Source organism: Cronobacter universalis NCTC 9529 (genome assembly GCF_001277175.1).
Taxonomy (GTDB): Bacteria; Pseudomonadota; Gammaproteobacteria; order Enterobacterales; family Enterobacteriaceae; genus Cronobacter; species Cronobacter universalis.
The window spans coordinates 1949272-2004996 of record NZ_CP012257.1; the positions used below are offsets into that span (position 1 = coordinate 1949272).

General features: G+C 59.5%; 54 protein-coding genes. 19 read left to right on the forward strand and 35 right to left on the reverse strand.

Annotated features, from left to right (window positions below):
* Positions 1 to 118: 118 nt before the first annotated feature.
* The gene (gene punC, locus AFK65_RS08900) at positions 119 to 1294 is read right to left on the reverse strand and encodes a purine nucleoside transporter PunC (RefSeq protein WP_038857303.1); all 1176 of its coding nucleotides are present in this window, start codon (positions 1292 to 1294) and stop codon (positions 119 to 121) included.
* A gap of 111 nt (positions 1295 to 1405) precedes the next feature.
* On the opposite strand from punC, the gene punR reads away from it, so the two are divergent.
* Positions 1406 to 2317 carry a DNA-binding transcriptional activator PunR gene (punR, locus tag AFK65_RS08905; RefSeq protein ID WP_038857302.1) on the forward strand — a complete coding sequence of 304 codons (912 nt, stop codon included), beginning with the start codon at positions 1406 to 1408 and terminating at the stop codon, positions 2315 to 2317.
* An 18-nt stretch (positions 2318 to 2335) separates the two neighbouring features.
* Here punR and purR read toward each other — a convergent pair whose 3' ends face one another.
* The gene (gene purR, locus AFK65_RS08910) at positions 2336 to 3361 is read right to left on the reverse strand and encodes an HTH-type transcriptional repressor PurR (protein WP_007697113.1); all 1026 of its coding nucleotides are present in this window, start codon (positions 3359 to 3361) and stop codon (positions 2336 to 2338) included.
* A gap of 292 nt (positions 3362 to 3653) precedes the next feature.
* Between purR and cydH the strand changes: the two genes are divergently transcribed.
* Together cydH and AFK65_RS08915 are read left to right on the forward strand one after the other, a co-directional pair.
* Complete coding sequence (gene cydH / locus AFK65_RS21775; protein WP_015386754.1) at positions 3654 to 3743, forward strand: cytochrome bd-I oxidase subunit CydH; 90 nt, start codon at positions 3654 to 3656, stop codon at positions 3741 to 3743.
* A gap of 264 nt (positions 3744 to 4007) precedes the next feature.
* Positions 4008 to 5174, forward strand: coding sequence for an MFS transporter (locus tag AFK65_RS08915; RefSeq protein ID WP_007697116.1), 1167 nt, complete (start codon positions 4008 to 4010; stop codon positions 5172 to 5174).
* A 70-nt stretch (positions 5175 to 5244) separates the two neighbouring features.
* Here the strand turns inward: AFK65_RS08915 and AFK65_RS08920 are convergent, their stop codons facing one another.
* Positions 5245 to 6063, reverse strand: coding sequence for a C40 family peptidase (locus tag AFK65_RS08920; RefSeq protein ID WP_038857299.1), 819 nt, complete (start codon positions 6061 to 6063; stop codon positions 5245 to 5247).
* Between the two features lie 345 nt (positions 6064 to 6408).
* Here AFK65_RS08920 and AFK65_RS08925 point away from each other — a divergent pair, with 345 nt between their 5' ends.
* Complete coding sequence (locus tag AFK65_RS08925) at positions 6409 to 6756, forward strand: Grx4 family monothiol glutaredoxin (RefSeq protein ID WP_007697129.1); 348 nt, start codon at positions 6409 to 6411, stop codon at positions 6754 to 6756.
* Positions 6757 to 6825: 69 nt separating this feature from the next.
* Here the strand turns inward: AFK65_RS08925 and rnt are convergent, their stop codons facing one another.
* From rnt to eptA, 5 genes are all read right to left on the reverse strand, one after another.
* Positions 6826 to 7497, reverse strand: coding sequence for a ribonuclease T (gene rnt / locus AFK65_RS08930; protein ID WP_038857298.1), 672 nt, complete (start codon positions 7495 to 7497; stop codon positions 6826 to 6828).
* A 95-nt stretch (positions 7498 to 7592) separates the two neighbouring features.
* Positions 7593 to 8000, reverse strand: a complete 408-nt coding sequence (gene gloA / locus AFK65_RS08935; protein WP_007697135.1) for a lactoylglutathione lyase — start codon at positions 7998 to 8000, stop codon at positions 7593 to 7595.
* Between the two features lie 91 nt (positions 8001 to 8091).
* Positions 8092 to 9189, reverse strand: a complete 1098-nt coding sequence (gene nemA / locus AFK65_RS08940) for an alkene reductase (protein WP_007697136.1) — start codon at positions 9187 to 9189, stop codon at positions 8092 to 8094.
* A gap of 74 nt (positions 9190 to 9263) precedes the next feature.
* Positions 9264 to 9845, reverse strand: coding sequence for a TetR/AcrR family transcriptional regulator (locus AFK65_RS08945; RefSeq protein ID WP_038857297.1), 582 nt, complete (start codon positions 9843 to 9845; stop codon positions 9264 to 9266).
* Between the two features lie 64 nt (positions 9846 to 9909).
* Positions 9910 to 11538: a phosphoethanolamine transferase EptA gene (gene eptA, locus AFK65_RS08950; protein ID WP_032805352.1), complete on the reverse strand. Its 1629-nt coding sequence runs from the start codon at positions 11536 to 11538 to the stop codon at positions 9910 to 9912.
* A gap of 205 nt (positions 11539 to 11743) precedes the next feature.
* Between eptA and AFK65_RS08955 the strand changes: the two genes are divergently transcribed.
* The 3 genes from AFK65_RS08955 (at position 11744) to sodC (ending at position 13531) form a co-directional block, all read left to right on the forward strand.
* A complete protein-coding gene (locus AFK65_RS08955) occupies positions 11744 to 11983 on the forward strand; it encodes a DUF1289 domain-containing protein (protein ID WP_007774589.1) in 240 nt (79 codons plus the stop codon).
* A 53-nt stretch (positions 11984 to 12036) separates the two neighbouring features.
* Positions 12037 to 12933 (forward strand): aldo/keto reductase, encoded by an 897-nt coding sequence (locus AFK65_RS08960; RefSeq protein WP_007697143.1) that lies wholly within the window; start codon positions 12037 to 12039, stop codon positions 12931 to 12933.
* Positions 12934 to 13012: 79 nt separating this feature from the next.
* Positions 13013 to 13531, forward strand: a complete 519-nt coding sequence (sodC, locus tag AFK65_RS08965; protein ID WP_007697145.1) for a superoxide dismutase [Cu-Zn] SodC — start codon at positions 13013 to 13015, stop codon at positions 13529 to 13531.
* Here the strand turns inward: sodC and AFK65_RS08970 are convergent.
* From AFK65_RS08970 to AFK65_RS08980, 3 genes are read right to left on the reverse strand one after another with little or no spacing between them, the layout of a single operon-like run.
* Positions 13524 to 15557, reverse strand: a complete 2034-nt coding sequence (locus AFK65_RS08970; protein WP_038857295.1) for an FUSC family protein — start codon at positions 15555 to 15557, stop codon at positions 13524 to 13526. The genes sodC and AFK65_RS08970 overlap by 8 nt on opposite strands.
* Positions 15558 to 15566: 9 nt before the next feature.
* The gene (locus AFK65_RS08975) at positions 15567 to 16424 is read right to left on the reverse strand and encodes an efflux RND transporter periplasmic adaptor subunit (RefSeq protein ID WP_007697147.1); all 858 of its coding nucleotides are present in this window, start codon (positions 16422 to 16424) and stop codon (positions 15567 to 15569) included.
* Positions 16425 to 16428: 4 nt separating this feature from the next.
* Complete coding sequence (locus AFK65_RS08980) at positions 16429 to 16665, reverse strand: DUF1656 domain-containing protein (RefSeq protein WP_007697149.1); 237 nt, start codon at positions 16663 to 16665, stop codon at positions 16429 to 16431.
* A gap of 175 nt (positions 16666 to 16840) precedes the next feature.
* Here AFK65_RS08980 and slyA point away from each other — a divergent pair, with 175 nt between their 5' ends.
* Positions 16841 to 17281: a transcriptional regulator SlyA gene (gene slyA, locus AFK65_RS08985; RefSeq protein ID WP_032804568.1), complete on the forward strand. Its 441-nt coding sequence runs from the start codon at positions 16841 to 16843 to the stop codon at positions 17279 to 17281.
* 116 nt (positions 17282 to 17397) lie between these two features.
* On the opposite strand, the gene slyB is transcribed toward slyA, so the two are convergent.
* Positions 17398 to 17865: an outer membrane lipoprotein SlyB gene (gene slyB, locus AFK65_RS08990; protein WP_007697152.1), complete on the reverse strand. Its 468-nt coding sequence runs from the start codon at positions 17863 to 17865 to the stop codon at positions 17398 to 17400.
* 268 nt (positions 17866 to 18133) lie between these two features.
* Here slyB and anmK point away from each other — a divergent pair, with 268 nt between their 5' ends.
* The 5 genes from anmK to pdxY all read left to right on the forward strand — a co-directional run bounded on the left by anmK (position 18134) and on the right by pdxY (position 22732).
* Positions 18134 to 19288: an anhydro-N-acetylmuramic acid kinase gene (gene anmK / locus AFK65_RS08995; RefSeq protein ID WP_038857294.1), complete on the forward strand. Its 1155-nt coding sequence runs from the start codon at positions 18134 to 18136 to the stop codon at positions 19286 to 19288.
* Between the two features lie 58 nt (positions 19289 to 19346).
* A complete protein-coding gene (mliC, locus tag AFK65_RS09000; RefSeq protein ID WP_007697165.1) occupies positions 19347 to 19670 on the forward strand; it encodes a C-type lysozyme inhibitor in 324 nt (107 codons plus the stop codon).
* A 56-nt stretch (positions 19671 to 19726) separates the two neighbouring features.
* On the forward strand, positions 19727 to 20383 hold the full coding sequence (gene pdxH, locus AFK65_RS09005; protein ID WP_038857293.1) for a pyridoxamine 5'-phosphate oxidase: 657 nt from the start codon (positions 19727 to 19729) through the stop codon (positions 20381 to 20383).
* 139 nt (positions 20384 to 20522) lie between these two features.
* Positions 20523 to 21797: a tyrosine--tRNA ligase gene (gene tyrS, locus AFK65_RS09010; RefSeq protein WP_032804569.1), complete on the forward strand. Its 1275-nt coding sequence runs from the start codon at positions 20523 to 20525 to the stop codon at positions 21795 to 21797.
* Positions 21798 to 21871: 74 nt separating this feature from the next.
* The gene (gene pdxY, locus AFK65_RS09015) at positions 21872 to 22732 is read left to right on the forward strand and encodes a pyridoxal kinase PdxY (protein WP_007697187.1); all 861 of its coding nucleotides are present in this window, start codon (positions 21872 to 21874) and stop codon (positions 22730 to 22732) included.
* A gap of 43 nt (positions 22733 to 22775) precedes the next feature.
* Here pdxY and gstA read toward each other — a convergent pair whose 3' ends face one another.
* The 11 genes from gstA to ydgT form a co-directional block, all read right to left on the reverse strand.
* A complete protein-coding gene (gene gstA / locus AFK65_RS09020) occupies positions 22776 to 23384 on the reverse strand; it encodes a glutathione transferase GstA (RefSeq protein WP_038857292.1) in 609 nt (202 codons plus the stop codon).
* Between the two features lie 108 nt (positions 23385 to 23492).
* A complete protein-coding gene (gene dtpA / locus AFK65_RS09025; protein ID WP_032805378.1) occupies positions 23493 to 24992 on the reverse strand; it encodes a dipeptide/tripeptide permease DtpA in 1500 nt (499 codons plus the stop codon).
* Positions 24993 to 25583: 591 nt separating this feature from the next.
* A complete protein-coding gene (nth, locus tag AFK65_RS09030) occupies positions 25584 to 26219 on the reverse strand; it encodes an endonuclease III (RefSeq protein WP_007697454.1) in 636 nt (211 codons plus the stop codon).
* The gene (locus AFK65_RS09035; protein ID WP_007697456.1) at positions 26216 to 26902 is read right to left on the reverse strand and encodes an electron transport complex subunit E; all 687 of its coding nucleotides are present in this window, start codon (positions 26900 to 26902) and stop codon (positions 26216 to 26218) included. The genes nth and AFK65_RS09035 overlap by 4 nt, the downstream gene beginning before the upstream one ends.
* The gene (gene rsxG, locus AFK65_RS09040) at positions 26899 to 27525 is read right to left on the reverse strand and encodes an electron transport complex subunit RsxG (protein WP_007697458.1); all 627 of its coding nucleotides are present in this window, start codon (positions 27523 to 27525) and stop codon (positions 26899 to 26901) included. The genes AFK65_RS09035 and rsxG overlap by 4 nt, the downstream gene beginning before the upstream one ends.
* A gap of 9 nt (positions 27526 to 27534) precedes the next feature.
* Positions 27535 to 28587 (reverse strand): electron transport complex subunit RsxD, encoded by a 1053-nt coding sequence (gene rsxD, locus AFK65_RS09045; RefSeq protein ID WP_038857291.1) that lies wholly within the window; start codon positions 28585 to 28587, stop codon positions 27535 to 27537.
* Positions 28588 to 30921, reverse strand: coding sequence for an electron transport complex subunit RsxC (rsxC, locus tag AFK65_RS09050; protein ID WP_038857290.1), 2334 nt, complete (start codon positions 30919 to 30921; stop codon positions 28588 to 28590).
* On the reverse strand, positions 30914 to 31492 hold the full coding sequence (gene rsxB, locus AFK65_RS09055) for an electron transport complex subunit RsxB (protein WP_007697469.1): 579 nt from the start codon (positions 31490 to 31492) through the stop codon (positions 30914 to 30916). The genes rsxC and rsxB overlap by 8 nt, the downstream gene beginning before the upstream one ends.
* Positions 31492 to 32073, reverse strand: coding sequence for an electron transport complex subunit RsxA (gene rsxA / locus AFK65_RS09060; RefSeq protein WP_007697473.1), 582 nt, complete (start codon positions 32071 to 32073; stop codon positions 31492 to 31494). The genes rsxB and rsxA overlap by 1 nt, the downstream gene beginning before the upstream one ends.
* A gap of 74 nt (positions 32074 to 32147) precedes the next feature.
* Positions 32148 to 32591 carry a DUF2569 domain-containing protein gene (locus AFK65_RS09065; protein WP_032804578.1) on the reverse strand — a complete coding sequence of 148 codons (444 nt, stop codon included), beginning with the start codon at positions 32589 to 32591 and terminating at the stop codon, positions 32148 to 32150.
* A gap of 94 nt (positions 32592 to 32685) precedes the next feature.
* On the reverse strand, positions 32686 to 32901 hold the full coding sequence (gene ydgT / locus AFK65_RS09070; RefSeq protein WP_007663080.1) for a transcription modulator YdgT: 216 nt from the start codon (positions 32899 to 32901) through the stop codon (positions 32686 to 32688).
* A gap of 641 nt (positions 32902 to 33542) precedes the next feature.
* On the opposite strand from ydgT, the gene AFK65_RS09075 reads away from it, so the two are divergent.
* Positions 33543 to 34586 carry an oxidoreductase gene (locus AFK65_RS09075; RefSeq protein ID WP_038857288.1) on the forward strand — a complete coding sequence of 348 codons (1044 nt, stop codon included), beginning with the start codon at positions 33543 to 33545 and terminating at the stop codon, positions 34584 to 34586.
* A gap of 153 nt (positions 34587 to 34739) precedes the next feature.
* Complete coding sequence (locus AFK65_RS09080; protein WP_007697480.1) at positions 34740 to 35738, forward strand: bile acid:sodium symporter family protein; 999 nt, start codon at positions 34740 to 34742, stop codon at positions 35736 to 35738.
* A gap of 14 nt (positions 35739 to 35752) precedes the next feature.
* Here the strand turns inward: AFK65_RS09080 and add are convergent, their stop codons facing one another.
* From add to malX, 3 genes are all read right to left on the reverse strand, one after another.
* Positions 35753 to 36754 carry an adenosine deaminase gene (add, locus tag AFK65_RS09085; protein ID WP_038857287.1) on the reverse strand — a complete coding sequence of 334 codons (1002 nt, stop codon included), beginning with the start codon at positions 36752 to 36754 and terminating at the stop codon, positions 35753 to 35755.
* A 105-nt stretch (positions 36755 to 36859) separates the two neighbouring features.
* Entirely contained in the window at positions 36860 to 38029 is a 1170-nt protein-coding gene (locus AFK65_RS09090; RefSeq protein ID WP_038857286.1) for a MalY/PatB family protein, read from the reverse strand.
* Positions 38030 to 38042: 13 nt separating this feature from the next.
* Entirely contained in the window at positions 38043 to 39632 is a 1590-nt protein-coding gene (gene malX / locus AFK65_RS09095) for a maltose/glucose-specific PTS transporter subunit IIBC (RefSeq protein WP_007697482.1), read from the reverse strand.
* 174 nt (positions 39633 to 39806) lie between these two features.
* Here malX and AFK65_RS09100 point away from each other — a divergent pair, with 174 nt between their 5' ends.
* Entirely contained in the window at positions 39807 to 40835 is a 1029-nt protein-coding gene (locus AFK65_RS09100) for a Mal regulon transcriptional regulator MalI (protein ID WP_007697497.1), read from the forward strand.
* A gap of 43 nt (positions 40836 to 40878) precedes the next feature.
* Here AFK65_RS09100 and AFK65_RS09105 read toward each other — a convergent pair whose 3' ends face one another.
* On the reverse strand, positions 40879 to 42432 hold the full coding sequence (locus AFK65_RS09105; RefSeq protein WP_038857285.1) for a YdgA family protein: 1554 nt from the start codon (positions 42430 to 42432) through the stop codon (positions 40879 to 40881).
* A gap of 99 nt (positions 42433 to 42531) precedes the next feature.
* Positions 42532 to 43710 carry a mannose-6-phosphate isomerase gene (gene manA, locus AFK65_RS09110; RefSeq protein ID WP_007697503.1) on the reverse strand — a complete coding sequence of 393 codons (1179 nt, stop codon included), beginning with the start codon at positions 43708 to 43710 and terminating at the stop codon, positions 42532 to 42534.
* Between the two features lie 205 nt (positions 43711 to 43915).
* Here manA and fumA point away from each other — a divergent pair, with 205 nt between their 5' ends.
* Together fumA and fumC are read left to right on the forward strand one after the other, a co-directional pair.
* Positions 43916 to 45562 carry a class I fumarate hydratase FumA gene (gene fumA / locus AFK65_RS09115; protein WP_007697506.1) on the forward strand — a complete coding sequence of 549 codons (1647 nt, stop codon included), beginning with the start codon at positions 43916 to 43918 and terminating at the stop codon, positions 45560 to 45562.
* Positions 45563 to 45718: 156 nt separating this feature from the next.
* A complete protein-coding gene (gene fumC, locus AFK65_RS09120) occupies positions 45719 to 47116 on the forward strand; it encodes a class II fumarate hydratase (RefSeq protein ID WP_007697508.1) in 1398 nt (465 codons plus the stop codon).
* Here fumC and tus read toward each other — a convergent pair whose 3' ends face one another.
* The 3 genes from tus to AFK65_RS09135 form a co-directional block, all read right to left on the reverse strand.
* Positions 47117 to 48046, reverse strand: a complete 930-nt coding sequence (gene tus / locus AFK65_RS09125; RefSeq protein ID WP_038857283.1) for a DNA replication terminus site-binding protein — start codon at positions 48044 to 48046, stop codon at positions 47117 to 47119.
* 332 nt (positions 48047 to 48378) lie between these two features.
* The gene (gene rstB / locus AFK65_RS09130) at positions 48379 to 49671 is read right to left on the reverse strand and encodes a two-component system sensor histidine kinase RstB (protein WP_038857280.1); all 1293 of its coding nucleotides are present in this window, start codon (positions 49669 to 49671) and stop codon (positions 48379 to 48381) included.
* 26 nt (positions 49672 to 49697) lie between these two features.
* Positions 49698 to 50603 (reverse strand): LysR family transcriptional regulator, encoded by a 906-nt coding sequence (locus tag AFK65_RS09135; protein ID WP_007697513.1) that lies wholly within the window; start codon positions 50601 to 50603, stop codon positions 49698 to 49700.
* Positions 50604 to 50714: 111 nt separating this feature from the next.
* On the opposite strand from AFK65_RS09135, the gene AFK65_RS09140 reads away from it, so the two are divergent.
* Positions 50715 to 51467, forward strand: coding sequence for an SDR family NAD(P)-dependent oxidoreductase (locus tag AFK65_RS09140; protein WP_007697518.1), 753 nt, complete (start codon positions 50715 to 50717; stop codon positions 51465 to 51467).
* 35 nt (positions 51468 to 51502) lie between these two features.
* Here AFK65_RS09140 and rstA read toward each other — a convergent pair whose 3' ends face one another.
* The 4 genes from rstA to ydgH form a co-directional block, all read right to left on the reverse strand.
* Entirely contained in the window at positions 51503 to 52231 is a 729-nt protein-coding gene (gene rstA / locus AFK65_RS09145; protein WP_032805383.1) for a two-component system response regulator RstA, read from the reverse strand.
* 75 nt (positions 52232 to 52306) lie between these two features.
* Positions 52307 to 53029 (reverse strand): dihydromonapterin reductase, encoded by a 723-nt coding sequence (gene folM, locus AFK65_RS09150; protein WP_007697532.1) that lies wholly within the window; start codon positions 53027 to 53029, stop codon positions 52307 to 52309.
* A gap of 29 nt (positions 53030 to 53058) precedes the next feature.
* Positions 53059 to 54441, reverse strand: a complete 1383-nt coding sequence (locus AFK65_RS09155) for an amino acid permease (RefSeq protein WP_007697535.1) — start codon at positions 54439 to 54441, stop codon at positions 53059 to 53061.
* Between the two features lie 184 nt (positions 54442 to 54625).
* Entirely contained in the window at positions 54626 to 55570 is a 945-nt protein-coding gene (gene ydgH / locus AFK65_RS09160; protein ID WP_038857276.1) for a DUF1471 family protein YdgH, read from the reverse strand.
* Between the last annotated feature and the right edge of the window lie 155 nt (positions 55571 to 55725).

The window sequence follows — 55725 nt, forward strand, 5'->3', positions numbered from 1 at the left end:
TCCCGTTACTACATAATATTTATGCTAATTATCGTAGAGCCGCGAACCAGTATAGGCCTCGCTTTACGATGATTCAACCATTGACCGTTAGCAAGCTAATCACAAAAATTTCATATTATCACGCGGCTGATGACGCTGTGACCCGACGACGCCCGCGCAGCAGGAAGCCAAGACCGGCCAGCAGTACGGTCGCCAGCATGACGCTGGTGGTCGACAGCAGCGGGGTGGCGACCAGCCATGACACCGCCAGGCTTGCCACAAAACAGAGCCCCAGCTGGAGCGTGTTTTGCAGCGCGGCGGCGCGTCCGGTGGCCTGCGGGAACGGCAGCAGCGCGGCGGCGACCACGATCGGATAAATTGCGCCGTTCACCATCGCCATCAGACAGAAGGGGATAAGCAGCGTGGTGAGCGTAACCGTCTCGCTTAATCCCACAAGCCAGGTGGCGATAACGCTCAGCGCGAAGCCTGCCAGCAGCCACGGCAGCAGGGTTTCGCCCTGCCATTTTTGCAGCGCGCTACGGCAGCCGTAACCGCCAATGAGGAACGCGATGGTTTGCGGCACATAGCTCAGTCCTGTCACCGCCGGGCTGTAGCCCATCTCATGCAGGATAAACGGCGAGCCGGTGAGCCAGGCGAAAAAGCTGGCGGAGCAGGCGGCATAAATCAACACATTGCCGCTGTAGACGCGCGAGCGCAGCAGCATCATAAAGCTCAGCGGTTCGCCGCCTTTATTGCCTTGCGGCGCGCCGGAAGGCAGGCGCAGCGCCGGGATCATCAGCAGTACCGTGATGGCAAACAACACTACAAAAATCGCCTGCCACGAAAAGTGATTCAGGATCCAGCTGCCGAGCAGCGGCGCCAGCGCCGGAGAGAGGCCCACCAGCGGCATGATGGTCGCGAAGATACGGCGCGCCTGCTGCGCCGGGTAGCGGTCGGTCACCAGCGCCTGCCAGCTCACTGCGGCGGAGCAGACGCCCACGGCCTGAAGAAAACGCAGCGCCAGCAGCGCGCCTGCGGTCTCTACCCAGACGGTGCCAAGGCAGGCAAGCGCGAAAATCCCCAGCCCCGCCAGCAGTACCGGACGGCGGCCAAAACGGTCAGAGAGCGGTCCCCAGGCCAGCTGCGCCAGCGCGAATCCCGCCAGGAACAGGCTCAGCGAGGCGCTGATAGCCGAGGGCGCCGTGTGTAAATCCGCCTCGATGACGGCGAACGCGGGCAGGTACATATCCGTCGCCAGAAAGCCGAGCACGCTCAGCCCGGCCAGCCAGCAAAGAAATCCTTTATCAGGTCGCATCACATTGACTCACTTCTTAATACGCGAAAGAGCCCGGAGTGTACGGAGTGCAAACCCGCTTGTGAAACGCTAATATTTGCCGTTTCCATTCAAAAATTTTGCAGGCAGAAAATGTGGTCTGAATATTCTCTGGAAGTCGTCGACGCCGTGGCGCGCACCGGCAGCTTCACCGCGGCGGCGGCGGAACTGCACCGCGTGCCTTCTGCCGTCAGCTATACGGTGCGCCAGCTGGAGGAGTGGCTTGCGGTGTCGCTCTTCGAGCGCCGCCATCGCGATGTGGTCCTGACGCCCGCGGGCGCCTGGTTTTTGCGCGAGGGGCGTTCTGTCATCAAAAAAATGATGATCACCCGTCAGCAGTGCCAGCAGATCGCCAACGGCTGGCGAGGACAGCTCTCCATCGCGGTGGACAACATCGTGCGTCCGGAACGCACCCGCCGTCTGGTGCTCGATTTCTACCGGCACTTTTCCGATGTCGAATTGCAGGTGTCGCAGGAGGTGTTTAACGGCGTCTGGGACGCGCTGGCGGACGGGCGCGTGGAACTCGCCATCGGCGCGACACAGGCGATCCCGGTCGGCGGGCGCTTCGCGTTTCGCGATATGGGCATGCTGAGCTGGCGCTGCGTGGTGGCGCATCATCACCCGCTGGCGCAGCGCGACGGCGCGCTCAGCGACGACAGGCTGCGCGATTACCCGTCGCTGGTGCTGGAAGACACCTCGCGATCGCTGCCCAAACGCATCACCTGGCTGCTGGATAACCAGCGGCGCGTGGTGGTGCCGGACTGGCACTGCGCCGCCGATGCGCTGAGCGAAGGGCTCTGTATCGGCATGGTGCCGACGCACTTCGCGAAGCCGTGGCTCGATAGCGGGGAGTGGCATGCGCTGACGCTGGAAAACCCGTTCCCGGACGCCGCCTGCTGCCTGACGTGGCGACAAAGCGATGCCTCGCCCGCGCTGCGCTGGCTGCTCGATTATCTGGGGGACAGTGAAACGCTGAACAAGGAGTGGCTGCGGGAGCCGCAGTAATACGGCTCCCGGAGGGGATTAACGGCGATAGTCGCGGAACGGGCCGTCCGCCACCGAGCGGCGTTCGATCAGGCGCGGATGCACCTCGATGGTCTGCGACTCTTCGCGCTTGTTGACGATGCGGTCGAGCAGCATATTGAACGCGGTCTGGCCCAGCGTCTCCTTCGGCTGATGGATCGTCGTCAGCGCCGGGCTGAAGAAGCGGGCGTTACGCACGTTGTCGTAGCCGATAATCGAAATATCCTGCGGCACGCGCAGACCCATCTCATCCGCGGCGCAGATAGCGCCCATCGCCATAATATCGCCGCCGCAGAAGATGGCGGTGGGGCGCTGCGGCTGCGAGAGGATCTGCTGCATGGCGCGATAACCGGATTCCGGCTCGAAATCGCCCTGCACGATCCAGTTTTCCGGCACTTTGATGGCCGCTTCTTCCAGCGCTTTCATAAAGCCGGAAAAACGCCCGACGCCGGTGTTGCGCTCAAGCTGCCCCGGAATAACGCCGATATCGCGATGGCCGCGCTCGATAAGGTAACGCCCGGCGAGATAACCGCCCTGAAACGCGTTATCGATAACCGAGTCGGTGAAATCCGCTTTCGCTTCGCCCCAGTCCATCACCACCATCGGGATATGACGGTACTCTTCGAGCGTGGCGAGTAGCGGCTCCGGGTATTCCGAACACATCACCAGCAGGCCGTCGACGCGCTTTTGCGCCATCATCGACAGGTACGCGCGCTGCTTTTCCAGATTGTTATGCGCGTTGCCGAGGATCAACGTATAGCCTTTCGCAAAGCAGCTGTTCTCAACCGCTTCGATGATTTCGGCGAAATAGGGCGCTTCGCTACTGGTCGCCAGCAGCCCGATAGACTTGGTATGGTTCACCTTCAGGCTGCGCGCCACGGCGCTTGGCGAATAGTGTAATTCTTTGATAGCCGCCCATACCGCGTTGCGCGTCTCTTCCGCCACAAAACGGGTTTTGTTAATTACATGTGAGACTGTTGTTGTGGAAACGTTGGCTCGCTTCGCGACGTCTTTAATTGTTGCCATTAATAATCACTCCAGACCCCTGGCTGAGCCCTGCAAAATCACGGGTTAATCGTTTGCCTGTACACACCCCTGTGTGCCACGAGGGGACGTGCGGCATGCCGGGAAACGCGACATTTATCGTGAGGAGGGGTCGATGGCCGGTACCGAATAAAGTAGCGACGAATTTTGGCTTATCTTTCCCGAAAGGGGAAGAGGGAAAACGCATATCTGGTTAAATGTCGCAGGATTTTTCGGCCCGTTTATGCAAAAATGCGCACTACCTGATTTTTATGGGGTCTTTAAGGAGAATACCATGAGTACCGATCTGAAATTTTCGCTGGTCACTACGCTTGTTGTACTGGGCCTGATTGTGGCGGGCGCTTTTACCGCCATCCTGCATTAAGCGCCAGGCGGGAGCGCGTCCCCGTTCTCCCGCTTTCTTATACCATTCCTGCGCTTAAGCGCCTTTCGCCCGCCGTTTCCTTTCTTTTTCACGCTTTTCCCTTATGATTCGCTAATAACAATTTGCGCGTGTTTTTTAACACCCGTGCAATAATATTTTGCTGTTTTTGTCACTTATCTTTTCTGACTGAAACTGCCATCCTCTCTGCATCCTGCTGTAACGTCGGGCATCTCCGGCGCTGTTGTAAAATTTCTGGAGCAATGAATGAAAGTCAACTTCCCGTTACTGGCACTGGCTATTGGTGCTTTTGGCATTGGCACGACCGAGTTTTCCCCGATGGGGCTGTTGCCGGTAATAGCCAACGGCGTCAACGTCTCGATTCCGGCCGCCGGTATGCTGATCAGCGCCTACGCGGTTGGCGTGATGGTGGGGGCGCCGCTGATGACGCTTTTGCTGTCGCACCGCGCGCGACGCAGCGCGCTGATTTTCCTGATGGCGATTTTTACGCTCGGCAATGTGCTCTCGGCGCTGGCGCCGGATTACATGACGCTGATGGCCTCGCGTATTCTCACCAGCCTTAACCACGGGGCGTTCTTCGGGCTCGGCTCAGTCGTTGCGGCAAGCGTGGTGCCGAAGCATAAACAGGCGAGCGCCGTCGCGACGATGTTTATGGGCCTGACCATCGCCAATATCGGCGGCGTGCCGGCGGCGACCTGGCTTGGCGAAACCATCGGCTGGCGAATGTCGTTTCTGGCGACCGCCGGTCTTGGGCTGGTGGCGATGGCGAGCCTCTGGTTCTCCCTGCCGAAAGGCGGCAGCGGCGAGCGTCCGGATGTGAAAAGCGAACTGGCGGTGCTGATGCGTCCGCAGGTAGTCAGCGCGTTGCTGACCACGGTGCTCGGCGCGGGCGCGATGTTTACGCTCTATACCTATATCGCGCCTGTTCTGCATCATATTACTGACGCCAGCGCGGCGTTCGTCACCGCCATGCTGGTGCTGATTGGCGTCGGTTTTTCCATCGGCAACTATCTGGGCGGCCGCCTGGCGGACCGCTCGGTGAGCGGCACACTGAAAGGCTTCCTGATGCTGCTTATCGTCATTATGGCGGCGATCCCGTGGCTTGCGAAAACGGAGATCGGCGCGGCAGTGAGTATGGTGGTTTGGGGGGCGGCGACGTTCGCCGTGGTGCCGCCGCTGCAGATGCGCGTGATGCGCGTCGCCAGCGAAGCGCCGGGCCTGTCGTCATCGGTCAATATCGGGGCGTTTAACCTTGGCAACGCGCTTGGCGCGGCGGCAGGCGGCGCGGTCATTCACGCCGGCTTCGGCTATAGCGTGGTGCCGGTGATGGGCGCGCTGATTGCCGCACTTGGCCTGCTGCTGGTGCTGCTTTCCAGCCGTCGCGAGGCGCAAACGGCGTGCAGCGCTGAATAACGTCTGCTGGCGTAAAAAAGAAAACGGAGAAGGGTAACCTTCTCCGTTTTTTTTGATGTGAATAAACCGATTAGCGAATGGTGCGCGGCGTCATCACCCGGCGCGCGCCGACATAATGACGCTGCCAGTAATCTTCGCTCAGCGACGTTATCTGGATTTCCTGACCGCTACGCGGCGACTGAATAAACTTGCCGTTGCCGACATAGACGCCGACGTGATCGGCAGTGCCGCGGCCCTGGGTGCGGAAGAACACCAGATCGCCGCTTTCCAGCTCGCCACGGTTAACCGGCGCGGCGTCGCGCAGGTGATACATTTCGTTGGCGGTGCGCGGAATGCGGAATTTCACCAGATCTTTATACGCATACCAGACGAGGCCGCTGCAGTCGAAACCGGTGCGAGGCGAAGCGCCGCCCCAGTGATACGGCTTGCCGATCTGGTTCATCAGCTTGTTCATGGCGGTCGTCTGGGCTTTCTTCACGCGCGCTTTGTGGGCATCCGCGATAGTCAGCGGCCCGCTGACGCATTTGGTTTTGCGATTTTTACGCGTTTTGCTACAGGTCTGCGCGCTCAGGCGGCTGCTGGCCTGTTTAACGGAGGTGGCGGAAGCGCGGCGGGAAGCGGTTTTACTGACGGAAGAGGTGGTCTTACTGGTGCGTTTTGCGGTGGTGTTTCGCTTCTCGCTGGCGGTTTTCGCCGTTTTGGTCTTCGTTGCGTTGTTGCTTTTTTTGGCGGTTTTTGTGCTGGTTTTCTTTTTCACCGTACTGGCGTGCGCCTTTTGTACCTTCGAGGCGCGCGTCTGCTCCGACGCCTGCGCGAATGGCGCAAATGCCAGTGATGAAGTCATTAATAAAGCACAGAGCGTAAGAGCAATTTTTGTTTTGCGCGCCACTGAGCATTCCCCTGCATAAAGCCGGCAATCATGCCAACGGATGAATTTTAAGAGCTTGCTGATTCTAATCTAAAAAAATGTCCGAAGTTAAGCAGCAAATCGTGTTCAGAGCGTAGTTTCGTTAACCGGCGCACTCTTTTTAACCTGCTGCCGCTGCGTCGGAGCGCATTTTAGCGCGCCTTCTCAGAGGAGAATATCGGCAGCTTACAGAAAAGTGTTATTATTTGCTTCTCTTTCACCACGGCACGGCGCCGGGCTTAAGCGCAAGATTATGCATTTTCGGGACGCTCCGGAGCCGCTACAATGTAAAGCTAACGCCGTAATGACGCTTGAGGAAGTAAGACAATGAGCACTACGCTTGAAAAAATTCAACGCCAGATCGCTGAAAACCCGATTCTGCTGTACATGAAAGGCTCCCCGAAACTGCCGAGCTGCGGCTTCTCCGCACAGGCGGTACAGGCGCTGTCCGCCTGCGGCGAGCGTTTTGCGTATGTCGATATCCTGCAAAACCCGGATATCCGCGCGGAACTGCCGAAATACGCTAACTGGCCGACCTTCCCGCAGCTGTGGGTGGATGGCGAGCTGGTCGGCGGTTGCGACATCATTATCGAAATGTATCAGCGCGGCGAACTGCAGACGCTTATCAAAGAGACGGCGGCGAAGCACAATCCGGCGACCCCGGACGCGGAATAATCCCGTCGCGCCTTATCGCGCAGACAAAAAAGCGGCCCTGGTGGCCGCTTTTTTTTGCGCTGCGTTAGCTTAGTCGTTGTTCTGCGGCGTCGCGTCTTCCGCGGCGAGCGGCGGCACTGGCCAGCCGCCCAGGCGTTTCCAGCGGTTGACGATTTCGCAAAACAGCAGGGCGGTTTGTTCGGTGTCGTAGAGCGCCGAATGCGCCTGGGTGCTGTCAAACGCCATGCCCGCGGCGATGCAGGCTTTCGCCAGCACCGTCTGACCCAGCGCCAGTCCGCTTAACGCCGCGGTATCGAAGGTCACAAACGGGTGGAATGGGTTTCGTTTGAGCGACGCGCGCTCCGCGGCCGCCATCATAAAGCTGTGATCGAACGTAGCATTGTGCGCCACCATGATCGCGCGGTTGCAGTTGCTCTCTTTCATGCCCTTGCGCACCATTTTAAAAATGGCGTGCAGCGCGTCATATTCGCTGACGGCGCCGCGCAGCGGGTTGTGCGGATCGATACCGTTAAAGGCCAGCGCTTCCGGCTGAAGAATAGCGCCTTCAAAAGGCTCAACGTGAAAATGCAGCGTTTCATCGGGGGTGAGCCAGCCGTCGGCATCCATTTTCAGCGTCACGGCGGCGATCTCCAGCAGCGCGTCGGTTTTGGCGTTAAAACCGGCGGTTTCCACATCGATGACAACAGGGTAAAAGCCACGAAAACGGTCGGACAGACCGGTCAGTTGAGCGTTATCGGACATCAGCGTCTCTTAAGTTTGGGGAATTAAAGCAGCGCGCATTATGGCAAATTTCACGGCGGGATGCAGCAAGGCGGGCAGAACGCCCGCCGGAGGGATCAGTTGCCGAGGCCGCGACCCGCGTCTTTCTCTTCGATAAGCTCGATTTTGTAACCATCCGGATCTTCAACAAACGCGATAACCGTGGTGCCGCCTTTAACCGGGCCCGCTTCACGGGTGACGTTGCCGCCGTTGTTGCGGATGCGCTCGCAGGCTTCTGCGGCGTTGTCCACGCTGATGGCGATATGGCCGTAGGCTGTACCGAGCTCATAGCTCTCCACGCCCCAGTTGTAAGTCAGCTCGATCACCGCTTCTTCGCTCTCCGGACCGTAACCGACAAACGCCAGCGAATATTTGTATTCGGTGTTTTCACTGGTGCGCAGCAGTTTCATGCCAAGAACGTTGGTGTAGAAGTCGATGGAGCGTTGCAGGTCGCCAACGCGCAGCATGGTGTGAAGTAAGCGCATAAGATCCTCTTAAATAAACGGCTTGTGATAATGCTTTTGGGTGAAACAGGATTTAAGTATAGCGGCGGAAGGCCGCCGCTATCAATTTGGATCACAGGGTGGGGTAATCGATGTAGCCTTCCGCGCCGCCGCCGTAGAAGGATTCCGGACGCTGCGGGTTAAGATCGGCTTTTTTACGCAGACGCTCAACGAGATCCGGGTTGGCGATATAGTCGCGGCCAAACGCCACGGCGTCGATAAGCCCTTTCTGGATCAACGCTTCGGCTTTTTCACGGGTATAGGCACCAGCGCCAATGATCGCGCCATCGAAACGCTCACGCACTTTCTGGCGGAATTCGTCGGTGTAAGGCACGCCGCCCGCCCAGTCCGGCTCAGACATATGCAGGTACGCGATGCCGCGCTTGTTCAGCTCTTCAATCAGGTAGAGCGCGTCGGCTTCTTCGTTCGGGCCGTTGTCCACGTTCTGGAAGCTGCCAATCGGCGACACGCGGATGCCGATGCGGTCGGCGCTCCACTCTTTGCTCACGGCGTCGACCACCTCAAGCACCAGACGCGCGCGGTTTTCCACGCTGCCGCCATACTGATCGGTGCGGTGGTTAGAGGACGGCGACAGGAACTGGTGCAGCAGGTAACCGTGGGCGGAGTGCAGCTCGGCCATATCGAAACCGGCGTCGCGCGCATTGCCGACGGCTTTGCGGAAATCGTCCACGATGCCCGGGATTTCGTGCGTTTCCAGCGCGCGCGGCGTGGTGGTGTCCACACGAATTGCCTTGCCGTTCTCATCGCGCAGAGAAGTACGTGTGCCGGAATTAATGGCAGAAGGCGCGACCGGCGCTTCGCCGCCAGGCTGGATGCTGCTGTGCGAGATACGCCCGGTGTGCCAGAGCTGCACGGCGATACGGCCATCGGCTTCGTGCACCGCGGCAGTGATTTTCTTCCATGCGGCGATCTGTTCATCGCTGTGCAGACCCGGCGCGCCCGCGTAGCCTTTGGCCTGTGCGGAAATCTGCGTGGCTTCGCTGATGATAAGCCCGGCGCTGGCGCGCTGGCGGTAATATTCCACCATCATCGCCGTGGGGATATCGCCCGGTTCGATGCTGCGCAGGCGGGTCAGTGGGGCCATAAATACGCGGTTAGGGGTGGTAACAGCACCCACTTTCAGCGGGGTAAACAGCTTTTCGTCTTGCATAGTCACTCCTGAGTAGACCGGTCGTCTTGTAATGAGCGAAATAAAAAAGCGCTGCCTTGCGGCAGGCGCTCTCTTCAAAGGATTTCTTTAACGTGCGCCAGCGCGTTTTCAAGCGGCGCGCCGCTGCGCGACACTTTGGCCTGGAGGCTTGCGCCGAGCCAGAGCACGTACAACACCTGCGCCCGCTGCTGCGCGCTGCCGGAAAAGGCCAGGGCCTGCGCCTCGCGACCCCGTTCCAGCGCGCCTGCCAGCAGCGCGATAACCTGCGCCGCGCCTTTATCGAGGGCGCCGCGCATATCCTCCGACAGATCGCACACTTCCGCGGACAGCTTCACCGTCAGGCAGCCCATCATTTTGCCCGTCTGGCAATAATGGCGGAGCGTCTCGTCAAACCAGGCGATCAGCTGCTCGCGCGCCGGGCCCGCCGGCGTAAAGTGCTGCTCAAGGCCAGCCAGATAGCGGGCGTAGTGCCGCTCCAGCATCGCCACGCCAAACGCCTCTTTCGAGCGAAAGTAGTGGTAGAAGGAGCCCTTCGGTACGCCCGCGGTTTTTAACAGCTCGCTCAGTCCCATGCCGGTAAAGCCGCGTTGCAGGCAGAGCTGCTCGCCGGTGGCAAGGAGGTGTTCGCGCGTGTCGTGTTCAGGTGTTCGGTTCATACAATCCAATCTAATAGACCGGTCGGTCTAATGCAAGTCGTCTTAGTGAAAACCGCCAGAAACGTTAATTTTTCCGGCAGGCGCTAAGCATATCCTCCTGCGGCTGATAAAGCGAAGTCTGGATATTCATGATGCCCAGCACCGTGGAGAAGAGGTTGTCCTGAGAGACCTCATCCGTCGCCGCGCGTTTGCCAAGACAGCCGGTATCCACGCCGTACTGGCGCGCGTAATCGCCGGAGAGCCAGAAGAGCAGCGGAATGTGCGTCTGCTGATCGGGCGCCAGCAGGTACGGCGTGCCGTGCAGGTAGATGCCGTTCTCGCCGAGCGATTCGCCGTGATCGGAGAGATAGACCAGCGCCGTGTTCATGGTGTCCTGATGCTTACGCAGCGCATCAATGGTGCGGCTCAGTACATCGTCGGTATAGAGAATGGTGTTGTCATAGGTGTTAATCAGCGCCTGACGGTCGCAGTCCTGGATCTCGTTAGTGTCGCAGGTCGGCGTGAAGCGGCGGAAATTATCCGGGTAGCGGCGGTAATACGCCGGGCCGTGGCTGCCCATCAGGTGCAGAACAATCACGGAATCCTGTTTCAGGCCATCCAGCACGTTATCGAACCGCCACAGCAGCGCGTCGTCGAGGCAGGAGCCTTCTTTACACAGATCGTTAAGCTTCCATTCAGTCATGTCTGTATGTGGAATGCGGTTGCAGGCGCCTTTACAGCCGCCGTCGTTATCCCGCCACAGCACGTTGACGCCCGCGTGCGCCAGCACGTCCATCAGTCCTTCCTGATGATGCGCCAGTCCGGCGTCGTAATGCGCGCGCGGCATCCCGGAGAACATGCAGGGCACGGAGATCGCGGTTTCGGTGCCGCACGAGGTGGCGTGCGGATAAAACACCACGCCCTGTTTTTTAAGCTGCGGGTTAGTGTCGCGCTCATAACCGCCGAGGGAATAGTTCTGCTCGCGGGAGGCTTCGCCAATCACTACCACCAGCACCGTTTTTTTGGTCTGCTGACGAATGACCGGGCCTTTTTTCGCATCCTGTCCGATGCGCACCAGCGTCTGGTCGCCTGCGAAAAAGCGTGAGTGGGTATATTTGACGATGCCGCTGATGTAGTTCGCCGGCGTGACCATCTTGGCGATGTTTTTATTGTTGCGAAACAGCGAGGCGTAATCCTTATAGAAGATTGACGCCACGAGAATGATCACCAGCAGGCTCGCGAGAATACTGACCAGACGGCGCAGCGCCGTCCAGAGGAGACTGCCGGACACCACGTCAATACGACTCAGCAGCAACGCCGGTACGAGGCCCGCCACAGCAAGCCATCCGATAAGCTGCGGCGTTATCAGCGCCCCGGCTTCCTGGGAATTGGTCTCGAAGATATTGACCATCATGTTCTGGTCAATCACCGCCCCGTAGGTATACATAAAATAACTGCTGGCCGCCGAGCCGAACAGCAAAATCGCCAGCACCGGTTTGCGCAGCCAGGGCAGATTAATGATGCTGAAAATCACCAGCCAGGCGCAGAACAGCACCAGCGGTACGCTCGCGGCGAACAGCGCATCGTGCAGGTGATGCGGGGCGATAAGCGCCCAGCAGCGGCCAATAAAAAGCGCGTTCATCAGCGTGAAGAGCAGGGCGCTGAACAGGTTGAAACGCAGATCGCTCCAGCGCAGTTTTTTTATCATTGCCATCATAAAGACTCCATTAACGTTGACGGCAGTCTACGGCGTTAAGATTAGTGAAACCTTAACCTGTGTTTAACCGCGCGCCCGGCATGTTCAACGGGAGCTCAACGACAGCGCAATGGTGATGATAATGCGCTGCGAGGGCGAGCAAACTTGCATCCCGGCGCAGTTCAGGCTTCAATTGTAACTATCATGTTAACAAGGAGCCGTTGTGGCCGAGCAGCTCGAGTTTTTCCCCGTTCCCAGCCCCTGTCGCGGGATCTGCCAGTCGGATGAACGCGGCTACTGTCGTGGGTGTATGCGCAGCCGCGACGAGCGCTTCAACTGGCAGAAGATGAACGATTCACAGAAGCAGGAGGTGCTGCGCCTCTGCCGCCAGCGTATGCTCCGTAAACTGCGCGCCGGACGCGCCGAACCTGACGAAGAACCACAGCAGCCTTCACTGTTTTAGCCGCGTCGCTGGCGTATAATCGCCGGCAGTTTTCCTTTCTGAGGTAAGTACTTATGGTTGAGCGTATTCTTATGGCGCCCCAGGGGCCGACGTTTTCACGTCTGGTGATGGGGTACTGGCGTTTAATGGAGTGGAATTATTCCGCCCGCGAGCTGGTGGGGTTTATCGAGCAGCATCTGGAGCTTGGCATCACTACTGTCGAGCACGCGGATATCTACGGCGGCTACCAGTGCGAAGCCGCCTTTGGCGAGGCGCTGCGTCTGGCGCCGCACCTGCGCGAAAAAATGGAAATCGTCACTAAATGCGGTATCGCCACCACCGCGAAGCCGGAAAACGCGCTTGGCCATTACATTACCGATCGCGCGCATATTGTGCAGAGTGCGGAAAATTCCCTGCGTTATCTTAGCACCGACGTGCTGGATCTGCTGCTGATCCATCGCCCCGATCCGCTGATGGATGCCGATGAGGTCGCCGAAGCGTTCCTTGCGCTGCATAAAAGCGGCAAAGTCCGCCACTTTGGCGTCTCCAACTTCACGCCTGCGCAATTCTCGTTATTGCAGTCGCGCCTGCCGTTTACGCTCGCGACCAATCAGGTAGAGATTTCGCCGGTACATCAGCCGCTGCTACTGGACGGGACGCTGGATCTGCTCCAGCAGTTACGCATTCGCCCGATGGCCTGGTCATGCCTGGGCGGCGGACGGCTTTTCAGTGATGAGAGCTTTGGGCCGCTGCGTGCCGAGCTGCAACAGGTTGCAGAAGAGACGGGCGCACAGACTATTGAGCAGGTCGTCTACGCGTGGGTGTTGCGTCTGCCGTCGCGCCCGCTGCCGATTATCGGCTCCGGGAAAATCGATCGCGTGAAAAGCGCGGCGGGGGCGCTGTCGCTTGAACTGTCGCGCCAGCAGTGGTTCCGCATCCGTAAAGCCGCGCTCGGTTACGACGTTCCCTGACAACCCGATCCCCTCCTTTCCGGTGAAACCGCGCACCTTGTTATAGACTTAACGGGGATCACCTGAACCTGGAGGGAATATGAAGCGATTGACTCTGGCGGCGATGGCGCTGCTGGCATGCGGCGCCGCACAGGCCGCCAACGAAGAAGTGGAACTGCGTCTGGCGACCGACAAGGGCGCTGGCCAGTCGGTCGGTATGGTTAAAATCACCGAAACCGATAAAGGCCTGGAATTTGCGCCCGATCTCAATGGTCTGCCGCCAGGCGAGCATGGTTTTCACATCCATGCCAAAGGCAGCTGCGAACCCGCCATGAAAGAGGGCAAAATGGTCGCGGCAGAAGCGGCGGGCGGTCATTTCGATCCGCAGAATACCGGTAAACACGCCGGGCCGGAAGGCGACGGGCATTTAGGCGATCTGCCGGCGCTGGCCGTCAATAATGACGGGAAAGCCACCGATCCGGTGACCGCGCCGCGCATTAAAAAACTGGATGAAATCAAAGGCAAAGCGCTGATGGTGCATGTCGGCGGCGATAACATGTCCGATCATCCGAAACCGCTTGGCGGCGGCGGCGCCCGTTACGCCTGTGGCGTTATTTAACCGCTCCCGGGGCGTTGCTCTCCTGCGGCGAGGGCGACGCCTGTTCCAGCTGCGACAGCGAACACCACAGGCGCCAGATAATTCCCGCCAGCCGCCGCGCGTCGGGCTGGTGGTGGCGCGCGAGCGTCAGACTGATGCGCTCAAGCTCGCCGAGCGCTGCCGCCAGCGGGCGCTGACGCACCCCTTTCACGCTCATTACATCCCGTAACGTTTCAATGCAGATATCACGCACCTGAGAGAGCGGGTCGGCGCGGGTTTCCCATTCGCGCAGTTGCCACACCACATGCGAGCAGTTAAGCAGCACCACGCCCCAGCGCAGCAGCCAGCGGCGGGTGGCCTCATCCTTACTGTTGCTGAGCTGGCTGATATGGTGGTAAACCAGCGACTCAAACGCCGCCTCGCCCCGCTGAGGAACGCGGCTGAGCTGGTCGATAAACCCGCGACGCAGGGCGCGAATATGACGCAGCCCTTTGCGCCGGTCGGAGCCCGGCCGCAGCACCGCGAACGCCACCCAGCAGAACGCCACGCCGCAGATCTTCGCCAGATTGTCGTTCAAAAAATCCGCCAGATCGTAAACCGGCGGGTTCGTCACCGCGATAAACGAGCCCATAAACACAATCAGCTGTCCCCACAATCCGGCAAACCGCGGCTGTTGCAGTTTTAACAGCTGCATCGTGGTCAGGAGCGGAAAAAGAAACAGCAAAAACTGCCAGAGATCGGTGACCTGAACCATCAGCCCGAACTTCACTACAAAGCTGAACAGCGTCAGCAGCAATAGCGTGCGCAGTAGCAAGTTGAGCGAATTATGCGGCGACGGCGAGGCGGAGTAGAGCACGCAGCTTATCGCCGCCAGGGTCAGCGCGCCGCTGCCGGCCTCCCAGCGGGTGTTGATCGCCCATGCGCCGATAAGCGTGATGACGCAGAAGGTGCGCAGCGCGCTCCAGAGCGCCTCGGCGTTATCGGTGTGGCGCGCCAGCGGCGGCGCGGTGGGTACGCTGATGCTGTCGTCAGGAACAGGCGTGTCGAGCCGCGCAATCCAGCGCTGGCAGTTCATCCACACGCGGCAGAAATCGCGCAGCCGCAGCCAGAACGCCTGATGGCGAAAATCGCCGCCCTCAGACGGCGCGAGCGCCGCCAGCAGACGAGCCACCCGCAGCGGGCAGGGCTTCGGATGACCGAGCTCTTCCAGCAGCGCATCAAGCCCGGCCCACAGATCCTGCGGCGGATCCGGCCAGTTCATCAGCAGGCGGCGCAGGCCGGAGATATAGCTGGTCAGACGCAGTTGCTGATGCAATAGATAATTCAGGAGCTGGTTTTGCTGACGGATGCGGTAATGGCTCCAGAAGGCCTGAATGCGCAGCACGTTCAGCGTCAGTACCTGCGCGATCACGCCTTCGTGCGCGGTACGGATGGCGTCGGTGGTTTGGGGTTTCCACAGCAGGCTGGCGTGTTCCAGCAGCCGCGCCTGCATTTTGCGCAGCGCTCCGAGAAACGTCACGCTGTCGGGCGGCCCTGGCATCACCATCATCATCAGCCCGCCGCACAGAATGCCGACAATCACTTCACAGACGCGCGACTGGGCGATATCCCACAGTTCTGTCGTCTCAATGGTGTTGACCAGCGGAAAGGCGATAATGGCGGCGGTGTAGCCCGCCAGTTGAAAGGCATAGGCGGCGTTATTGTGGAAATTCCCCGAAACCCAGGTACAGAGCGCCAGCCACAGCGCCATCGTCCAGGTGAACAGCCACGGATCGTTCAGCGTATGCCCGGCGATAATCAGCGCGGCGCTGGCCCCCAGCAGGCTGCCAGCGATGCGCCCCAGGCTTTTACTGATAACGCCGCCCACCGTCGGGAAACTCACCACGGCGGCGGACGTCATCGCCCAGTAGGGCTCGTCGAGATCCAGCACGTAAGCAATGGTCAGCGCGAGCGACATCGCGATGCCATTGCGCAGCGCGTAACGCCACTGCGCGGGCGTCGCTTTGCCCCACGGGGAGCGCTGCCAGGTGAGCCAGTCCAGATTCATCGGAAGCGCTTAGTGTGTGAGCGAGACGGTACAGGTGGTGCCGGACACCAGCGTGACGCCGTCGGGCAGGCTGTCGAGCGCGATGCGCACCGGCACGCGCTGCGCGAGCCGCACCCAGGGCACGTTCGGTTTGATATCCGCCACCAGGCTGCTGTCGCTCTCGACGCTCTGATCGTAAATGGCGCGCCCGATGCTTTCCACCTTGCCGCGCAGCGGCGTAGGGGTGCTGTAGAGCAGGATCTGCGCGCGGGCGCCTTCGCGGATGTGGCGCAGTTTGGTCTCTTCAAAATAGCCGACCACGTAGAACGAGCGGCTGTCCACCAGCGCGAACACCGGCTGGCCCTGGCTTGCGTAATTCCCCACGCGGCTGGACAGGTTTGTCACCCAGCCGTCGACGGGGGCGACCACGCGCGTCTGCTCCAGCTGCCAGCGCGCCTGCTCCAGCGACGCCTCGGCCATTTTCAGCGCCGCCTGCGCGGCTTTCACGCTGATGTTGGCGGTGTCGAGATCTTCGGCGGAAATATAGTTATGCGGCAGATGGCGGCGGCGGTTCGCTTCGTTATTCGCTTTGGCGAGATCGGTCTGCGCGCGGGCCATCTGGGCTTCGGCGTTCAGCACCGCGATGCGGTAGGGCGTATCGTCAATGGCGAACAGCAGTTCGCCTGCTTTGACTTTCTGGTTATCGCGCACCAGCAGGCGCGTAATCGCGCCGGAGACCTGCGGCGTAATATTCACCTGTTCGGCGCGCACTTTGCCGTCGCGCGTCCAGGGCGACTGCATGTAGTAATTCCAGACCAGCCAGCCGGCCAGCAGGGCGGCGGCCACCACGAAAAGCGTGGAGAAATATTTCAGGGTTTTCAGGCGCATGAGGTTACCACACAATCAGCATCAGCAGCCCGAGGCTGACTGACAGGACAAACAGGGAGAGATCCATCAGGGTCGGGTGCCAGATGTCGCCCGCGTACATCCAGTCACGCAGCAGGCGATGCGCTATCAGCCAGATAAAAAAACCGAGGATAACGGCCTTAAAAAGCGGCGGGAAATAGACCGACGCGCCAGCGATAAGATCCGAAAGCGCAAACCCTGAAGTAAAGACGCGCGAAATCACGAAAGATTAATCCTTGAAAATCGGAGAGATGGCAGCCGTTTCAGATACGCCGTTGTGGTCTAAAATTATAGACGTCGCGGTATTCATCGCCAGTGCGGCTATTTGTTTTAGCTACCTAAATACTGCACACTAGTCTAAAATCAGCATAATAACTTAGCAAGCTAATTATAAGGAGATGAAATTGGAATCGCCATTAGGCTCTGACCTGACAAGACTGGTGCGCATCTGGCGTGCTCTGATTGACCATCGCCTGAAGCCTCTGGAATTAACGCAGACCCACTGGGTGACACTTCATCATATCCACGCGCTGCCGCCCGATCAGTCGCAAATTCAACTGGCCAAGGCCATCGGTATTGAGCAACCGTCGCTGGTGCGCACGCTTGATCAGCTTGAAGAGAAGGGGCTGATTGCCCGCCACACCTGCGCCAGCGACCGACGCGCCAAGCGTATCAAGCTGACGGAAAAAGCGGCGCCGATCATTTCGCAACTGGAAGACGTTATTCTGAAAACCCGCGGCGAAATTCTCTCCGGCATTACGCAGGAAGAGCACGACCAGATGCTGCGCATCGTGGCGCGCCTTGAGAAAAATATCCTGGCGCTGTCGGCGAAAGAGTAAACGGTGAATTTGACGATCGTGTGAAGCACAACCTCACAATCAAAATCGCGCATAAAAAAACGGAGGAGCCTGATGCTCCTCCGTTCTTGTTTTTGACATCTGGTATCCCGTGCGCCTTAGCGCGGAGAGACGGTTACCTGGCTGCCGTTGCTCGCCAGCACCACGCGCTGACCAGCAGAGAAACGGGTGTTGCCCTGTTTCTGTACCACCATAATGGTGTTGCCGTCGTCCTTACGGATTTCCAGTTCAACGCCCTGCGTGGTGTTCACCGCGCCCTGTACGCCCTGGCCTGCCACGCCGCCTGCGATAGCGCCCGCCGCCGTGGCGATTGAGCGACCGGAGCCGCCGCCGACGGTATTACCCAGCAGACCGCCCAGCACCGCGCCGCCGAGTGCGCCGATAACGTTGGTATCATCTCCGCCCTGGATTTTCACCGGACGAACGTTCACGACGGTGCCGTAAGTAACGTTCTGTACCTGTTTGGCTTCAGAGGCGGTGTAAACGTCACCGGAAAGGCTATCGTTGTTGACGCAGCCCGCCAGCGTTATACCTGCCAGTGCAACAACCAGTACACGTGAAATCATGTAAATCTCCTGTTCACCAACAAATGCTCACCTGAGCATCCATCATATTCAAATTATATGGCATAAGACCGCGATATTTCACATTCTTCACAGAGCCGATGGTAAAAATCGTAAAATAGTCTGCCTGAACGATAAATCAACGGCGGGTAAAAGCGGGCTTTTTGCGCCGCGCGGGATTATTCCGTTGCTCAATCAGGGTGAATGTTTATGATTGAGGATCGCGAGCTTGTCGTCTCGCACGTTTTCACACAGGGCTTAAGGATTGCAGATGAAATCAGGTCGCTACATTGGAGTCATGTCCGGCACCAGCCTCGATGGCGTGGATGTGGTGCTGGCCGCCATTGATGAACATATGGTGGCGCAGCAGGCGAGCCTGAGCTGGCCGATGCCGCAGGCTATTAAAAAAGCGATTCTCGATATCTGCCAGGGACAACCGCTGACGCTCTCTCAGCTCGGCAGGCTTGATAATCAGCTCGGGTGCCTGTTTGCCGATGCGGTCAACGCGCTGATGCAGCAGGAGAAACTCAACCCGGAAGATGTGATGGCGATAGGCTGCCACGGCCAGACCATCTGGCACGAGCCGACCGGCAGCGCGCCGCACACGATGCAGATAGGCGACAATAACCAGATTGTGGCGCGCACCGGCGTCAGCGTCGTGGGCGATTTCCGCCGTCGCGATATGGCGCTCGGCGGGCAGGGCGCGCCGCTGGTGCCTGCGTTTCATCAGGCGCTGCTGGCGCATCCGACGGAGCGGCGTATGGTGCTGAACATCGGCGGCATCGCGAATCTTTCACTGCTCTTTCCGGGCCAGCCGGTAAAAGGCTTCGATACCGGCCCCGGCAACATGCTGATGGACGCCTGGATCTGGCGCCAGAAGGGCAAACCTTTTGATAAAGACGGCGAGTGGGCCGCCAGCGGCAAAGCGGTGCAGCCGTTGCTGCAACAGATGCTGAGCGATCCGTACTTCTCGACCCCGGCGCCCAAAAGCACCGGGCGCGAATATTTCAATTACGGCTGGATCGAGCGCCAGCTCTCGTCCTTCGCCGCGCTGCCAGCCCAGGATGTGCAGGCGACGCTGCTGGAGCTGACCGCCAGCACCATTGCGCGCGATGTGCTGCTGAGCGGCGGCGCGGAGCGGCTGATGATTTGCGGCGGCGGCGGGCGCAACCCGCGGCTGATGGCGCGCCTCGCCGCGCTGCTGCCAGGCACTGAGGTTGCGTCCACCGATGAAATGGGCATTCGCGGCGACGACATGGAAGCGCTGGCCTTCGCCTGGCTTGCGTACCGCACGCTGAGCGGCAAACCGGGAAATCTGCCGTCGGTGACCGGCGCGCGCGAAGCAAGCGTGCTCGGCGCGGTCTTCCCGGCCAACCCCTTAAATAATCGGAGTTTGCCGACTTTTCCTGCTCCGCTAAGCCGATAGACTGAATGCGTTACGGGGGCGTCCGGCCCCCTTCAGAAATACGTTTTCAGGATATGCCATGAAGAAACTGCTTGTCGTTTTGCTCCCCACGCTGCTGGCTGGCTGTAGCTACTATGACGCTATGGTTGAGCGCATGAACACCGATACTCTCGAATATCGCTGCGATGAAAAACCGCTGACGGTCTCGCTCAACAAACAGCGCGAGCAAGTCAGTTTCGTGCTGGATGATAAAGTGCTGCACCTGAATCAGGGCCGCGCCGCCTCGGGTACGCGCTACACCGACGGCATCTATGCGTTCTGGTCGAAAGGCGAGGAGGCGACGGTCTACTATCGCGACAATATTGTGTTAAATCACTGTCAGTTACAAAATCCGAAGCGTTGAGATTTTAACGGGTGGGGCGCACAATAGCGCCACCCGATCCTGACTGGTTCAACGCTATGTCTGATATTGACCATCTGCAACAGATTGCGCACCTGCGCCGTGAATACACCAAAGGCGGGCTGCGCCGCCGCGACTTAACCGACCAGCCGCTGCCGCTGTTTGAACGCTGGCTCGCGCAGGCGTGCGAGGCGAAACTCGCCGATCCTACCGCAATGGTCGTCGCTACCGTCGATGAACAGGGCCAGCCGTACCAGCGTATCGTGCTGCTCAAGCATTTCGACGAGCGCGGCATGGTGTTTTACACCAACCTTGGCAGCCGCAAGGCGCACCATCTCGAAAACAACCCGCGCATCAGTCTGCTGTTTCCGTGGCATATGCTGGAGCGGCAGGTGATGATCACTGGCAAAGCCGAGCGTCTCTCGACGCTGGAAGTGGTGAAATATTTCCACAGCCGCCCGCGCGACAGCCAGATTGGCGCCTGGGTCTCAAAGCAGTCGAGCCGTATTTCCGCGCGCGGCGTGCTGGAAAGCAAATTCCTCGAACTGAAACAGAAATTCCAGCAGGGCGAAGTTCCCTTGCCGAGTTTCTGGGGCGGTTTTCGCGTCTCGTTTGACCAGGTCGAATTCTGGCAGGGCGGCGAGCACCGGCTGCATGACCGCTTTTTATACCAGCGTGACGCCGACGGCTGGAAAATCGACCGTCTCGCCCCGTAAGTGAGCGATTTTCTTATGCAAGCGCTGGCGCTCCCAGGGCTTGCGCTTTATTCTATGCCTCCCTGAATTTTATTCTTTCGCCAGTGGGCGAAAAGCCGTGTACCGGCAAAGGTGCAGTCGTAAATACATGGAGAAATCGATGGCAAGCAGCAATTTGATTAAACAATTGCAGGAGCGGGGCCTTGTGGCTCAGGTGACGGATGAAGAAGCGTTAGCGCAGCGACTGGCGCAGGGGCCGATCGCCCTTTATTGCGGCTTCGATCCCACCGCCGACAGCCTGCACTTGGGCCATCTGGTTCCCTTGTTGTGCCTGAAACGCTTTCAGATGGCGGGGCACAAACCGGTTGCACTGGTCGGCGGCGCCACCGGTCTGATTGGCGACCCGAGCTTTAAAGCGACCGAACGTAAACTCAATACCGAAGACACCGTCCAGGAGTGGGTGGATAAAATCCGCCGCCAGGTCGCGCCGTTCCTCGATTTCGATTGCGGCGAAAACTCCGCTATCGCGGCGAACAACTATGACTGGTTCGGCAGTATGAACGTGCTGACCTTTCTGCGCGATATCGGCAAGCACTTCTCGGTCAACCAGATGATCAACAAAGAAGCGGTGAAGCAGCGCCTGAACCGCGACGATGTGGGTATCTCCTTCACCGAATTCTCCTACAACCTGTTGCAGGGTTACGACTTCGCCTGCCTGAATAAACTGCACGGCGTGGCGCTGCAAATCGGCGGCTCCGACCAGTGGGGTAACATTACGTCGGGTATCGATCTGACCCGTCGTCTGCACCAGAACCAGGTGTTCGGTCTGACCGTACCGCTTATCACCAAATCTGACGGCACCAAATTCGGCAAAACCGAAGGCGGCGCGGTATGGCTGGATCCGAAGAAAACCAGCCCGTACAAGTTCTACCAGTTCTGGATCAACACCGCGGACGCGGATGTTTACCGCTTCCTGAAGTTCTTCACGTTCATGAGCCTTGATGAGATCAACGCCCTGGAAGAAGAAGACAAAAACAGCGGCAAAGCGCCGCGCGCCCAGTACGTACTGGCGGAGCAGGTAACGCGCCTGGTGCATGGCGAAGAGGGCCTTGCCGCCGCGAAGCGCATCACTGAAAGCCTGTTTAACGGCAACCTCAACGCGCTGAGCGAAGCGGATTTCGAGCAGCTCGCGCAGGACGGCGTGCCGATGATCGAGATGGAAAAAGGCGCGGATCTGATGCAGGCGCTGGTCGATTCCGAACTGCAGCCGTCCCGCGGCCAGGCGCGCAAAACCATCGCGTCCAACGCTATCACCATCAACGGCGAGAAGCAGGCCGATCCGGAATACACCTTCAGCGACAGCGATCGCCTGTTTGGCCGCTATACGCTGCTGCGTCGGGGCAAGAAAAACTACTGCCTCGTCTGCTGGAAGTAACACTCAGCCAGTCAAGGGCGTGGGAAACCACGCCCTTTATTTTTAACCCGACCTCTCGTTTCACCCGGAAAATCATGAAGAATATTCTCGCCATCCAGTCTCATGTGGTGTTTGGTCACGCCGGCAACAGCGCGGCTGAATTCCCGATGCGCCGCCTCGGCGCCAATGTCTGGCCGCTTAATACGGTGCAGTTTTCCAACCACACGCAGTATGGCCAGTGGACCGGCGCCGTGATGCCGCCGTCGCATCTGACCGAGATCGTGCAGGGCATTGCGGCTATCGGCCAGCTGTCGCGCTGTGACGCCGTGCTGAGCGGCTATCTGGGCTCGGCGGAGCAGGGCGAGCATATTCTGGAGATTGTCCGTCAGGTGAAAGCGGCCAATCCGCAGGCGAAGTACTTTTGCGACCCGGTGATGGGCCACCCGGAAAAGGGCTGTATCGTGGCGCCGGGCGTGGCGGAGTTTCACGCGCGTTTCGCGCTGCCGGCGAGCGACATCATCGCGCCGAACCTGCTCGAGCTGGAGATACTGAGCGGCCATGCGGTGGCGAGCGTCGACGAGGCTGTCGCGACCGCACGCGAGCTTATCGCCCGCGGCCCGCAGATTGTGCTGGTGAAACATCTGGCGCGCGCAGGCTATCATCAGGACCGTTTTGAAATGCTGCTGGTGACATCCGACGAGGCCTGGCACATCAGCCGTCCGCTGGTGGATTTCGGCGCGCGTCAGCCGGTCGGCGTGGGCGACGTGACGAGCGGTCTGCTGCTGGTGAAACTGTTACAGGGCGCGACGCTTCGCGAGGCGCTGGAGCATGTGACGGCGGCGGTCTACGACATCATGGTGACCACCAAACGCATGGAAGAGTATGAATTGCAGGTCGTAGCGGCGCAGGACGGCATCGCGCGGCCGGAACACTACTTTACGGCGGTAAAACTGTAAAAAAACGCCGCGCCTGCATCAGGCGCGGCGCTTCACTTCTCTGTTACGCGCTCAGGCCTTCCGCCTTCAGCGCCGCCGCGACGGCAGGACGCGCTTTCACGCGAGCCTGGTAGTCGGCGATATTGTCAAACGCCTGCATCTCAAGTCCGACCGCTTTCGCCCAGTTCAGCACGGTAAACAGGTAAGCATCCGCCACGCTGAAGCGCAGCCCCATCAGCCACTGTTTCTGCGCCAGCGCCTCATTCACATACGCGAATTTCTTCTGCAACTGCGCGCGCGCGATGGTCTTATACTCATCCGGCGTATCCGGGCGGAACAGCGGCGTAAAACCTTTATGCAGCTCGGTGGCGATATAGTTCAGCCACTCCAGCGTGTGGTAACGGGTCATGCTGCCGACAGGGGCGAGCAACTGACGGTCCGGCACAAGATCTGCGATGTACTGCACAATAGCGACGCCCTCTGTCAGCAGCGTATTATCATCCAGCAGCAGCGCCGGCACCTGACCCTTCGGGTTAATGGTCAGGTAGTCTTCGCCGTTCTCCGTGCGCTTTGCGGCCAGATCTACCGCCACCAGCGTAAAATCGATATCGGCTTCGCGCAGAATGATGTGCGGCGAAAGCGAACACGCGCCGGCTTTGTAAAACAGTTTCATGGCAATGCTCCCTTCTCATGAATGAACCAAATTATGGTAGAGCGCGAACAGGTAAAAAAAAAGCCGCCAGCATAAAAACTGACGGCCTCAATAACGTTTCCCGAACGGTTACGCGTGCGCGGTATCCGTTTCTTTCGCTTTGTCATCCTGCGTCATGCGGTTCAGCAGCGGCGCAGTCAGCAGCATCAGCACGGCGATAACGCCGGTGGCGATCCCAATCTGCATGAAGACGCGGCCGTAGACTTCCAGCGACTGCAGCGGGTCGGTCACGTTTTCCGGCACCGCCATCAGGTTCGCGACTTTACCGGCGATCATTGCCGCGCCCGCGGTGGTCAGGAACCAGCTGCCCATGATGAAGCCCATAAGGCGCTGGGGCACCAGCTGTGCGACCATCGCAAGGCCGAGACCGGAGATCATCAGCTCGCCGATACTCTGCAGCGCGTAGCTCAGGATCAGCCAGTTCACGGAGACGATACCGGCTTCGGAGGCGAATTTCGCGCCCAGCGGCAGCACCAGGAACGCGCCAGAGCACAGCAGCATACCGATAGTGAATTTAAACGGCATCGGCAGGCGGTCGCCCATTTTGTTATAGATAGCGGCCAGAATCGGGCTGCCAATCATGATCCAGAACGGGTTCAGCGCCTGGAACTGCTCCGGCTGGAACGCGATACCCAGAATCGAGTGCTCTACGTTACGGATAGCGAAGAAGTTCAGGGACGTCGGCATCTGCTGATAGAGCACGAAGAACACAATCGCTTCAAGCATCAGGATAAACGCCACGATCATTTTGCGGCGCGCGGCGCCCTGCATCGCGAACGCTTCTTTCGCGAAAATAATCACGATACCGAGAGCGACCACGCCCAGCACCATACGGGCGATGCCCTGGTTATGCAGCAGCCAGGTGGCGATAGCGACCAGCACCACGATACCGACGATAGTCGCCAGCAGTTTGCCGATGTGCAGCGGGGCGAAGTCGGGTTTGGAGCCGTAATCTTTCACCCACTTCTTGCAGAAGATGAAGTTCACGAGGGTGATCAGCATCCCGACGAAGCTCAGTGAGAACGCCACGCTCCAGCCGAATCTGTCAGCCAGCCACGGGGTCGCCAGCATGGAGAAGAAGGAACCGATGTTAATCGCCATGTAATACATGGTGAACGCGCCGTCGAGACGCGGGTCATCTTTCTCGTAGCAGGTCGAGAGCAGGGCCGACGGGTTGGCTTTGAACAGACCGTTACCTACCGCGATGGTCGCCATACCGAAGTAGACGATCGCCGCGTCGTGACCAGACCACGCCACCAGCGCATAGCCGATAGCCAGCACAATCGTGCCGAGCATAATCACGCGTTTGGTGCCAAGCACTTTATCGCCCAGCCAGCCGCCGATAGCCACCAGGCCATACACCAGCGCGCTGAAGGAGGAGAACAACGTAATGGAATCCGCTTCCGACATACCCAGCTGTTTGACCAGGTAAACAGCCATAATCCCTTGCAGGCCGTAGTAACCGAAACGCTCCCATAACTCTATCGAGAAGATCAGATAAAACGATTTCGGTTGTTTGAAAGCGTTCATGCTCACGCTTTCTGCTGGTTTTTTGTTTGCAGTCGACACATATACCTCTTTTTTTACAGCCCGCATTAACCGCGGGGGTGGTATGCGCGTGTTGCCTGGCGGCGTGCGCTTTTATTGTTATATGAAGTGAGAAACGGCGGGTAATGTTCACTATCCTGACCGCGGGCACAAGGCTTTTGTAATAATCTGTTACATATAAGCCGGGCGGGATAATCCGCCATTCGTTTCGCTAACCATCAGCGTTAAATTTCATGATAATCGCTATTGTAGATTTTTTAACTGCTGAAGCGGGCGCTGAAGCGGGATTTGGTTATATGTTCTGCTGATTAACCTGCCAGGCAGTCAGATAGACCTGAATATCGGAGAATGCCCGATATTTATATTATTGGTGACAGTGATAACCGAGGCGCCGCAAGGCTTTGTGCCCAATAATGCAACGGAAATTTAACAGAATGTTGCAAGTGTGATAATTCTCACAAATCTATAGAAAATTCCTGTCGAAAAAAAACGATTAACCTGACCAACTGATTTAAAGCGGGATAATGGACGCTGAAACGGAGCGACAGGAAGGCGAGTGAGAGGAAGATCGCGCAACGGATGTGACAGAGGTGACAACCGTTGCGCTGCGGGTTATTCGTACACTTTTTCCGCGTATTCGCAGAGATCTTCAATGATGCAGGAGCCGCAGCGCGGCTTACGGGCGATGCAGGTGTAGCGCCCGTGAAGGATAAGCCAGTGGTGACAATCGACTTTAAACTCCGCCGGCACCACTTTTAACAGCTTTTCTTCGACGGCTTCGACATTCTTGCCGGGCGCGAATTTTGTGCGGTTGCTGACGCGAAAAATATGCGTATCAACGGCGATAGTCGGCCAGCCGAAGGCTGTGTTTAGCACCACATTGGCGGTTTTGCGCCCGACGCCCGGCAGCGCCTCCAGCGCCGCGCGATCTTCCGGCACCTCGCCGCCGTGCTGTTCAAGCAGAATGCGGCACGTTTTTATCACGTTCTCCGCTTTGCTGTTAAACAGCCCGATGGTTTTGATGTACTCCTTCACGCCCTCCACGCCGAGCGCCAGCATTGCTTCAGGCGTGTTGGCGACAGGGTAGAGCTTCGCCGTGGCTTTGTTCACGCTCACATCCGTGGCCTGCGCCGAAAGCAGCACGGCTATCAGCAGCTCAAACGGGCTGGTGAAATGCAGCTCTGTCGTCGGGTGCGGGTTGTTCGCCCGGAGCCGGGTAAGGATTTCGATGCGTTTAGCCTGGTTCATGACGCTTTTTCCGCCGTGGCCTCCACCACGACCGGTTTCGCGGCGCGGCGTTTCATACGCTCGTCAATGAGGTATTTCACCGCCAGCATCATACCGAGGCCGATAAAAGCGCCCGGCGGCAGCATCGCCAGCAGGAATGGCGTATCGGTGTGGAACACTTCGATGCGCAGGACGCGCGCCCAGCTGCCGAGCAGGCCGTCAGCGCCGTCAAACAGCGTGCCGTTGCCGAGGATCTCGCGCAGCGAGCCGAGTACGAACATCGCGCCGGTCGCGCCCAGCCCGATGGCAAAACCGTCAAGCGCCGAAAGCAGCGGACCGTTTTTGGCGGCGAACGCTTCCGCGCGACCGACCACAATACAGTTCGTGACGATAAGCGGGATAAAAATCCCGAGCGACTGGTACAGCCCGAACGCATAGGCGTTGATCAGCATCTGCACGATACTCACCACCGCCGCGATAATCATCACGTAAATAGGAATGCGGATCTCGCCCGGCATCCAGCGGCGGAAGGCTGAGATCGAAGCGTTAGTCAGCGTCAGCACCAGCGTGGTCGCAAGGCCAAGGCCGAGCGCGTTGGTGGCGGTGGAGGTCACGGCCAGCAGCGGACACATACCGAGCAGCTGTACCAGCGCCGAGTTATTTTTCCATAACCCGTTGACCAGAATCGATTTCACGTCATTCATGGATTTTCTCCACAGGAAGGCAGGGTGGAAAGCTGCGGCTCCAGCGTCTGCGCGTACAGCCCCGCGCGTTTGACCGCGTTGACGACCGCACGCGGCGTAATCGTCGCGCCAGTAAACTGATCGAACTGGCCGCCATCTTTTTTCACCGCCCAGCGGGTATCATTCGGCCCCTGAATCACCTGACCGGCAAAACCGGTGATCCAGTTGCTGATGCGGGTTTCGATTTTATCGCCAAGCCCTGGCGTTTCATGATGCTCCGTCACGCGGGTGCCGAGCACGGTGCCTTTGAAATCCGCGCCAACCAGCAACTGTATCGCGCCGGAATAGCCGTCAGGCGCGGTCGCCTGCATGACGACCGCCACCGGCGTATCGCCTTTACGCGCCACCCACAGCTGTTTTTCGCCGCGCCCCAGCGCGGGCGCACTGACAAGATAGCAGCTTTGCTGAATATCATTGTCATACATCTCTGGCGGCAGCACCTGATCGAACAACTGTTTCTGCTGTAGTGCCGCCTGGCCTTCAATCGTGGTTTTCGTCAGCGCGTTGACCATCGCGGTCAGCCCGGTGGTCAGGGCCGCGAAAACGGCGAGCGTCACGCCATGTTTCTGAATCGTCTTAAGCATGGGCTCTCCTTACCGGTGACCGTAAACCCGCGGGCGGGTGTAGTAATCGATGAGCGGCACGGTGATATTCGCCAGCAGCACGGCAAACGCCACGCCGTCCGGGTAGCCGCCGAAGCTGCGAATCAACCACACCAGCAGGCCCGCCAGCGCGCCGAACACCAGGCGGCCTTTATTGGTGGTCGAGGCCGTGACCGGATCGGTAAGAATAAAGAACGCGCCAAGCATTGTCGCGCCCGAGAGCAGATGCATCAGCGGCGACAGAAATTTCTCCGGCGCGATAAGCCAGCCGAGCGTTGAGCATACTGCGAGCGTGACGATAAAGCTCACAGGAATATGCCAGCGGATCGTACCGCGCGCGAGCAGGAACAGACCGCCCGCCAGATAAGCCAGATTCACCCACTGCCAGCCGAGGCCCGCCAGCGCGCCGCCGTAAATCGGCTGCGCCAGCAGTTCGCCTGCCGGATGGCCGGCGTGCAGGCCGGTTTTAAAGGTATCGAGCGGCGTGGCCTGGCTTACGCCGTCAATGCCGAGACGCAGTTGCGTCATGGTGTCGCCGCTGGCGGTCGCGCCGTGGAAAATCACCTGTAGCGCGTCGAGAAAACCCGGCGCCGCGGCGGCGATCTGCTGCGGCGGCAGCCAGTTGGTCATCTGTACCGGGAATGAGATAAGCAATACTACGTAGCCAATCATCGCCGGGTTGAAGGGGTTGTGGCCAAGCCCGCCGTAAAGCTGTTTGGCGATAATCACCGCGAATACGGTGCCGAGCACGACCATCCACCACGGGGCCAGCGGGGGAATGCTCACTCCCAGCAGCAGACCGGTCAGGAGGGCGGAGTTATCGCCAAGGTGGCTTTTCAGCGGCAGTTTGCGCATGCGTACCACCAGCGCTTCGCTGGCAAGCGCGCTGACGATGGCTAACAGAATCTGTACCAGGCTGCCGTAGCCGAAAAAGTACCACTGCACGGCGATGCCCGGCACGGTGGCCAGCGTCACCAGCATCATGATACGCGACGTCTGGCGCTGGTTATGGGTATAAGGGGAACTCGCGATTCTGAAAACCATTTAATCCTCGTTAACAACCTTTTCGGCAGCCTTGCGCGCCTGCACGCGGGCAATCGCGGCGGCAACCGCGGCCTTGCGCGGATCGTCCGCTTCATCTTCTTCTTCGTTCGCCGCCTGCGCGCGCTCATTCGCCTGCGCCGCTTTGCGGGCTTTGGCGCGGGCAATGGCGGCTTCCACGGCGGCTTTGCGCGGGTCGACCGGTTCGGCAGGCGTTTCTTCCGCCGGGGCGCTTTCAGCAGCCTGCGCCGCTTTACGCGCTTTGGCGCGGGCGATGGCGGCTTCAACGGCGGCTTTACGCGGGTCGACCGGTTCGGCAGGCGTTTCTTCCGCCGGGGCGCTTTCAGCAGCCTGCGCCGCTTTGCGGGCTTTAGCACGGGCAATAGCGGCTTCTACGGCGGCTTTGCGCGGGTCGACCGGTTCGGCAGGCTTTTCGTCTGCGGTCGCGTTTTCCCCGGCCTGCGCCGCTTTGCGGGCTTTAGCGCGGGCAATAGCGGCTTCGACGGCGGCCTTGCGCGGGTCGGCCGGCCCGGCGGGTTTTTCGTCTGCGGTCGCGTTTTCCCCGGCCTGGGCCGCTTTGCGCGCTTTCGCGCGCTCAATAGCGGCTTCCACCGCGGCCTTGCGCGGGTCGACCGAGTCTGCCGACGCGTCAATGTCAGGTTCGGTCGCTTCGTGCGCAGGCACGGAACTGTTCGCCGCCATCTCTTGCTGCACTTTCTCCGCCTGACGCGCGCGCGCCTCCGCCTTGCGGGCTTCGCGGGCAGCGATCACCGCGCTGTTATCCGGTTTCTCGCCCGCGGCCACGACAACAGGCTGGTCATCGGCTTTCTTGCCGCGCACGCGGGCCAGCGCCGCCTGGATAGCGTCCTGATCCTGGCCGGAAGGCTGTACCGCCGATTTTTTATGACGCTCAAGGCGCGCGGCTTTTTCACGTTCGAGACGGGCCTGGCGCGCTTCAAAGCGCGCTTTGGCTTCGGCGGCGCGTTTTTCTTCTTCGGCGATGGCGCGAATTTCCGCTTTTTCCTGACGGAAATATTGCACCAGCGGAATATTGCTCGGGCAGACCCAGGCGCACGCGCCGCATTCGATGCAGTCAGCCAGATTGTGCGCGGTGGCTTTATCGTGCTGCTGGCCGACGCTGAACCAGTAAAGCTGCTGCGGCAGCAGATCGGCCGGGCAGGCGTCAGCGCAGGCGCTGCAACGGATGCAGTGCTGCTCTTCCTGCGGCGCGCCCATCTCGGTGGCGGAAGGCGCCAGCAGGCAGTTAGTGATTTTCACGACCGGCACGTCAAGGCCAGGCAGAGTGAATCCCATCAGCGGGCCGCCCATGATCACCAGCTGTTCGCTGGTCGGGATAAAGCCGGCGTGTTCGAGCAAGTGGCGCACCGGCGTGCCGATACGCGCCCAGACGTTACCCGGACGGCCCACGGCTTCGCCCGTCAGCGTTACCACGCGCTCGGTCAGCGGCTCGCCGTCGATAATGGCGCGCTTGACGGCGAACGCGGTGCCGACGTTCTGCATCAGCACGCCGATGTCAGAGGAGCGACCGCCGTGCGGCACCTGTTTGCCTGTGAGGATCTGGGTGAGCTGTTTCGCGCCGCCCGACGGGTATTTGGTCGGGATCACGCGCAGACGAATTTTATGTTCGCCGTGCAGTACGGCGCGCATCATCGAGATAGCCTGCGGCTTGTTATCTTCGATGCCGATCAGCACTTCGCGCGGCTGAAGAATATGCGCAAGGATGCGCACGCCGTCGATAATCTGCGCGGCACAATCCTGCATCAGGCGGTCATCGGCGGTGATATAGGGCTCGCACTCCGCGGCGTTGATAATCAGCGTTTCGATTTTATCGCCGCCGCCCTGCAGCTTGGTGCCGGTCGGGAACCCGGCGCCGCCGAGGCCCGCGACGCCAAACTGATGAATACGTTCAATCAGCGCCTCGCGGCTGCGGCACGAATAGTCGCTCCAGCCGTCGCGTGCTATCCACCTGTCTTCGCCGTCGGCGTCGATGATTACGGAAAGTTCCGGCAGGGCGGAGGGATGCGCCGTCGGGTGCGGCATAATCGCCGTTACGGTGCCGGAAGTCGGCGCGTGTACCGGCAGCATCCGGCCGCTCCCTACGGTGAGCTGCTGGCCGCGCAGGACTTTATCGCCTGGCGCCACGCAGATCTCGCCTTCACTGCCGATATGCTGTTTAAGCGGAATGATAAAACGGCCCGGCAGCGGCAACTGACGCAGCGGGGTGCCGTTAGACTGGGTTTTCATCTCCGGCGGATGAATGCCGCCGTTGAAATCCCAGACTTTCTCTTTTCTGAACGCAGAAAATAACTTAAGCATGTTGTTCCACAGGAATGTTACGCACCGGAATGGTGTTGAGATCCCACTTCCAGTTATCCGTTGTGGTGGCGGCCGGACGCAGTTCAATACACTGCGTCGGGCAGGGATCTACACAGAGATTACAGCCAGTGCAGAGGTCGCTCATCACGGTGTGCATGGCGCGCGTGGCGCCGACGATAGCATCCACCGGACAGGCCTGAATACATTTTGTGCAGCCGATGCAGTTCGGCTCGTCGATGACGGCCAGCATACGTACCGGCTCGGCCATCGCGGCGTCGCCGTCCAGCGGCTGCGGTTCGACGTTAAGGAGCGTGGCGATTTTCTGCATCACCGGCTCGCCGCCAGGCACGCAGCGGTTGATCTGCTCGCCGTTATTGGCGACCGCTTCAGCATACGGGCGACAGCCCGGATACCCGCACTGGCCGCACTGGCTCTGGGGCAGCAGTTCGTCAACCTGATCGACCACGGGATCTTCTTCGGCGGCGAAGCGGCGCGAGGCGTAGCCCAGCAGCATGCCGAACAGCAGGGCCAGCAGCGTCAGCGCGATAACCGCGATAACAATCATTTCCATCAGAACTTCACCAGCCCGCTAAAGCCCATAAAGGCCAGAGACATCAGGCCCGCTGTGACCAGCGCGATGGCGTTGCCGCGAAACGGCAGCGGGACGTCGGCGACGACCAGACGCTCGCGAATGGCGGCGAACAGCACCATGACCAGCGAGAAGCCGACCGCGGCGGAAAAGCCGTAGAGCGCCGACTGCAAAAAAGTATGGTTAAGATTGATGCTCAGCAGCGCCACGCCCAGTACGGCGCAGTTGGTAGTAATCAGCGGCAGATAAATGCCCAGCAGGCGATAGAGCGCAGGGCTGGTTTTGCGCACCACCATTTCGGTAAACTGCACCACCACCGCGATAACCAGAATAAAGGCCATCGTGCGCAGGTAGACCAGCTCAAGCGGCACCAGAATCAGATGATCGATGATCCATGAGAAAATGGTCGCCAGCGTCATCACGAACGTGGTGGCCATCCCCATGCCGATCGCGGATTCCAGTTTTTTGGAAACGCCCATAAACGGACACAGGCCGAGAAACTTCACGAGAACGAAGTTATTGACCAGCACCGTTCCAACAAATAACAGCAAATAATCAGACATTATTCGACCTGAAACGAAAAAAGCCGCTCATTATCGGACATCCGACAGAGGGCGACAACGGAGAATCTGTAAGGTTATTTTGCCCTGACAAACGTCTGCTTCACGCGCGCCGAGCGCTTAAAATAGGGCACCAGCAGCGCGGCCGCCAGTAACGGAAACAGCAGCTGACGCACCGCCAGCGCGTCGCTCACCGGCGAGAACGCGAAAGATTTAATCGCCAGCAGGACGGTCAGCAGCAGCCAGATAATATAGTGGCGCGGCACGCCCTGACGGCGTTTGAAAAAGGCGACGGTCAGCCAGAGCGTATAGCCCCACATCGCCATGGCGCACAGCATCGAGCCATACCAGAAAAGCACTTGCGTTGTGCCTTGTGCGCTGAGCGCCTGATGGACTTGCGGGGAAGCAAGTCCCATCACATAGAGCGCGACGGCAAGCGTGGTGCTAAGTAAAGACATCAATAACCAGGCGAGAGGGGCGAGCAACCAGCCTCCGATACGCATCGGGGACGCGTCGGTCATATAACCTCCCGGGATATAAATTCAACAAATGGCTAAAGATTAATTACAGCGCAAAGATTATAAAGATTTTCTGTCTGATTGCTACCTTTACGGCTTACTGTACGTAACGCCAGACGGTTTTCGGCACCTGGCCGAGATCGTACAGCCGACCGCCTGACACCAGCTCCGCGCGGCGGTGATCCGCGGCACGATACATATTGATAATTTCCTGATTATCCGTAAGGGTGTAATTAAGGTGATCGAACAATTTTTCCAGACTTTCAAGCGTGCTGATTTTACGAAACTTTAATAAATAGTCCTGAACGGTCATGTTAATCGTTATCCGCGCAATAGAATAATAATGAGATGTCGCCGGGAAAGGCGGGCCGGGTAAAGAATAAACGCAAAAACGGGGTTATGCAGGTTTAATAAAAGCCTGAATAACATTTAAGAGTTTTCCTTGAGAATTAACGCAGGCCCGGCATCCGGGAGAGAAAGAGTAACGCGCTTCGCCAGCGCTGGCAATATCCCGTTCGTGCCTGTTTCCCGCCTTTTTACGACAATATGTAAACCCGATTCCAGACGCCGCACGCCCCGCCGCGCGCGGCGCGGTTGACGGCAGACCTGCTATTTCCAGGTGTTTTTCAGCAGACGCCTTGCGCGTTCAGGTTTTATTCGCTCTTGTGGAGGCAACATTAATGGCGCGATAAACGCCACGCTATTTCTTTAAGTCGTGTTGCTTATTTCATCAAAACAATAAAGGGCGCACATCTCATCAGGTGAAGCCGCGTTCACATTTGAACGTACCCGAAGGGCGACATCTTCACTGACTTACCGGAATGATTCTGACGCCTGCCAAAAAAATGATGAAAATTCTGAAATAAGCCGTTTATTTTCGTTTGGTTATGAAAGCGTTGAGGCGACGTTGCGAATGGTGTCAAATACGGGTGTGAACTCAGCAGAGGAATGAACATGAAAGATAATGTCCGGGTGGGATTAATCGGTTACGGCTACGCCAGTAAAACCTTTCACGCGCCGCTTATCGCCGGCACGCCAGGGATGGAGCTTGCCGCCGTCTCCAGCAGCGACGCCGCGAAAGTTCACGCCGACTGGCCGGGAATGGCCGTGGTCTCCGATCCCAAACAGCTGTTTAACAATCCGCATCTCGATCTGATTGTCATTCCCACGCCGAATGATACCCACTTCCCGCTGGCGAAAGCGGCGCTGGAAGCCGGTAAACATGTGGTGGTGGATAAACCCTTTACGGTCACGTTGTCGCAGGCGCGCGAGCTGGAGACGCTGGCGAAAAGCTTAGGCCTGGTGCTGTCGGTGTTTCATAACCGCCGCTGGGACAGCGATTTCCTGACGCTGAAACAGATTATCGCCGAAGGGCAGATTGGCGAAGTCGCCTACTTCGAATCGCATTTTGACCGCTTTCGCCCCAAGGTGCGCGACCGCTGGCGCGAGCAGGCCGGGCCGGGCAGCGGCATCTGGTACGATCTGGCGCCGCATTTGCTGGATCAGGCGGTACAGCTCTTCGGCCTGCCGGTCAGTATTAACGTCGATCTGGCTGAGCTACGCCCGAGCGCGCAGGCGACCGACTATTTTCACGCGGTGCTGGCGTACCCGGAGCGTCGCGTCGTGCTGCACGGCACCATGCTGGCGGCGGCGGAATCCGCGCGCTATATCGTTCACGGCACCCGCGGCAGCTATGTGAAGTTCGGGCTGGATCCCCAGGAGGAGAGCCTGAAATCGGGCGTGCGTCCGCCGCAGGAAAACTGGGGCTACGACATGCGCGACGGCGTGCTGACGGTGGCGCGCGGCGACATGCTCGATGAGCAGACGCTGCTGACGGTGCCGGGCAACTATCCGGCCTATTATGCCGCCGTGCGCAGCGCCATTCGCGGCGAAGGCGAAAACCCGGTGCCCGCAAGCCAGGCCATCGTCGTGATGGAGCTGATTGAAGCAGGGATTGAATCGGCGAAACGCCGCGCGGCATTCTGCCTGCGCAGTTAAAGTATGACGCTCCGGCGCGGGTCGTCGGGGCGTCGCTTTTCCCGCCTTATTAAACGGCGCGTCACTCAGACGCACCGTTTCAGCCGCATTACTCGCCAGGATCGGCTTTTTGTTGCAAAGTAGATCAACCTGCAACATGACAAGGAACTGACAATGAACTGGCTGAAACGCCTGAAAATTGACACTTTTTTACTGGTTATGATTGGCGTCGTGATTGTCGCGTCGCTGTTTCCCTGCGAAGGGCGAGTCAAAACGGTGTTTGAATACCTCACCACGGCCGCCATCGCGCTGCTGTTTTTTATGCATGGCGCGAAACTCTCCCGTGAGGCGATTCTGGCCGGAATGGGGCACTGGCGGCTGCATCTGATGGTGTTTCTCAGCACGTTCGTGCTCTTCCCGCTGATTGGTCTGGCGATGAAGTTTATTCCGCACAGCGTATTGCCGCCGTCGCTCTATATGGGCTTTCTCTATCTCTGCGCGCTGCCTGCGACGGTACAGTCAGCCATCGCGTTTACCTCCGTCGCCCGCGGCAACGTGGCGGCGGCGGTATGCAGCGCGTCGGCGTCCAGCATTCTCGGGATTTTTCTCTCGCCGGTGCTGGTGGGGGTCATGATGCAGGCCCAGCAGGGCGACACCAACACGCTCGACGCCATCGGGAAAATTGTGCTGCAACTGATGGTGCCGTTTGTGATTGGGCATCTCTCGCGCCCGCTGATTGGCCGCTGGGTCGACCGACATAAAAAGCTTATCAATATGACCGACCGCTCGTCGATTCTGCTGGTGGTGTATGTCGCCTTCAGCGAGGCGGTAGTAGAGGGCATCTGGCATCAGGTGACGGGTCTTTCGCTGCTGGCGGTGGTCGTTGTGTCGCTGGTGCTGCTGGCGATTGTGCTGGTGGTGAACGTCTGGATGTCGCGCCTGTTCGGCTTTAATAAAGAAGATGAGATAACCATCGTCTTCTGCGGCTCCAAAAAGAGCCTCGCGAACGGCGTGCCGATGGCGAACGTGCTGTTTCCGGCAAGCCAGGTGGGGATCATGGTGCTGCCGCTGATGATTTTCCATCAGATCCAGCTGATGGTCTGCGCGGTCATGGCCCAGCGCTATGCGAGACGCAATGAAGAGAAAACAGGCCAGAAGGCATCCGCCTCCTGACCCGGCGGCGCGGCTTACGCCGCGCTGACTTTAGCCACCAGCGCCTGTTTTTCCGCGTCCGTCAGGAACGCGATTTTCAGGCCGTTCTCCTGCGCGGTGCGGATCTGCGCCGCGCTCAGCCCCGCCGCGGGTGCCGCTACCTGGTATTCATGGCCGATATCCACGCCCTGTACGCCCGGATCGTCGGTGTTAATCGTGGCCAGGATATTGTGCTCCAGGAAGGTCTTCAGCGGGTGATGCGCCAGTGACGCCACCGTGCTGGTCTGGATATTCGAGGTCAGGCAGGATTCTATGCCAATCCCCTGTTCCGCCAGGAAATCCATCAGCGCCGGATCTTCCACCGCTTTTACGCCGTGACCGATGCGCTCGGCGCCCAGTTCGCGAATTGCCTGCCAGATGCTCTCCGGGCCTGCGGCTTCACCCGCGTGTACGGTGATATGCCAGCCCGCGTCACGCCCGCGGTTAAAGTGATTCAGGAACAGGCTGCCGGGGAAGCCCAGCTCGTCGCCCGCCAGATCGAGCGCGGTGATGTGGTCGCGATGCGCCAGCAGGCCGTCCAGTTCGGCCACGCACGCCTCTTCACCAAAAGTACGGCTCAGGATGCCGATAAGACGGGCGTCCACGCCGTAGTCGCGGCTGCCCTGGCGCACGCCGTCAATCACGGCGTCGACGACGCCCGCCACCGGCAGGTTGTGCGTCATCGCCATATAGCCCGGCGAGAAACGCAGCTCCACATAATGCAGGCCGTTGCGCGCGGCGTCTTCCATATTTTCATACGCCACGCGGCGGCAGGCTTCCAGCGAGCCGAGCACCTTCACGCCCCAGTCGAGTTTGGCGAGGAAGCTCACCAGATCCGGTTCGTTTTTAGTGATCTGGACGTGCGGGCGCAGCGTCTCCAGCGTGTCGGCGGGCAGGGCGAGATTAAACTGGCGGCCCAGGTCGAGAATGGTTTGCGTGCGGATGTTGCCGTCAAGATGGCGATGAAGGTCGGTAAGGGGAAGGCGGGTATCAATCATGATGGCACTCTTTTTTAGAATAAAGTGCATACCATTATAAAAATAATTGCCGCACAAATGCTACGTTGCGCAACAAAAGAGGGGCCGCAACGGCCCCTTTTGCGGTTAAAGTGAACGAATTGCGCAAATTAGCCGCTCCACGCCCTGCTCGAGTTTGCTGCGCGGGCAGCCGACATTCAGGCGAAGGAAGCCGCGTCCTTCCTCTCCGTAAGTGTATCCGGGCATAATCGCCGCCTTCTCGCGCTCAATCAGCGCCTTTTGTAGCGCCTCGTCATCAATGCCGAGAGGGCGTAAATCGATCCAGGCCAGATAGGTCGCCTCGGGCGGCTGCCAGTTAAGTTGCGCAAACGCGCCATTAAGCTGCTGTGCCACAAAACGCAGGTTCTCCCGCAGGTAATCACGCAGCGCATCAAGCCAGGGCGCGCCGTCGCGGTAAGCCGCGATATACGCGACCAGCGATAACACGGCGGGCGATGAGAGCCCGTCGCGGCCTTTCAGCGCCTGCAGATACGTCTCACGGTCTTCAGCCTGTGCGATAAGCCCCCAGGCCCCGGTCAGCGCCGGAATATTGAAGCTTTTCGACGCCGACGAGAACAGCGCCCAGCGCCCCTGGCCAACAGCGCTCCAGGGAATATGCGGGTGTTCGCTCCAGACCATATCCATATGAATTTCGTCGCTCACCACCCGCACGCCGTGACGCGCGCAGAGCGCCGCCATCGTCTCCAGCTCGTCGCGTCGCCACACCTTGCCGGTCGGATTATGCGGGCTGCACAGGAGCATGATTTTACATTGAGGTCGCGCCAGCAGGGCCTCAAGCGCCGTCATATCGCACTGCCAGCCGTGTGCGTTTTGAGTGAGTGGCGCACCGAGCACACGCCGCCCGTTGCCCACGATGGTTTTCCAGAACGCGTCATAAGCGGGCGTGTGGATCAGCACCTCATCACCCGGCGCTGACCACTGGCGGATGAGTTGTGACACCATGTAAATAACCGACGGCCCGTAAACCAGCGCCTCACGCGGAATGTCACAGCCAAAACGCGTGGCGTACCAGTGCGCAATCGCGCCGGTAAACTCCGGGTTCTGCCAGCGGCTGTAGCCCAGCACGCCGTGGGCCAGCCGCTGCGACACCGCCTCCAGCACGCAGGGCGCGGTCGGGAAATCCATATCAGAGATGGTAAAGGGCAGAAGATCGTCTGCGCCAAACCGGTCCGCCACGTAATCCCACTGAGTACACCAGGTGCCGCGGCGATCCACCGCCTGTGAAAAATCGAACATATCGCCTCCCGCTTTACGCCTGCACCGTGTGCATCAGGCTGTCCATCTCATCTTTGACCGACTGTACCTGCGGGCCGATCACCACCTGCAAATTGTGCTGGTTAAGCTGCACCACGCCGATGGCGCGGTTTGCCTTGAGCGCGGCGCTGTCGACCCGCGACATATCCTTCACCGAAAGGCGCAGGCGGGTAATACAGTTATCGAGCGACGTAATATTCTCCGCGCCGCCGAGCGCCTGCAAAATGGCCGGGACGTCATAGCCCGATTTCCCGGTATGGCCTGATGGCGCGACGTTAACGGCCGCGGTTTCAGCTTCACGGCCCGGCGTTTTCAGGTTAAAGCGGGCGATGGCGAAGCGGAAAATCGCGTAGTACGCCACAAACCAGACGCCCGCCACGACCGGCACCCAGTACCATTTGGTGGAAAGCCCGTGCAGCACGCCGAAAACCACAAAATCGATAATATTGCCGTCGGTATTGCCGATGGTCACGCCGAGCAGCGCCATCATGGTAAAACCCAGCCCGGTCAGCAGCGCGTGGATAAGGTAGAGCGCAGGCGCCACAAACAGGAACAGGAACTCCAGCGGCTCCGTGGTGCCGCCCACCACGCAGGCGATCACGCCGGAAATCAGCAGCCCTTTGATCTTATGTCGGTTCTCCGGGCGGGCGCAGTGATACATGGCGAGCGCAGCGCCAGGCAAGCCGCCCAGGAACGCCGGCATTTTCCCCTGCGACAGGAAGCGGGTGGCGCTTTCGGCGAAGCCGTGCGAGGTGGGGCAGTTAAGCTGCGCCTGGAAAATAGTCAATGCGCCGGAGACGCTATGCCCGCAGACATCCATCGTGCCGCCCGCCTCGGTAAAGCGGATCAGCGCCACCAGAATATGTTGCAGGCCGAACGGCAACAGCAGGCGCTCGCCGGTGCCGAAAATCATCGGCGCGAAGCTGCCGGTGCTGTTAATCAGCCAGCCCAGCGCGTTAATGCCTTTGGCGAAGAACGGCCAGATGAGCGGAATCGTCAGGCCGACCAGGCCCATCACCACGGTGGTGACGATAGGCACAAAGCGCGTGCCGCCGAAAAACGCCAGCGCGTCCGGCAGGCGTACTTTATGAAAGCGCTCATGCAGCAGCCAGATAATTACGCCTGCAATCACCGCGCCCAGAATGCCGGTATCGATGGACTGAATGCCGAGCACCGACTGCACGTTGTTGGCTTTCAGCAGCGCCGCGTCCTGTGTCGGCAAAATGCCTTTGGCGGTGAGCCAGAAATTAACCGCCAGGTTCATCACCGCGTAGCCCACGAAACCGGCAAACGCCGCCACGCCTTTGTTTTCACGCGCCAGCCCCAGCGGAATGGCGATACAGAACATCACCGGCAGAAAACTGAAGGCGAAAGAGCCCATTTTGCTCATCCAGGTGAAGATGAGCTGCAACACGCCGTTGCCAAGAAACGGCATGAGCGTAATCACGTCGTGACTGCTGAGCGAACTGCCGATGCCCATCAGAATGCCGCAAAACGACAGCAGCGCCACCGGCAACATAAACGTTTTGCCGAGCTGCTGCATAAATCCCCAAAGCGTATTTTTTTGACCCGTATTCGCCGTCATAAACGACACCTCGCGTTAAATGATCCCAGCCCCTGAACGAAGGATCGCAAGATAAAACGTTTTACCAAAGTTTAATGCGCGTTGAATCACAGAACATTACCCAGGCCTGACCGTTATAATAGCGGGACAGGTAAAAGGTTTTATCTGCCAGTCGCGGAGCAAAAAGCACAGCCAATGAGTCAGGCGAAAAGAATCACTATCAATGATGTCGCACAGGCGGCGGGGGTGTCGGTCGCCACCGTTTCGCTGGTGCTGAGCGGCAAAGGACGGATCTCCAGCGCCACCGGCCAGCGGGTGAATGACGCTATTGAGCAGTTAGGATTTGTGCGTAACCGGCAGGCGTCGGCGCTGCGCGGCGGGCCAAGCGGGGTGATTGGGCTTATCGTGCGCGATCTCACCACGCCGTTTTACGCCGAGCTCACCGCAGGCCTCTCCGAGGCGCTGGAAGCGCAGGGGCGAATGCTCTTTCTGCTTCAGGGCGGGCGTGATGAAGCCCGGATGCAGCGCTGTTTCGATACGCTGCTCGACCAGGGCGTGGACGGCGTGGTGGTGGCCGGCGGTACGGGTCAGGTCGCCGCGTGGCAGGCGCAGGCCCGCGCGCGCAACATTCCGCTGCTTTTTGCCTCGCGCGCCAGCCATCATGATGAAGTGGACACGGTGCGCCCGGATAATCAACAGGCGGCGCGGCTGGTGACCGAGCATCTTATTCATCGCGGCCATCAGCGTATCGCCTGGCTGGGCGGCGCGAGTTCGTCGCTGACCCGCGCCGAACGGCTCGGCGGTTACTGCGCCACGCTTTTGCAGTATGGCCTGCCGTTTCACAGCGAGTGGATTGTTGAATGCCCGGCGGGGCAGAAACAGGCGGCGGAGGCCATCACCGAACTGCTGCGCGTAAACCCGACCATTACCGCCGTGTTGTGCCATAACAGTACCGTGGCGATGGGCGCGTGGTTCGGCCTGATGCGCGCCGGGCGGCAGAGCGGCGACGGGGGCTATGAGAGCTATTTTGAGAACAGCGTGACGCTGGCGGCGTTCGCGGAGGTGCCGGAGGCGCGGCTGGATGATGTGCCGTTGACCTGGGTGACGACGCCCGCCCGCGAAATGGGGCACTGCGTGGCGGAGCGCATGATGCAGCGTATTCAGCACGGCGAGGAATCTACCGGCAGCCTGATCCTCGGCCCGCGGCTGGTGGCGCGGCGCTGACAGGCGCAATAAAAAACGGCCTCCTGAGAGGCCGTTTTCTTTTTTACTGCTGCGGTACCGGCTGCGGCGTCACGCCCGGCGCGCCGGGTGCCGGCACCGCCTGCGGCTCCGGCGCGGTCAGACCTGGCATACCGAACATGCCGACAAACTCCGCCAGCGGCATTTTCTGCCCGTTCAGGTTAACCTGACCGTTGGCGTACTGGAGGCTGGTGACGATGCTGTTGTCCTGCATCGTGGTGATGCGGAACATCTGGCCCATCGCCGCGAGGCCTTTCACCTGCTGCGCCGCCAGCTTCTCGGCGTCCGCCTGCTGGTAGCCTTCCAGTTTCGCCACCTGCGTCATCATCTCCGTCGCCATATCCACCGGGATGACCAGCTTGCTGTCGAGAGTTTTCACCACGCGATCCAGCTGCTCGGCAGGCGCGGCCTGGGCTGCGCTGACCGGCGTCTGGCTCGGATCCTTCAGGAACAGCGACAGGTTAAAGGTGCTTTCGCCTTTGGCGTTTTTCCAGCTCAGCGGCGCGATAGTGATAACCGGGTTGCCTTTCAGCAGCAGCGGCAGCGACGAGAGCAGGATTTCGGTCGCCTGCTGCTGATACTGCTCCGGATTATCCATAATGCCCGGCTGCGCCATCAGCGCGCGGCTGCGCTCGTTATACTGCTGGCTGAACTGGTGCCACGCCTGGCCGTCGATGTTGCCGATTTTCAGCGTCATCTTGCCGCTGCCCAGATTCTGGTTCTGCACTTTCAGGCTGTTCATGACGTAATCCATCTGGCTGTCGATGCTCTTGCCATCTTTCGCCACGTCGGATTTGCCGTTCAGGCTGATGCCTTCCAGCAGCGCCATCTCCTGGCCTTCAATCGCGATAGCCAGTTTTTCGAGATCCAGCTTCTGCTCGCCGACGCGCTCGTTAAAGCTTGTCATTTTGGTGTTGCCGTCAGCCTTCAGGCCATTGAAGGTGAGCTGAACGTGCTGGCCGTACTCGTTGACCGCGTTAACGAGGCCGCTTCCGGCTTCGCCTTTCAGGCTCACTTCATTGCCGTCTTTATCGGCATCCAGCTGGAATTCGCCGCCGCTGAACGAGACTTTCTCATCCGGCGTGTCGTAGTTCAGCGCCTGAAGCTGGATATCGCTGGAGGTCGCGCCGCCGTAGCCGATGCGGGTCTGCACGTCGGCGAACGATTTGCCTTTCGCGATATCAAACAGCGCTTTGGTCGTGGCGTTGCTCACAAGCGTGGTGTGCACGGACGCCATCGCGGGCAGGATATTGAGTTTTTTCAGATCGGCGAGCGGGAACGGGCCGTGGCTCACCACCTGCTCCAGCACCACGCTCTGGCCAGGTTTCAGCAGGGCTTCCTGCTGGCCTGCCGCGGGTTTCACCACCAGTTGCAGATGACTGCTGAAAATCCCTCGCTGGTAATCCTGGTAGCTCAGCTCAAGCCCCGCCTGCGGCGCGCTGCGCTTAAGCTGCGCGTTGGCTTCGGCCACCATTTCGCCGACATGTTTTTCAAACTGCTTACCGGTGTACCACGCGCCACCTGTCCAGATAACCCCGAGAGCGACAATCACGCCCACGGCGACCAGCGATTTTTTCATGATTCAGTTCCCTTAAAACGAAGCCAGACGGCGGTCCGTCTGGCATGACTGGCAAAGATGTTACCAAGCTTAGCAATCCTTGCTTAAAAGATCAGTAACTTAGTTGAGCTTATTATAGACCCGCGCGAGACGGCCCACGCCGCTCACGCTGACCGGCGATTCATTCGCCGCGATGAAGGCCGATTCGCCCGGTTTCAGGCTCAGGCGCTCGTCGCCTTTGCTGAGCACCGCTTCGCCCTCGACGCAGAACAGGATCGCGGCGCTCTCCTGCGCCAGGCTTTGCGGCTGCGAATGAAGATCGTGCAGCGAGAAGGCGAAATCCTCGACCGGGATCGGGAACTCCAGCGCCGCGCCGTCTTTCTCAGGCTGCGTCAGCAGTTCGCCCGCGGGTTTGGCGACAAACTTCACGTTGGCGACCAGCTCAGGAATATCGATATATTTCGGGGTCAGGCCCGCGCGCAGCACGTTGTCGGAGTTGGCCATGACCTCCAGCGCCACGCCCTGCAAATAGGCGTGCGGCGTTTCGGCAAACAGGAACATCGCCTCGCCGGGGTTCAGTTTCACCACGTTCAGCAGCAGCGGGGAGAACAGGCCGCTGTCGTCCGGATAGAACTGCGCGATAAACCGGATGGTGTCCCACGGCTCGCCCTGCTGGCTCGCGACCGTCGCTTTCAGCACCGCCAGCGCGCGGGATTTCTCCTCGCCCTGCATATTCAGCAGCCCGGCGAAGAGATCGCGCAGGCGGTCGGCATTCGGCTCGGCCAGGAAATGAGCGATAGCGGTATGCGCGCCCGCGACCGGCTGCAGCAGGGAGACAATCTCAGAAAACTCACGGAACGCGTTCATGGCGAGGAACGGCGTCAGGGCGAAGACCAGCTCCGGCTTGTGGTTCGGATCTTTATAATTGCGCTCGGCAGCGTCCAGCGGAATGCCCGCCGCGTTTTCACGCGCGAAGCCGTCTTCGGAAGCGTTCTTGTTCGGGTGTACCTGAATAGAGAGCGGCTGGTCGGCGCACAGCACTTTAAACAGGAACGGCAGTTCGCCGAAGCGCTCCGCCACCGGCGCGCCGAGCAGGGCAGTTTTATCCGCCTCGATCACCTCGCGAAGCGCGCGGGTCTGGCCCTGCGCATCCTGAATTTTCGAGCTGCTTTTGGGGTGTGCGCCCATCCACAGCTCCGCCATCGGCAGGCCTTCCGGGTTCGCCACGCCATAGAGTTCCGTTAACGCCGTTTTGCTGCCCCAGGCGTAGTTTTGCACCGAGTTAATGAGTTTCTGCATGATCAGTCCCTGTATTCGAAGGAAAACATTTTTCGGTATTAAACCAATAAAGCGACGCGAAGTAACCCGGCTGGGTAAAAAGTCGGTTTAGTCTCAGTTTTTGTTAAAAAATTGTGTACGATGTAGCGACTCGCTTTTTCATGCCGCACACGGAATCAGTGGCGGAACGACGAATTTCTTAACTGTAGCTGTAAGTGAGAGTGCAATGTCTGGCAAACCCTTCTTCTGGCAAGAGCCTTTTCCACTGAAAAAGGACGAGACCGAGTATTACCTGTTAACCCGCGATCACGTCTCCGTTTCCGAATTTGAAGGTCAGGAAATCCTGAAAGTCGAGCCGCAGGCGCTGACCCTGCTGGCCCGCCACGCCTTCCACGACGCCTCGTTTATGCTGCGCCCGGCGCATCAGCAGCAGGTGGCGGATATCCTGAGCGACCCGGAAGCCAGCGAAAACGACAAATATGTCGCGCTGCAATTCCTGCGCAACTCGGAGATTGCCGCCAAAGGCATTCTGCCGACATGCCAGGATACCGGCACCGCCATCATCATGGGCAAAAAAGGCCAGCGCGTCTGGACCGGCGGCGGCGATGAAGCCGCGCTGGCGCAGGGCGTCTACGAGACCTATACCCAGGATAACCTGCGTTATTCGCAAAACGCGGCGCTCGATATGTACAAAGAGGTCAACACCGGCACCAACCTGCCGGCGCAGATTGACCTCTACAGCGTTGACGGCGAGGAGTACAAATTCCTCTGCATCGCCAAGGGCGGCGGCTCCGCGAACAAAACCTATCTGTACCAGGAAACCAAAGCGCTGCTCACGCCCGGTAAGCTGAAAGCGTACCTGGTGGAGAAAATGCGCACGCTCGGCACCGCGGCCTGCCCGCCGTACCATGTGGCGTTTGTGATTGGCGGCACGTCGGCGGAAGCGACGCTGAAAACCGTTAAACTCGCCTCGACCAAATATTACGACGGCCTGCCGACCGAAGGTAACGAACACGGCCAGGCGTTCCGCGATGTCCAACTGGAAGAAGAGCTGCTACAGGAGGCGCGTAATCTCGGCCTCGGCGCGCAGTTCGGCGGCAAATATTTCGCGCACGATATCCGCGTTATCCGCCTGCCGCGCCACGGCGCGTCCTGCCCGGTGGGCATGGGCGTCTCCTGCTCGGCGGACCGCAATATCAAAGCCAAAATCAACCGCGACGGCATCTGGATCGAGAAGCTCGAAAGCAACCCCGGTAAATACATTCCCGAAGCGCTGCGTCGCGCAGGCGAGGGCGAAGCGGTGCGGGTCGATCTCAACCGTCCGATGAGCGAAATCCTCGCGCAGCTCTCGCAGTATCCGGTCTCCACGCGGCTGTCGCTCTCAGGCACTATCATCGTGGCGCGCGATATCGCCCATGCGAAACTGAAAGAGCGCATCGACAGCGGCGCGGGGCTGCCGCAGTACGTGAAAGATCACCCGATCTACTACGCAGGCCCGGCCAAAACGCCGGAAGGGTATGCTTCCGGCTCGCTCGGCCCGACGACGGCCGGTCGTATGGACTCCTACGTGGATCTGCTTCAGGCCAACGGCGGCAGCATGATCATGCTCGCCAAAGGCAACCGCAGCCAGCAGGTGACGGACGCCTGTAAGAAACATGGCGGCTTTTATCTCGGGAGCATCGGCGGCCCGGCGGCGGTGCTGGCGCAGAACAGCATCCGGCATCTGGAGTGCGTCGAGTACCCGGAATTCGGTATGGAAGCTATCTGGAAAATCGAGGTTGAAGGTTTCCCGGCGTTTATCCTGGTGGATGACAAAGGCAACGATTTCTTCCAGCAAATCCAGGCCGGGCAGTGCTCGGCGTGCCTGAAGTAACGTAACAGACCCTGATGCAGGCCGGGTAAGGCGCAGCCGCCCGGCCTTTTGACCGCAAAAAAGAGCGCACAAAGCGCCATACAAATTCGCCGAAGCCATCAATACTTATTCCTGAAGCATGCGAGCAATCCCATCTTTGTTATCAAGGAGAAAGTAATGACCGCCTACCGCAGTGAAAAAGATTCCATGGGCGCTATCGACGTGCCGGCCGATAAACTCTGGGGCGCGCAGACGCAGCGTTCGCTGGAGCACTTCCGCATTTCCACCGAGAAAATGCCGACCGCGCTGATTGAGGCGCTGGCGCTCACCAAACGCGCCGCCGCGAAGGTCAATATGGATCTCGGCTTACTGCCCGCAGAGCGCGGCGAGGCCATCATTAACGCCGCCGATGAAGTGCTGGAAGGCGCGCATCCGCAGGAGTTCCCGCTCGCTATCTGGCAAACCGGCTCCGGCACCCAGACCAACATGAACATGAACGAGGTGCTGGCGAACCGGGCGAGCGAAATTCTCGGCGGCGAGCGCGGCATGGCGCGTAAAGTGCATCCGAATGATGACGTTAACAAGAGCCAGAGCTCAAACGACGTTTTCCCGACGGCGATGCATGTCGCGGCGGTGATCGCGCTGCGCGAACAGCTGATCCCGCAGCTTAAAGTGCTGCATAAAACGCTCAGCGATAAGGCGAGCGCGTTCAGCGATATCGTGAAAATCGGCCGTACCCATTTGCAGGACGCCACGCCGCTGACGCTCGGCCAGGAGATCTCCGGCTGGGTGGCGATGCTTGAGCATAACCTGAAGCATATCGATAACAGCCTGCCGCATCTGGCGGAGCTGGCGCTCGGCGGCACGGCGGTCGGCACCGGTCTGAACACGCATCCGGAGTATGCGGAGCGCGTGGCAAAAGAGCTCGCCGCGTTCACCGGCCAGCCGTTCGTCACCGCGCCAAACAAGTTTGAGGCGCTCGCCACCTGCGACGCGCTGGTGCACGCCCACGGCGCGCTGAAAGGGCTCGCCGCCTCGCTGATGAAAATCGCCAACGACGTGCGCTGGCTCGCGAGCGGCCCGCGCTGCGGCATCGGCGAAATCTCGATCCCGGAAAACGAGCCCGGTTCGTCCATCATGCCAGGCAAAGTGAACCCGACGCAGTGCGAAGCGCTGACTATGCTGTGCTGTCAGGTGATGGGCAATGACGTGGCCGTCAATATGGGCGGGGCGATGGGCAACTTTGAGCTTAACGTGTTCCGCCCGATGGTCATTCATAACTTCCTGCAATCGGTGCGTCTGCTGGCCGACGGCATGGAGAGCTTTAACCATCACTGCGCTATCGGCATCGAGCCGAACCGTGACCGCATCAGCCAGTTGCTCAATGAATCGCTGATGCTGGTAACGGCGCTCAATACGCATATCGGCTACGACAAAGCTGCCGAGATCGCCAAAAAAGCGCATAAAGAGGGGCTGACGCTGAAAGCCTCCGCGCTGAAGCTTGGTTATCTCAGCGAGGAGGAGTTTGACGCCTGGGTACGCCCGGAAGAGATGGTGGGCAGTATGAAGCCCTGATCAGGGCGCGAGGTAGAGGTGCAGGCGGGGGATCATCATGACGAGCTCTTCCGCCTGCGGTTTATAGCGGTGCTGCACGTTTTCCGCGTCATAGTTCAGCAGTTCGCCGATATCCGGCACCGCGCCGCCGCGCGTTTCATGGCACAGAACAATCAGCGGCGACGGGCACGCATACTGCACCTGCCGCTGGTTTTGCGCGTACCAGACGCGCGCCACCGGCTGCACTTTCACCGGACGCTTAATCTTCAGCCGCGCCTTCTGCGGGAGCGCGGCGATATCGTTGTACTCCTGCGTGAGGCGCGCATGCCACTGCTCTTTGGTTAGCCCGCCCACCGCGCGCGGCGCTTTCAGCCCGCGCTCCAGCGTCGCCAGCACCTCGTCGCGCGTCAGGTTTTTAATAATGTGCTTATTCGCCCAGCCGAAACGCAGCGTGGCCGGGTTGTCCAGCACCGTGAGCCGACGGTAGGCGTTGAGCGTAATCAGCCCTGGCAGGTAGCGGTGCACCCATTCAAAACGCTGGGTGGAGGGCAGGCCCGATTCCACGGTGATAATCTCTTCCAGCTGCGCTTTCAGCGCGTTGATTTTGTCCGCCAGCGCGTGCAGCGCCTCGTGCTGCGCATCATCGACGCTGAAACAGACCGCGCCAGGCAGGCGCACCGCCGCCTTGCTGCTGCGCTTTTCCGACTGCTGCTGGATAAACAGGTGCGTAAAGTGACGCAGCGCCGCCTCCTGCGCCTCTTTGCCGATTTTTTGCGTCACCGATATGGTGAGCAGCGGGTCGTGCTCTTTACCTTTTTCCACCTCGGGCAGGCTGAACACCCGCGCCGCCAGCAGGCGACAGGCCGCGAGGCCCTCGCGCATCTCCATTAATGCATGTTCTAATTCGCGAAAGGTGACGTTAAGGCGTTCAACGAGATCGTAACGGGCCATGATGCTCTCACATTAGTTACAACATACTTTATGTTTAACACAGTTTTGCCGGGTTTGACCATAGCGAGTTAAAAGCCAAGCAGGAAGATACGGGCGACGTGGGGACGAGAAATGGTGGGTGCGCTGCGCTTACCCACCCTACGAGTCTTATGCGCAGTGTTTTGTAGGGCGGGTAAGCGCAGCGCACCCGCCGCGAAACAGGAGATAACGCCAATACAGTTAACCGTAGGGCGGGTAAGCGCAGCGCACCCGCCGCGAAACAGAAGATAACGCCAATACAGTTAACCACAGGGCGGGTAAGCTTCGCGCACCCGCCAGATATGCCATAACCATTACACCTCTTCTGCGGGCAACACCACCGGCCAGCAAAAACGAAAATGCGCGCCGCCGAGGTCGCTTTGCGTCACGCTCACCTCGCCATTCATGGCGGTCGCGATGGAATGTACAATCGCGAGCCCCAGACCACACCCGCCGGTGGCGCGATCGCGGCTCGGATCGAGACGTACAAACGGCTCAAACACCCGGCTGCGCTCATCTTCCGGTATCCCCGTTCCGTCATCTTCCACTTCAAGGATCGCCTGCGCGCCATCCAGCGATAAGCCGATTCGCAGCCGCTGCTCGCTGTAGCGCAGCGCGTTATTCACCAGATTATCCAGCACGCGCTCCATAAGACGCATATCCAGCGCACCGTAATCGCCCTCGTCGACGCGCGTGACGATAAGCTCGCGCTCCGGGTGCAGCAGGCGCGCGTCGTCCACATAATCATGCAGCCAGCGCGGCAGTTCCGGGTGCGTCAGATGAAGCTCGGTTTGCGGCCGGTCCAGCCGCGCGTAGGTCAACAACTCCTCGATCAACGCTTCCAGCTGGCCGATATCGCGGTTCAGCGCCTGCGATTGCGCCGCGCTCAGGTTATCGCTCATCTCCAGTCGGTAGCGCAACCGCACCAGCGGCGTGCGCAGCTCGTGGGCTATCCCGTCAATCAACTGCTTTTTACTGGCGATCAGCGCGTTAATGTTGTTCGCCATCTGATTAAACGCCACGCCGAGCCGTGAAAAACTCGACGCCTTATCAAAATGAATGCGCTCATCCAGATGCCCCTCGCCAAGCCGCTGCGCCGCAGACTCCAGCCGCAGCATCTCCTGCCAGTGCGGGCGCATCCAGATAAACACCGGCAGCGCCAGTGAAATCGCGATCAGCGCAATCAGGGCGATATCCAGCAGGCGCATCTGATGCAGAAAGTAGAGATAGGGCACGGGGCCGACCGCCAGCACATAGTGGCTGCGCGGAATACGCTGGATAAACGTATATTCATCGTCCAGCGCCACGATTTCGCCCTCGCGCAGGCGGCGGCTGTTGATGTCATCAAGGTGAAACTGATTCATCGGCTGAATGCGCAGCTTAAACGACAGATTCAGATCCAGCTCTTTGATCGTTTTATTCCACTCGTGCGGCGGAATTTCACGCAGCTCGCTGCGCATCAGGTAGAGCGAGCTTTTCATCAGGTCGTCCAGCGACTGACGCCCGGCGCGCTCGGCGGTGAACTTATAGACCAGCCCGACCAGCATCGTCATGACCAGAAAACAGACAAAGAGCAGCAAATAGAACTGAATAAAGAGTTTTTTCATGGAGATATCTCACGCCTGCGGCGCGGTTACTGGATAGCAGATGTCGTATGCGGAAAGTGCGCGGCCAGATGATCGATAAAGGCTCTGACCGCGGGCGGCAGACCGCGACGCGTGGTAAACACCAGATGCACAATGCCGCGCTGGCCCTGCCAGCCGCGATACACATGCACCAGCTCGCCGGTTTTCAGCGCCTTTGCGCAGACGTGATCCGGCAGCAGCGCAATGCCCAGCCCCGCGATGGCCGCCGCGCGAACAGCCGTAAAATCGCTGCAGCTTAGCCGCGGATGATGGCGAATCAGACAGCGCTTTCCCTGTTCATGTTCCAGCGCCCAGCTGATTTCACCCGGCTCGTCGCTGGTGCCAAGCGTCGGATGACAGGCGAGGGTGTCGACAGCCCCGTTAAGTCTACTGGCAAGCTGCGGGCTGGCTACCAGGATACGGTTCGACGTGCCCAGCGTGCGCATAATCAGCTCGGCGTCGCTGGTCAGTTCGGTGCGCACCCGCAGCGCCACATCCACGCGCTCTTCGATTAAATCGACAGGGCGGTCGATGGCGATGATTTGCAGTTTCACCTGCGGGTAGCGGTTCATAAAGTCGGGCAGCATGGCCTGGATAATCTCCACCATGCCCGTCGGGCAGCTGAAACGCACCACGCCCTGCGGCTCCTTACGCGCCTGGGCGATGATCGCCTGCGCTTTTTCCGCCTCCAGCAACATCGCGCGGCACTGGTCGTAAAACGCCTGGCCGATATCGGTGACGCGAAAACGGCGGCTGGAACGCTCAATCAGGCGCACGCCAAGCTGCGCCTCAAGCCCCGCCACGCGGCGGCTTAGCTTCGATTTCGGCTGCTTCAGCGCCCGGCTGGCGGCGGCGAAACCGCCGTGGTTAACCACTTCGGCATAGTAAAAATAGTCGTTAAGATCGCTTTGCATTATCGTTCCTCAGACAGAACGCAGGGTGCCATTTTGTCCTGGTACACAGCCCGATGGGAAGCGCTTATTCTCAGCCCATGACAGAGGTCATCATTCAATGAGGATAAAACTATGAACGCACGTTTTAGCAATAAAGTGGTTATCGTGACCGGCGGCACCAGCGGCATTGGCCTGGCTACTGCTAAAGCGTTCGCCGACGAAGGCGCGCACGTATTTATCACCGGGCGCCGGCAGGCAGCGCTGGATGCGGCGCTAGCGCAATTAGGTGACAACGTCACAGGAATCCGCGGCGATATGAGCCTGCTGGCGGATATCGATCGCCTATATGAAGCGGTGCAGCAACGCCACAGCCATATCGACGTGATATTCGCCAACGCGGGCGGCGGCGAGCTGGCACCGCTCGGCGAGATTTCCGAGGCGCATTATCACGATACCTTCGACACCAACGTGAAAGGCGTACTGTTCACCGTACAGAAAGCGCTGCCGCTGCTGCGTGACGGTGCCGCCGTGGTGCTGAACGCGTCGACCGCCGGCTCCAGCGGCACGCCCGCCTTCAGCGTCTACGCCGCGAGCAAAGCGGCGGTACGCAGCTTCGCACGCAACTGGATACTCGATTTGAAAGACCGCCACATTCGCGTCAACGCCATCAGTCCGGGGCCGGTCAATACGGCGGGGCTGAATGACCTCTTTGGCGGTGGCGATCGGGCCGAAGACGTGAAAAACGAACTCACCGCGCAGATCCCGCTCGGGCGCGTCGGCAAGCCGGAGGAGATCGCCCGCGCGGTGCTGTTCCTGGCGTCTGACGAGGCGAGCTTTGTGAATGGCGTTGAAATGTTCGTCGATGGCGGGATGGTGCAGATTTAAGCGTCAGCGCCGCGCGGGAAGCGCGGCGCAATACGTTACGCCTCGCTTTCCCAGGCGTGCGGCGCGAACAGATACCCTTTGTTGCGCACCGTCTTGATGCGATAAGGCTCGGTCGCGCTGTCGTTAAGCTTTTTACGCAGCCTTGAAATCGCCACGTCCACGCTGCGATCCAGCCCGTCATACGTCACGCCGCGCAGGTTTTTTAACAGCGCGTCGCGATCCATGATCTGCCCGGCGTGGGTCGCGAGCTCCCACAGCAGATCAAAATCGGCGGTTGAGAGCGCCACCTGCTCGCCCAGCAGCGTGACCTGACGGTTCAACGGATCGATACACAGCGTGCCGAAACGCAGCGCCTTGTGAGGCTGAAGCGTCGGAGCGCTATCCGCCGTCACGGGCGCGGCGGTCATATGCTGGCGCAGGTGCAGACGCAGGCGCGCCAGCAGCACGGCGGGCGGCGTGGTTTTAAGGATGTAATCGCTGGCACCCATTTCGAGCGACAGAATATGGTTCATATCGCTGTCGAGAGACGTCAACAGCACCACGGGGCCCGACCAGCGTGCGCGCAGATCGCGGCACAGCGTCATGCCGTCTTTGCCTGGCAGCATAATATCCAGCAGCACCAGATCCGGGTTCTCGCGCTCTATAACCGCTTCGGCGCGATCGCCGCGGCTTTCGACAATCACATCGATATCGTGGCGGCCCAGATAGGCGGCGATAAGCTCGCCGACTTCCGGGTCATCTTCAACAAAAACGATCTTGCTCATAGGTTTCTGCGTTGCGGTAAAAACACCAGGATACACCGGGCCGGCGCGACGCGCCAGCAATGGCGGCTCAACAGGTTAACGCAACGGGCGACCGCCGTTCACCGGGTAACTGTGGCCGGTCACGTAACGACTGGTAAGCAGATAATCCACCAGGTCGATAATCTCTTTTTCGCCGGGCGCGATTTTCATCAGCGATTTATTCAGCGCCTTCTGGCGATACTCCGGATCGTCATGCTCGTTAAAGAGGATTTGCGACGGCGCGATGGCGTTGACTTTTACCTCCGGCGCGAGCTTGCGGGCAAACGAACGCGTGAGATTATCGAGCGCCGCTTTACTGGCGGCATAGGCGATGTACTTCGCGCTGCCGCGCTCCACGACATAATCGGTAAAGTGAATAATATCGCAGGCGGCGTGGCCCTGGCCGCGCATCAGCGGCTCCAGAGCGAAGTTAAGAAGATAGGGCGCGTGAACGTGAATTTGCAGCATGGCGTTCAGCACATCAGCGGGCGGCACAGGCGGGCTTTCATCCTGCCAGGTGCTGGCGTTATGCAACAGCGCGCGAATGTGGGTGGTGCGGGTTTTTACGGCGTCGGCAAAGGCCAGAATGCCGTCATCGTGGCAAAAATCGGCTTCAATGCAGACCGCGCCCGCGTCTTCCAGCACGTCAATCGCCGGGTAACGGGTGCGGTAGCTGACAATCACATCATGCTGCTGCGCCAGGAAATGGTGCGCCAGCGCAAGGCCGATACGGCGGCCCGCGCCGGTGATAACAATGGGCTTATCCAGTTTTTTCACCACGACTCTCCTTAAGCAATAGCGGCAGGAGATTAGCGCACCAGCATCCAGGTCGCCGGCAGCGCGGCAATCAGCAGCAGGCCGATGACGATTTTCTCCTGACCTTTCAGCGCCACGTTATCCACATGGGTGCGGCGCGCGTAGAGGAAGAACACCACCCCAGGCGCGTACAGCACGACGGAAAGCAGCAGATGCATCGGGCCTGAGGCATACAGCAACCATAGGCCATAAATGCACGCCCCGACAGCAATCGCCTGATGTAAAGGACGCTTCGCGATTTTCAGCAGGTAAGCGCCGACCAGGAAATAGGGCACCAGAATCATCTCGGAGGCGATGGTCAGCAGCGTGTTGTAATCAGAGCCGGTCGCCCAGATCAGCACCAGACAGATCTGCACGCTGGCGTTTGTCAGCCACAGCGAGGCAGCCGGCGCGTTGCGCGCGTTCTGGCGGGCGAAGAGGCGCGGGAACGCTTTATACTGCGCGGCCAGCAGCGGCACTTCGGCCGCCATAATGGTCCAGCTCAGGTACGCGCCGCACACCGAGACGATCAGCCCGGCGGCGATCACCACTTCGCCCCAGGAGCCCATCATTTTCACCATCAGGCCCGCCATCGACGGGTTGCGCATTTGCGCCAGCTCCGGGCGCGCCAGCACGCCGAGCGACAGCAGCGTCACCAGCAGATAGACCGCGAGCGCCGCAAGCACGGCCAGAAGCGTCGCCAGGCCGACATCTTTTTTCTGCCGCGCGCGGGCCGACACCACCACCGCGCCTTCAACGCCGATGAACACCCACAGGGTAATCAGCATGGTGTTTTTCACCTGCTCCCAGACGGGCACGCCGAGATCGACGCCGGTGAAATCCAGCGTAAAGGTCGGCAGGCGGAACGCGATGACGGCCAGCACCACAAACAGGCCGAGCGGCAGGAGTTTAGCCAGCGTCGCGGCCAGGTTGATGCTCGCCGCGGTCTGCACGCCGCGCAGCACCAGAAAATGCACCACCCACAGCAGCACCGACGCGCCGACGATGGCCTGCCAGGTGTTGCCGTCGCCAAACAGGCGCAACTGCGGCGTGTCGGTAAAGAAGCTCAGCGCGGAGAAGACGATAACCAGATAAGAGACGTTGGCGATCACGGCGCACAGCCAGTAACCCCAGGCGGAACAGAAGCCGACCAGTTCGCCGAATCCTTCGCGGGCGTAGGTAAAAATACCGCCGTCAAGGTCAGGGCGCAGGCGCGTTAAGAACAGCATCGCCAGCGCCAGCAGCAGGATCCCCGCGCCGGTAATGCCCCAGCCAATCAGCAACGCCGCAGGACTCGCCACCTCCGCCATATTCTGCGGCAGACTGAATACTCCGGCACCCAGCATGGAACTTAAAACAAGCGCGGTTAACGCGGCGAGGCCCAGCTTCTTTTCCATAGACAACCTGTTTTGCAAAAGGAAAGATCCAGAATAATTATTGTGCCAGAGCGCATAAAAATGGTGGATCGCACTAAGGCGCGGGATTTTACGGAGTGCGAAGCTCGCTTGCAATGCGGCGTACACAAAATGTAGCGGAAAAACAAAAAAAGCGGCCGTAGCCGCTTGGTTTTGAGACTGAGTCTTACTTGTAGAGGTCGGCGCTGATGGTCATGTTGCCGCCGCGCTCTTCCCACTGACGGGTGATGTGATAGTACTTGGCGCCTTTCTTCGCGGCACGTTTCGCCACGTTATAGGAGATATCGGTCATACTGCTGTAGTGGCCGGTGAACTTGACGCTGTCGAACGGCACCATCTGGGCGGCGGTGATTTTGTTCACCTCTTCGACTTTAGTACCGTCCGGCAGGGTGACAGTGTAACGTCCGCCTTTCGATTCCTGCGTTTCAAAGAAGCGGCCTACGTCGCTGCTTGGCGAGGCGGTGGTGGCGACGCCCGGGATTTCCACTTTTTTGGCTTCTTCGCCGCCTTTAGCCAGCGCCGCGCGGCCTGCTTCGGAATCGGCCGGGATCGCGTCCGGGCTTTGCAGTACGCGTTTTTTGGCATCGGCTTTATAGATATACGCTGTGATGCGCTGGTTGCCGCCCTGGTTGGTGTCTACCTGGCGCACGATCCAGAAAGAGGCCGCGCCTTTGGCTTTCGCCGCTTTGGTGATGGCGTCGTTCACTTCCGGCTGGCTGCGGTAGAAACCCTGCACGGTTACGGTGTCATACGGCTCAAGCGCGATAGCCTGATCTTTCGGCAGTTCGACCACGCCATTGATCACGCGGTTTTTCGGCGCGTCGGCTTTCGGCGCGTTTTCACGGTAGACATCGGCCACCACGCGCCAGTTGCCGCTGTTGCCGGTGTCGCTGGTGTCCTGAATATAGTAAGACGCCGCGCCCATAGCGTCTGCGCGACGGGAAACGGCGGTGGCCGCTTCGTTAATGGCGTTGAAACGACCCGTAATGACGATACGGTCAAACGGTTTCAGCGCCGAGGCTTGTTCCGGCGTTAATTCTGTCGCCGCCTGAGCGGACAGCGAGGCCGCGGAAAAGAGAGCGGTCGCCAGAAGGGTATGCTTGAGCTTCATAAAAATGATCCTTCGCCTTGCGCAAAACAGGTACTGATACAGCCTGTGTGAAATGGTTAGTCGTTGATTATTGCATTGAAAGGTGCCAGATGTCTGCGGCATTTTTCACAGCTAATGCTGTCGCTTGCCGTTTATAAATAACTTCAGGTTATGAA

Excerpts from the sequence above, each read along its gene's own strand:
- punC (WP_038857303.1), bottom strand. The coding sequence starts at position 1,294 with ATGCGACCTGATAAAGGATTTCTTTGCTGGCTGGCCGGGCTGAGCGTG.
- punR (WP_038857302.1), top strand. The coding sequence starts at position 1,406 with ATGTGGTCTGAATATTCTCTGGAAGTCGTCGACGCCGTGGCGCGCACC.
- purR (WP_007697113.1), bottom strand. The coding sequence starts at position 3,361 with ATGGCAACAATTAAAGACGTCGCGAAGCGAGCCAACGTTTCCACAACA.
- cydH (WP_015386754.1), top strand. The coding sequence starts at position 3,654 with ATGAGTACCGATCTGAAATTTTCGCTGGTCACTACGCTTGTTGTACTG.
- AFK65_RS08915 (WP_007697116.1), top strand. The coding sequence starts at position 4,008 with ATGAAAGTCAACTTCCCGTTACTGGCACTGGCTATTGGTGCTTTTGGC.
- AFK65_RS08925 (WP_007697129.1), top strand. The coding sequence starts at position 6,409 with ATGAGCACTACGCTTGAAAAAATTCAACGCCAGATCGCTGAAAACCCG.
- rnt (WP_038857298.1), bottom strand. The coding sequence starts at position 7,497 with ATGTCCGATAACGCTCAACTGACCGGTCTGTCCGACCGTTTTCGTGGC.
- gloA (WP_007697135.1), bottom strand. The coding sequence starts at position 8,000 with ATGCGCTTACTTCACACCATGCTGCGCGTTGGCGACCTGCAACGCTCC.
- nemA (WP_007697136.1), bottom strand. The coding sequence starts at position 9,189 with ATGCAAGACGAAAAGCTGTTTACCCCGCTGAAAGTGGGTGCTGTTACC.
- AFK65_RS08945 (WP_038857297.1), bottom strand. The coding sequence starts at position 9,845 with ATGAACCGAACACCTGAACACGACACGCGCGAACACCTCCTTGCCACC.
- eptA (WP_032805352.1), bottom strand. The coding sequence starts at position 11,538 with ATGGCAATGATAAAAAAACTGCGCTGGAGCGATCTGCGTTTCAACCTG.
- AFK65_RS08960 (WP_007697143.1), top strand. The coding sequence starts at position 12,037 with ATGGTTGAGCGTATTCTTATGGCGCCCCAGGGGCCGACGTTTTCACGT.
- sodC (WP_007697145.1), top strand. The coding sequence starts at position 13,013 with ATGAAGCGATTGACTCTGGCGGCGATGGCGCTGCTGGCATGCGGCGCC.
- AFK65_RS08970 (WP_038857295.1), bottom strand. The coding sequence starts at position 15,557 with ATGAATCTGGACTGGCTCACCTGGCAGCGCTCCCCGTGGGGCAAAGCG.
- AFK65_RS08975 (WP_007697147.1), bottom strand. The coding sequence starts at position 16,424 with ATGCGCCTGAAAACCCTGAAATATTTCTCCACGCTTTTCGTGGTGGCC.
- slyA (WP_032804568.1), top strand. The coding sequence starts at position 16,841 with ATGAAATTGGAATCGCCATTAGGCTCTGACCTGACAAGACTGGTGCGC.
- slyB (WP_007697152.1), bottom strand. The coding sequence starts at position 17,865 with ATGATTTCACGTGTACTGGTTGTTGCACTGGCAGGTATAACGCTGGCG.
- anmK (WP_038857294.1), top strand. The coding sequence starts at position 18,134 with ATGAAATCAGGTCGCTACATTGGAGTCATGTCCGGCACCAGCCTCGAT.
- mliC (WP_007697165.1), top strand. The coding sequence starts at position 19,347 with ATGAAGAAACTGCTTGTCGTTTTGCTCCCCACGCTGCTGGCTGGCTGT.
- pdxH (WP_038857293.1), top strand. The coding sequence starts at position 19,727 with ATGTCTGATATTGACCATCTGCAACAGATTGCGCACCTGCGCCGTGAA.
- tyrS (WP_032804569.1), top strand. The coding sequence starts at position 20,523 with ATGGCAAGCAGCAATTTGATTAAACAATTGCAGGAGCGGGGCCTTGTG.
- pdxY (WP_007697187.1), top strand. The coding sequence starts at position 21,872 with ATGAAGAATATTCTCGCCATCCAGTCTCATGTGGTGTTTGGTCACGCC.
- gstA (WP_038857292.1), bottom strand. The coding sequence starts at position 23,384 with ATGAAACTGTTTTACAAAGCCGGCGCGTGTTCGCTTTCGCCGCACATC.
- nth (WP_007697454.1), bottom strand. The coding sequence starts at position 26,219 with ATGAACCAGGCTAAACGCATCGAAATCCTTACCCGGCTCCGGGCGAAC.
- AFK65_RS09035 (WP_007697456.1), bottom strand. The coding sequence starts at position 26,902 with ATGAATGACGTGAAATCGATTCTGGTCAACGGGTTATGGAAAAATAAC.
- rsxG (WP_007697458.1), bottom strand. The coding sequence starts at position 27,525 with ATGCTTAAGACGATTCAGAAACATGGCGTGACGCTCGCCGTTTTCGCG.
- rsxD (WP_038857291.1), bottom strand. The coding sequence starts at position 28,587 with ATGGTTTTCAGAATCGCGAGTTCCCCTTATACCCATAACCAGCGCCAG.
- rsxC (WP_038857290.1), bottom strand. The coding sequence starts at position 30,921 with ATGCTTAAGTTATTTTCTGCGTTCAGAAAAGAGAAAGTCTGGGATTTC.
- rsxB (WP_007697469.1), bottom strand. The coding sequence starts at position 31,492 with ATGGAAATGATTGTTATCGCGGTTATCGCGCTGACGCTGCTGGCCCTG.
- rsxA (WP_007697473.1), bottom strand. The coding sequence starts at position 32,073 with ATGTCTGATTATTTGCTGTTATTTGTTGGAACGGTGCTGGTCAATAAC.
- AFK65_RS09065 (WP_032804578.1), bottom strand. The coding sequence starts at position 32,591 with ATGACCGACGCGTCCCCGATGCGTATCGGAGGCTGGTTGCTCGCCCCT.
- ydgT (WP_007663080.1), bottom strand. The coding sequence starts at position 32,901 with ATGACCGTTCAGGACTATTTATTAAAGTTTCGTAAAATCAGCACGCTT.
- AFK65_RS09075 (WP_038857288.1), top strand. The coding sequence starts at position 33,543 with ATGAAAGATAATGTCCGGGTGGGATTAATCGGTTACGGCTACGCCAGT.
- AFK65_RS09080 (WP_007697480.1), top strand. The coding sequence starts at position 34,740 with ATGAACTGGCTGAAACGCCTGAAAATTGACACTTTTTTACTGGTTATG.
- add (WP_038857287.1), bottom strand. The coding sequence starts at position 36,754 with ATGATTGATACCCGCCTTCCCCTTACCGACCTTCATCGCCATCTTGAC.
- AFK65_RS09090 (WP_038857286.1), bottom strand. The coding sequence starts at position 38,029 with ATGTTCGATTTTTCACAGGCGGTGGATCGCCGCGGCACCTGGTGTACT.
- malX (WP_007697482.1), bottom strand. The coding sequence starts at position 39,632 with ATGACGGCGAATACGGGTCAAAAAAATACGCTTTGGGGATTTATGCAG.
- AFK65_RS09100 (WP_007697497.1), top strand. The coding sequence starts at position 39,807 with ATGAGTCAGGCGAAAAGAATCACTATCAATGATGTCGCACAGGCGGCG.
- AFK65_RS09105 (WP_038857285.1), bottom strand. The coding sequence starts at position 42,432 with ATGAAAAAATCGCTGGTCGCCGTGGGCGTGATTGTCGCTCTCGGGGTT.
- manA (WP_007697503.1), bottom strand. The coding sequence starts at position 43,710 with ATGCAGAAACTCATTAACTCGGTGCAAAACTACGCCTGGGGCAGCAAA.
- fumA (WP_007697506.1), top strand. The coding sequence starts at position 43,916 with ATGTCTGGCAAACCCTTCTTCTGGCAAGAGCCTTTTCCACTGAAAAAG.
- fumC (WP_007697508.1), top strand. The coding sequence starts at position 45,719 with ATGACCGCCTACCGCAGTGAAAAAGATTCCATGGGCGCTATCGACGTG.
- tus (WP_038857283.1), bottom strand. The coding sequence starts at position 48,046 with ATGGCCCGTTACGATCTCGTTGAACGCCTTAACGTCACCTTTCGCGAA.
- rstB (WP_038857280.1), bottom strand. The coding sequence starts at position 49,671 with ATGAAAAAACTCTTTATTCAGTTCTATTTGCTGCTCTTTGTCTGTTTT.
- AFK65_RS09135 (WP_007697513.1), bottom strand. The coding sequence starts at position 50,603 with ATGCAAAGCGATCTTAACGACTATTTTTACTATGCCGAAGTGGTTAAC.
- AFK65_RS09140 (WP_007697518.1), top strand. The coding sequence starts at position 50,715 with ATGAACGCACGTTTTAGCAATAAAGTGGTTATCGTGACCGGCGGCACC.
- rstA (WP_032805383.1), bottom strand. The coding sequence starts at position 52,231 with ATGAGCAAGATCGTTTTTGTTGAAGATGACCCGGAAGTCGGCGAGCTT.
- AFK65_RS09155 (WP_007697535.1), bottom strand. The coding sequence starts at position 54,441 with ATGGAAAAGAAGCTGGGCCTCGCCGCGTTAACCGCGCTTGTTTTAAGT.
- ydgH (WP_038857276.1), bottom strand. The coding sequence starts at position 55,570 with ATGAAGCTCAAGCATACCCTTCTGGCGACCGCTCTCTTTTCCGCGGCC.